This is a genomic window from Brasilonema sennae CENA114, assembly GCF_006968745.1.
GTDB lineage: Bacteria > Cyanobacteriota > Cyanobacteriia > Cyanobacteriales > Nostocaceae > Brasilonema > Brasilonema sennae.
In genome coordinates this window covers 6,215,955-6,273,625 of record NZ_CP030118.1, presented here as the reverse complement: position 1 = coordinate 6,273,625, position 57,671 = coordinate 6,215,955, and the positions used below count along the sequence as shown (strand labels likewise).

Genomic DNA, 57,671 nt, shown 5'->3' with positions numbered 1-57,671 from the left:
AGCGGGGATAATACCAATACGGTCAAAATTCCAGAAAGGGGGAATTTCGATCTGGTTCACTTCTTTACCATATGCCTGAAGAACTTTTGACCATTCCTGATCGCTGTTGAAGTCTTCACGTTTGATAATTTTGGATCTGACATCCTGTGATGATAAAATATCACCTCTGAGAAAGCGTAGGAAAATTTCGGTGGCTTCTTGAAAAAGTTTTACCCTGATTATATGCCAAGCTGCTTTTTCGACAGCAGAACGGGGAACGATGCCATAAGCAGCACTGGAAAAGGGAAAACGTCCAGTGGCAAAACCGAGGTGAATAAGACGATTTTCAGCTTCGTCTAACTCATGAAGAGTGAGAAATGTTTTCACGGCTTCAGCATGAGCTATCGGACCACCGTTGACAAGGATATTGCGAATGGCTGAACCTACGTGAATGCGTTTTGTAAGAGCAAAAATTCTATGGGCTAACTGGAGAATATCGGTATTGAGACCAATCTCGCTTTTGAAATTGGGAATAACGGGATTTGGATTATGCTTTTGAACTTCACATGAAAGATGACTCTCTGCCACCCAAGCTATTTCGTAACCAAGCTCGTCTGCATGGCTCACTTGGTCAAAGAAATTATGGAACATGGTACGTTCATTGGGAAGGTAACCGCTAATCTCTGTTTGGCAGATGGAGAAGAAGACATCAAACTTCATAGAAATTCCTTTAGTCTATTCGTCTGTGGAGTTTTAGACTAGTAGGACATAATTTCTAAAAACCGTGTTTTCATCCCTCATGGAACTTGCGTTGAATAAGCGTTTTACAGAAAACAAAAATACGGGTTTTAACGATTAAGGACTACTAGTTTTCGCTGCGAAAGACTGTAGCACACCGGAAAGCACCCTCGTCAGGATGGCGGCGGTAAGATACAGCGTATCTTCGCGTCCCAGTAATTTGTGAAGTAATACACAGACTGGAATAAACAGCAATGCCGTTAAACCAAAGACAAACCAAGTTAAAATCAGTAATTCATGATGTCGCTTTTTTGCTGGGTTTTCTGAACCAGTGCGTTCCACCGTGCCTTTAAGCGATGGACAGGAAAAACGCCACAGACATACAGATGACTTCAACAGTAACAAAATTCATTTTTTAGGAGCGATCGCATGGAATATCAATTGCAGGTGGAAAAAGATATTGAAACTCTTAAAAACGATTTACCAACACTTTTTCAAAACGATATTTCCTACGAGATCTACACGCAGGATATTTACTTTCAAGATCCTGTCAACAAATTTAAAGGAAAATTGAACTATCGCATTATCTTTTGGACTTTACGATTTCATGCTCAGCTATTTTTTACGAGAATCTACTTTGACTTACATGAAGTCTATCAGTCAGCCGAAGACATAATTTTGGCTAAGTGGACAGTCAGGGGCGTTTTGCGCGTTCCTTGGAAAGCTGGAGTGTTTTTCAACGGCTATTCAACTTACAAACTCAATCAAGAGGGTTTAATTTACGAACATATCGACACTTGGGATCGCAAACCAGGTGAGGTTTTGCAGCAATTCTTCCGCAAGGGAGCAGATATGAGCGATAAAAATTCTATGAAGTTCTCAAGTTGACACTATCCTGCTTTTTTGTGTTACTCAGTATTCTTCACGGCAATGCCGTGTCTCAAGTAGACATACAAAGCCCTTCGGAGTTTACTTTTAGTGAGCCGTAACCGTCTAAGGGCTAAATTAAGAACATCTTCATGGAGAATTGGTAGAAATTTACAGAGAATGCTATAACATGAAAAAGTTTATGAAGATCATTTCATACCAATTCCCCATAGAAAATTGGTATAAACCTCATAACATCTTCTGTAATTTCCTGGTAGCTCGGACAATTAGTTGAATAAAAATTAAGTGCTGTTACTTTAAGGAGAATCGAAATGAAACTTAGCGACGATCTGTTAAACCCTAGTAAAAAGAATATGGTTGTGGCTGACTGCACCAAGTTGATGGATCAGCAAGTTGCTTCAATGCAAGGGGTTTCTGGTCTGGCTTTTAAAGCCGGTTACACAGCCATAAAGGGGTTTGCGCCTAATTATTGTGCTGACGCCGTTGCAATGCTTCTGCCACAATCATTGACGGCAATTGATCCCATTTGGAGTGAGGGCATACAGTCAGGCAACCCAGTCCAACACCTCACCCAGAACAGTTCTCGTACAGCGGATGCAATACTCAGCATTACCGACGCAAAAATAGAAAAAAGCAACAATAAGGCTTTGCGAGGTGTATATGATAAACTCCGCAATTCAGCTAAGAAGCATGTGGAAGAGGCGGTACCTGGCTTAGCTAAGATAATTGATAACCATACTAAGAACTGAGTAGGTATTAAGTAGTTATCAATAAGATTGGGGTTTTCCCCCCAATCTCAATGATTTGCAAAGCTTGGATTCAGTTATACCAAATAGATACCAAGAGCATTCTCAAACTATACGCTTACATGCTTTACAGTTAACAAGCGAAATTAGACAAAGCACTCACAAGTAAAACTTCCATGCAACCCATAAGGAATATGGTGCTTGAGATGCAATCTAGCGATAGGCCCTTTGTGGAAATCTTTGGCATCTAAAATCACCACATCTGAGCGATGGTACTCGGAATCATAAACCAAAGCCAGCACCCAACCATCATCTTCGCTTTGAGAGTTTGGACGTGGAACAAAAATAGGTTCACTAGCAAATCCACCCGGTGCAGCACTCCAAAGTTGTTGTTTTCCTGACTCCAAATCCACTTTCAGAAATGCTTGCAATGGAGCATTACCAGTCTCTGCATGAGCTGCACCCATATATAAATAACGATATGGGCGACCAACGTTTTGTTGATGTAAGGTGGGAAATTCACAACACCGATTGATCAACAACTCTTGCTGCACTGTTTGATCCTTGGGATTAAGATGAAAACGCCATAATTGTGCTGGCTTGAGAGCATCGAAATCTACTTGTCGAAAATCACTTTGCGGTTGTACTTCTGGGAGAGATTCGTAGCAAAGTGAGTCAATAACAATTTCATCTTCCCGCTCAATTGCATTGACATGGTGGAAGACAAAGCCGGTTCGCGTTTCTATAATTTTAACTCCCTTTTGTTTCGGGTTACGCGAAATGATGATAATGCGAGTGGGTTGTTCTGGCTGAAACTTAATACATTCCCCTGCACCACGCATTCCCAATACAAAAGGTATGGGATTAAAGCTGACAGGATTTTGAAAGAATATACAGTAATTGGGGGTAATGGCAAAATCGTGGATAAAGGCGAATCCTGGAACGCTATGGGCGTGCTGTCGTACAACCTTACCCTCAGTGTTTAGCTCAAAAATTGTAATCGTGCTGGATAATCCCGGTTTGATAGAAAAGTTGACAAGGCTTGGCGCACCATTATCTTGAGCACTACTAAAGTCAACGCGGGGATGGGCAGAAAATGCTTCACCTTCTGACAACACACCGTTAAAGTATTCTTTGCCCAAAGTTTCTAAAGTGTAGGGATCAAGACGATAAGGCTCAGCGGCTTCCCACAGTGCCAGCAGTTTACCGCCCCAATAAATCACATTAGTATTGGCAATATTTTTGAGTTTGAAATCTAAAGCATTAGCCAGCCAACCACCGGGTTTTTGGGTTCCAAAAACACCTCGATACAGGATTTTGCCAGCTTTTTGTTCTTCCAAATACTCTTGAGTACGGACAAAGCGGTTGCGGAAGTGAGCACGACCATTGGAGAAGGTGATACGACTAATCATCCCATCTCCATCAAAAGGGTGATGAATCCGTTGCCCTTTGATATTTAACAAACCAGGACCATTTCTAAACAGCGTACCATGCAGTTCCTGCGGAATTTGTCCTTCTACATCATCAATCCAATAATCAAATTCTTGCTCTAGGGATTCATATCCTCTTTGCCAATCTCCACGATTGTAGGGTTTTGCTGGAACTGTAGAAGCTTGATCGTAAAGTTGAAAACTTTGCATGTCAATTCTGGACTTGAAATTTTGAATTGGAAATCTTGGATTTTTGATTAGGAACACAAGAGCGGTTAGCTGTTCTTTTTTAGTAGATTTTACCAACGACTAACCACTCTGTTGCTATTCAATTGGTTGTTCAGACTCTGGTTGTTGTACTATCAACTCAGATATGAATTCAGATAAAAACACTCTTTGTTAAAGCTGGTTGTTATGGTGGTGTCAAAGCTGGCTGTGAAGTTGGTGTTGTTGGTGTCTCAGTTTGAGAGTCAGCAGCAGGAAGCCAGTTGATGAATAGCAATGGTAGCAGTCTGGTGAGGTTAGAAATGATGACCAACACCCACAAACTATTAAAATTAGTTTCGGTAATTCCCAGCCAATACATCAACACTGCCCCGAATTGGTGTGAAATTAGTCCTCCCAAGTTGCTCACCGACATTAACAGGGCAAATAAAGTCGCTTCCACTCCAGGCGGACAAAGCCTCGCCGCTAATACCAAAAATGGCATATAAGCTATTCGCCCCATCACAGTTAAAATTATGCTATCACCAAGACTAAACCAGTGGTCATCTATACCCAAAGCACGGTTAGTATGAGTCACTAACACCAGCATGGTCATTCCTAATACTGCTGAGAGGGCAATAGTCCAAGCAAAAATGATGCGAAAGGGAACGGTTTTAAGAAAACGTTGAAAAATCCAAACACCAACAAGCAAAGCAATGCTTGTCACCAAGTGTACACGTCCCAAAAATTCTGGTTCAAAGTGCAGTTCGTTGGTTGCGAAGAAGAAAAAAGCTGATTCACTAGTTGGTGTAGCCTGCCAAAGAAAGATAAATGCTGCTGGTAACCAAATTGCTTTTTGACTAACGGCTGCGCGTAGTTCTTGCAGTTGATGCCTAACTGACACGAAATCTGAATCATCATCAATGCTTGCGTCTTTACTCACAGGGGATTCAGCAATCAACCAAGCCGCAACAGACACCAGAAGCGGGAATGAAGCAGTAATCCAAAAGATAGTCCGGGTGGTGAAATACTCTAGGAGTATACCGCTGAGGTAAGCTGTTATCAACCCTCCTAAGGCTGAAGCAACCCAACACAAGGATTGGAGAGAACCTGCTTGTGCTTGTGATTCACCTCTTACCCTTTGGACAACCAATGAGTCAACAATCACATCACTGACAGCAACAGACAGAGAACTAAGTGCGATCGCGATCGCAGCGCCTATGGCTGTGTGAACTATTGTTGCCAGACTTATCCAAGAAATCGCTCCTAATATCCCAGACAGAATTAGGTATGGACGCCGTCGGTAACCGAATATAGGCAAGCCATCGGAGAGAAAACCAAACAGTGGCTTGAGTATCCAAGGTAGACTAACTACGCCAAATAAAGCTGCAACTTGAACCGGAGTGAGCAAGAGTTCATCTTTCAAGAAAAAGCTGACAGCAAGACGCGCCAGCCCTAAAATGCCTTGAACAAAGTAAACGGTAAGAATTCCCAGTAACTCAGGAGTAGGTTCATAACCTAAAAAAACTTTTTCCCTGACTGAGTTTTTGACCTTGGACAAGGCAGAGGAGGAAACCAGCATTGATAAACAATCTTTAAGATTTATCTACTTTTACATATCATATCGATTTTTTCGTGATGGGAGCGTCGGGAGTGTATCACCCACTCATAATCGCTCTTTTAATTTGGCTGTGAGTTCATGCTGCTGTTGGATATTTCCAGCAATTAAGATAAGGATTTTTCCAACCAGAACAGTACCCCAGTTGATGATCACAACACCTGTCTTGGTTTTCTCGTTGAACTCAATATCACTCAAATCAAGCTTTTCAAGTGAGCGATATTGCGTTTTAAACATTTCGCAACTCCAACTAGGGATATTGAGCTTTTTGGCAATACCTGTGGGATATGATGCGCCATTGAAGCGTGGATTGCACTCGATTGCCAGATAACGCGTTTCGTTTGTTGCATCTTCCACGACTGCAACATCAAAAGCAAAGATTTCTTTTATACCACGTTGCGTTATCCACTCAGCTATTGGTTCAACGGTTTCCCAAGGTTGATGCTTACTAGGATAACGATTGCCGATATGGGCGTAACCATCAAGAATTTGAGAAGTGATGGCAAGACGTTGAAGTTTTGACCCTTCCACAGAGTATTGCACATTTAAAAAGGATAAAGTTGCAACTTCTTCTTGAATTTGCAAAGGTATTTCATCCGGAAACGTTTTGATAACTTCGTCAAGCTGTTGTTGATTTTCACATCGGCTAATTCCAACACCATTCACGGAAATAGCAGTTTTCAAATAACACGGGTAGGGAAATTTAGAGAAATCTTTGATAGCAGCTTTGTTTTCAAAACAAAACGTTAGAGGAACGCTGACTCCAAGTTCTTGTGCAAGTTGTATAAAGTTATTCTTGGAGTTTATAAATTTCACTGTGTTCAACCAGTCGGAATCTATCTGGCGAAACCTATCTTCATCACAACCGACTTTACTTGTAGCATTGCCGAAGAAAAAAAGGGAAACGTTATATTGAGGATAGTCTTCCAATATTTTGTATGAAACATCCCAAATGATATTTGTGCTATGGCTTAAGCCTATTCGTCTGTAATGTTCGGTAATAATATTCCATTGTGACTTTAAATCGGGACACAACTGAATAATATCCTCTGGTTCAGTCAAGCCTAGCACCCTACCAGAATAAAGATGATTACCGATCAAACGCTGATCGGTGCAGACCATAATGTCATGGTTGAAAATTTTATGGCTAGTCACTTTATTAATTTCTTTTGTTAAGTTAACTGAAAACGATGAGAAAATAAGCTGTCGTGCTTAAAGATTGCACATTATCGTTTGAGATCTGTTGACAGTTGACAGTTGACACTTAACCGTTATCAGGAGCCAGCGCCGTGGGCGGTGAGACCAGTGCTGCGGGAGGGTTTCCCTCCGGAGCCACTTCTGTGCGGGGGTTCCCCCCGTTGAAGAATGTGGCGTCAGGCATCTGGCGAACCCGAAGGGGTTTCCCGCAAAGTCGAGCCAGCGCCGTGCGGGGGTTCCCCCCGTTGAGGCGTCTGGCGTTGCCGGGCGGAAGATTCCGTCCGGCGAGCTTTGCGACTTGAGGCGACTGGCGTTCAACAACAATCAACAAGTGATTGTGCAGTTTAAATACGTTTTAGCTTAACAAATTCTAAAATTATACTCTCACTAGAGAAAATTATATAGAATCTATCTTTTGACAGATACTATATAAAATATAAGTTAACAATAAATAAACGTATAAATAAGAAAAATGTATGATAAAGAAAGTTTTTCTGTGTAACGACTAGGCGAATTTTGAGTTTTAAGGATACTTACTCAAAGCTATGACTGCATTCTGTCCTCCAAACCCAAAGCTAAAACATAATACGCGCTGAATTTTACTTTTACGCGACTCCCTCACCAAATTAAAATCAAATTCCGGGTATTTCAAACCAACACATGGTGGTAATATCTGTTGCTTCAACGCCATTAGTGAAAAAGCGATCCCCAAAGCTCCAGATGCTCCTAATGTATGACCTGTAGCTCCTTTTGTAGAACTGACTGCCACGCCTTGAGAAAATAATTTTTGTATCAACAAGCTTTCTAAAGAGTCATTTAATTGCGTAGCTGTACCATGAGCATGAATATAATCAATATCATTTGCACTCAGGTAACTGCGATTTAGACATTGTTTGACTGCAGCGATCGCACTCCTAGCTTCTGGTTCTGGTACGTTTGCATGATATGCGTCTGCTGTCAAGCCAAAACCAAGAATTTGTCCATACACTTTTGCTTGACGCTGCTGTGCTAATTCTGCTGATTCTAAAACAAAGACTGCACCTCCTTCCGCCAAAACTAAGCCTTCCCGACGAACATCGAAAGGATAAGCTCCTGTTTTCGCCAAGGCTCCCATTTGCTCAAACCCAGCTATAGTAAGGGGTGTAATCGGGGAATCAACTGCACCAGCAATCACTCGCTGACATTGCCCAGTTTGGATCAGATCAGCGGCTTGTGCGATCGCCCAAATTCCAGTAGCACAAGCCGCCATTGGTGCCAAAACAACTCCGCAAGCACCGATTTGCCGTGCTGCTGCAATAGCATTCATATGAGGCAAAGTATCCAACCAAGCCTCTAAAAAAGAGGGGGAGCAGGGAGCGGGGTGCTGGGGGGAAGAAGAACTAATCGAGATTAGCTCTTGCTCTGTTTTTCTCCCCTTCGGGGATGACCTCCGGTCACGCTGCGCTAACGCAGTCGCCTGCGGAGGAGCCAGTACTTGATGAGGGTCTCCCGACAGAGGATAAGAGCGTTGGAAACCCTCCCGCAGTGCTGTCTCACCTGCTCCCCGGCTTTTGAGCATTTGTCGCGCCATCTGCTCCCATAATCCCTGATAGCTGCGACTCGAACCAATCACAACTCCACAATCTGGCAAAGGTGAGCATAGTCCTGCATCTTTCAAAGCAGATGTTACAACCAACTGAGTCAGGACTTTTATCTGTGCTGGTTGTTCGAAAATCATTGCTAAGGGACGCGGTTCCAATTCTGGAAATGGTTGATGCGATCTTATTCCAGATTCACCTGCGATTAGCTTTTGCCAATTGTCCTCTAAATTCTTGCCTAAAGCGGAGACTAAACCAATACCAGTGACAACAACTGCGACCATTTTTGGAAGTCCCAGAGAAGGGAAAAAGGCAGAGGAGTAGGGGGTTAAGGAGAAAGGAAGAACAAGAGCTAATGTTTATTAGTTCTTATTTCTCCTAACAACAGAGTTTCTTTCCTCACTCCTTTATTCCCTCACTCCCTTATTTCTACTTTCTACTGTCCAGCGTTTTTCAGATTCTCTGCACCTTTGGTGACTTTGGCAGAGTCAATGCGATCGCCCTGCTGAATCTTGTTAACAACATCCATACCATTGGTCACATTGCCAAAAACAGCATAGTCACCATCTAGGAAACCTAAATCAGCCAAAGCGAAGTAAAACTGTGAGGAAGCAGAATCTGGCATTTGCGATCGCGCCATCGCGACTGCACCTTGCTTGTGCTGTAATACTGGCGGCTTATCTATACCAGCCGTTTTGAGTGTTTTGCTGTAAATTGGCTGATCAGAGCCTTTGGGCTTAATTTCTAGGGGTATGTAGCGAATTTTTCCAGTTTTTGGGTCAGTAAAACTTCCTGTTCCCAACCGACTTGCTGGTACTTTTGGATCTTTACTTTGAGGATCGCCTCCTTGAACCACAAAGGGTTGGGGTTGGCGTACAACTCTATGGAAAACTAAGCCATCGTACACGCCCCTCTGGACTAAATCAACAAAGTTACCTGCGGTGATTGGGGCATCAGTTCCGTCTACTTCAATGGTAATAGGTGAACCTTTGACGGTCATAACCACCGTTGCTTTTCCTTCGAGTCGTGGTAAATCTTTCATTCCAGGAATACTCTCGTTTGTATTTTCAGATACAGAAATTGCCTCTGTGGTTGCCGTATTAGTGGTTGTCTCAGCGCTTGAGTTGTTGCTTGCTGCAGTAGCTGCGGATGTTGGGGAGGAATTAGAAACACTTTGCTGTGTGGAACAGCTCCCCAATATCAACGTACCGACAATAATGAGAACCACTAAAAATTGGGGAATTTTTAACCGCATTGCCAGTTACAGACACAACCACTGTATCTTAGCCTCTAAAGTCCTTCTAAGGGCACACTCAAAAAGCGAGCCAACTGAGCACCTTGAATTTCCAACTGTTGCAAAGACAAAGGTTGACCTACCCGTGTTAAAGGAATGTCTCGCCGACCTTTAACGCGCAGGTAAAGTTCGCGACGAGGGTTAAGACCTTCTTTGACCTGAATTCGCACAGATTGCACATCTTCTGTACTGCAGTCAATTTGAATACGACGGTTTTTTCCTGGATATCCCAAGCGGAAAATTGTAATGGTGCGATTTTCTCGGTTAAACTCGTTGTATCCGCCTCCCACGTTCCATAAAACCGTCAGCCATAAGTATAAGGCTAGGAGTGAGCCAGCAGCACCATACAATCCCATAACCAACCCTTGTGGAACGAATGCCAACTGAGTCGGGTCGGAAACTATAAGTAAATTAATTTTGAGATAGCTGGAAATACCAGCGAGCAGGAAGCCCGTGGCTCCTAAGGAAACGACAGTTGCCCACCAGTAGTTACTGAACCGACGAGAACCGAGAACCTTCTGATGTAGGACATTTGAAGTAGATTTATCGCCGTTAGGCGATTCACCTCGTGTGGTGGTTGTTGATGCCGTCATTAGAACTACCTTGGTGCGTGAGATCTTCTCATTACAAAGTCTGCCATTAGAGCAGGTGTATTGCAAGTTTAGCGGATTACTCACCTTCGGGTATGTCCTATGCCTTTGACGTACTCCCGCGCACAAATGCACGGGGATTCTTAAAGGATGTTCCAATGTAGGCTTTAGCCTTACATTTCCACCCTAATTCCTGTTTATTAGACTCTTAACTAGATTGTTGCCTATCCCCCTGAGATCCTCCGGGGAAGACCTATGCTGGCAGAGCGCCATAAAGCGCTTCTAGCCGGCACGAGGGTCTGACTACTCATTGCTGAGAACTTTAAATTTGTAACTTTTCTGAGAAAAGTTGTGTCAGATTGTAAAATTTCTGATATTGATATTAATAAGTAGGTTCGTGCTTTATACCAGATTTCTTCATGCAAATCAGGCACAAAGGCGGGCTGATATGATAAATTAAGAATCATTAAGTTTGCGCAAGCTGGACAACCAACTGGTGGAAACTCTTGTGACACATATAAAAGTGAGAAATGCTGACTTAATACCACATACTCTCATAATGTCAGTAGCTCTATGGCTGCTGTCAGTGTCACAAAAAAGTTAATTGCTCAAAAAAAGTTGCAATTTTAGTAAAAAGAGGATTTTAGTCCGATGACCATCGCAGTAGGACGCGCCCCGTCAAAACGAGGGTGGTTTGACGTTCTCGACGACTGGTTAAAGCGAGACCGTTTCGTATTCGTAGGTTGGTCAGGAATACTACTGTTCCCCTGCGCTTTCCTAGCACTCGGCGGCTGGCTAACCGGTACAACTTTTGTCACCTCTTGGTACACCCACGGGATAGCATCATCTTACTTAGAAGGATGTAACTTCCTGACAGTAGCAGTATCGACCCCAGCAGACGCAATGGGACACTCGTTACTACTGCTGTGGGGACCAGAAGCACAAGGCGACCTGACCCGTTGGTTCCAACTGGGAGGGCTGTGGCCATTCGTAGCACTGCACGGAGCATTTGCGCTGATTGGTTTCATGCTGCGGCAATTTGAGATCGCTCGGTTGGTGGGAATTCGTCCTTACAATGCGATCGCATTCTCTGCTCCAATCGCAGTGTTCGTGAGTGTGTTTTTGATGTACCCCTTGGGACAATCAAGTTGGTTCTTTGCACCCAGCTTCGGTGTGGCAGCAATCTTCCGCTTCCTGCTGTTCTTGCAAGGATTCCATAACTGGACACTAAACCCCTTCCACATGATGGGAGTAGCTGGAGTACTAGGTGGAGCGCTGCTATGTGCGATCCACGGTGCAACAGTAGAAAACACCTTGTTTGAAGACGGTGAAGGATCAAACACCTTCCCCGCGTTCACTCCTACGCAATCTGAAGAAACTTACTCGATGGTGACAGCAAACAGATTCTGGTCACAGATATTTGGAATTGCTTTCTCCAACAAGCGTTGGTTGCACTTCTTCATGCTGTTTGTGCCCGTCACAGGCTTGTGGATGAGCGCAGTAGGAATTGTAGGTTTAGCACTCAACCTGCGGGCTTATGACTTCGTGTCGCAAGAATTGCGCGCGGCAGAAGACCCAGAGTTTGAAACTTTCTATACCAAGAACATTTTGCTCAACGAGGGTATCCGCGCTTGGATGGCTCCTGCTGATCAACCTCACGAAAAATTTGTATTCCCTGAAGAGGTACTACCACGTGGTAACGCTCTCTAATAATAGATCAATCGCTTTCGGTGGTGGTCGTGACCAAGATTCCACCGGGTTTGCTTGGTGGGCTGGTAATGCCCGTCTGATTAACCTATCCGGTAAACTACTGGGTGCTCACGTTGCTCATGCTGGCTTGATTGTATTTTGGGCCGGAGCGATGACTTTGTTTGAAGTCGCTCACTTCATTCCCGAAAAACCCATATATGAGCAAGGCAGCATCCTGATACCTCACCTTGCTACCTTGGGATGGGGTGTAGGTCCTGGTGGTGAAATTATTAACACCTATCCCTACTTTGTGATCGGTGTACTCCACCTTATCTCCTCAGCTGTACTCGGTTTCGGCGGTATTTATCACGCCATCCGTGGTCCAGAAACCTTAGAAGAGTATTCCTCATTCTTTGGTTACGACTGGAAAGATAAGAACAAAATGACCACCATCATCGGTTTCCACCTCATCATTTTGGGATGCGGTGCCTTACTGTTGGTGCTGAAGGCAATGTTCTTTGGTGGTGTCTACGATACTTGGGCACCTGGCGGTGGTGATGTTCGCGTCATCAGCAACCCAACACTGAACCCGGCGGTCATCTTCGGGTATTTGGTGACTTCTCCATTCGGCGGAGAAGGCTGGCTCGTCGGCGTCGATAACATGGAAGATGTTATTGGCGGTCACATTTGGGTTGCTCTGATCTGTATTTCTGGCGGTATTTTCCACATCCTTACCAAGCCTTTTGGTTGGGCACGCCGCGCTTTAATCTGGTCAGGTGAGGCTTACCTCTCCTACAGCATAGCTGCTGTATCTCTGATGGCTTTCATTGCTTCTTGCTTCGTCTGGTTCAACAACACTGTTTACCCCAGTGAATTTTACGGACCAACAAACGCTGAAGCATCTCAAGCTCAGTCTTTCATCTTCTTAGTGCGTGACCAAAAACTGGGAGCTAACGTCGCTTCTGCTCAAGGTCCAACTGGTCTAGGTAAATACCTCATGCGCTCCCCCAGTGGTGAAATCATCTTTGGTGGTGAAACCATGCGCTTCTGGGATTTCCGTGGTCCTTGGCTGGAGCCGCTGCGCGGTCCCAATGGTCTTGACTTGGATAAAGTAAAGAACGACGTTCAGCCTTGGCAAATTCGTCGTGCGTCTGAGTACATGACCCATGCTCCCAACGGTTCAATCAACTCTGTGGGTGGCGTGATCACGGAGCCTAACTCCTTCAACTACGTGAATCCCCGTGCTTGGTTGGCGACTTCTCACTTCGTGTTAGCTTTCTTCTTCCTCATCGGTCACTGGTGGCACGCTGGTCGTGCTCGTGCAGCAGCTGGTGGTTTTGAGAAGGGAATTAACCGCGAAACTGAGCCAGTATTGTTCATGAACGAACTCGACTAACAGATTTGTTTTATCACTGACAATCACTTACTTGAAAAGCTCCTGTATCAAAGCAGGAGCTTTTTCTTAATTTGGTTTTCCCTTCTGTGTTGACTATCAATTCTTCAATGAATTGGTCAGTATATTTACTAACTCTAGCTGCCAGAATCAACCAGCTTGATGATGCTTGAGCAATCCCAATCCAACTCTAGCTAAATCGTAAGCTCCCGCCCACAAGATTCGACAGAATCAGGGACGTCCACGTTACAAATCGGGGGAACCTTCTAAATCGTAAGCTCCCGCCCACAAGATTCGACAGAATCAGGGACGTCCACGTTACAAATCGGGGGAACCTTCTCTCCCAGCGCTGCTTTGTGCAGCGTCACCCGCTCTCGATATGTAAGTTTTAGCGCATCTTTTGCTCAAGAAACTCTAGAAAGACTTTGACTTTCATTGGGAGATATTTTCGACTGGGGTAAAGTCCGTTAATCGGGACCGGAGCTGATGACCACTGGGGTAAGACGTTTACTATATCCCCACCGTGTAACTGCTGCTGAAACAGAAATTCCGGTAGCAGCCCAATCCCTACTCCAGCAACGATTGCTTGATAAATGGGGGCAACGTCATTGCTGAGTAGTCGTGGATGAAAGGAGAGCGTTACTGTTTCGTGCTGTTTATTATCCAATGTCCAGCTCACTTCGTTCTGATGATGAGCCATACAAAGCAGCGTATGACTGGTCAAATCAGCAATTGCTCTTGGTTCCCCAGCGGTTTTGAGATAGGTTGCGCTGGCAAAGAGTTTCTGACGACCTGTGCTAATCCGTCGCATGATCAGGGTTGAATCGTCCAATTCCCCAATCCGAATCGCTAGATCATACCCTTCCTTCACAATATCCTTGTATTCAGTCGTGGCATTGAGAATCACTCGAATATCAGGGTAGATCAGCAGAAACTCCGGCAAATTGGGTGCGAGAACAGACTGCACAAACAACATGGTGGCTGTCACTCGCACAGTGCCTTGCGGATGCCCCTGGAGGCTCGCGATCGCATCATCACCATCATGTAACGCATCGAGAATAGGTAAACAGTTTTTGTAATACAGTCGTCCTTCTTCAGTTAAAGAAACCCGCCGCGTCGTGCGATGAAATAATCGGACTCCTAGCCGTTGCTCTAGCTTATTGACTTTCAGACTGACGGTAGATTTAGGCAAGTCTAGCGATCGCGCGGCTGCGACAAATCCTCCCAGTTCCGCGACTTTGAGAAATACTAAAACAGCATTTAAATCGTCCATAACCTGCACTAACTCCGATGAGAGTATCTGCACTCTGCCATTGTTCAATATTACAAACAATCAATTCATAAAAACTACCTTTATCTGTATAAGTTGATTAATCATACTGGGAGATGTTAAATACAGAGGAAACTTTAAATTGAAGCAATCGTACTTTGTGAAATCAAGCCTTGAACGAAAAATACTACGGTGGGTTCACATTGTTTTGAGCATCCCAGCGCACACTCAGTTGCCACCGAAATGAAAGCCCGTTTGAAAAACACCGTTCGTGTTACCCTTTTGACTTCCGATTGGATCAGAGTCTTTAAGTAAGCTAAATAGAGGTCTCATATGCAATATCTTGTGATCTTCACACCGAAACAAAAAATTGGAAGCGCTGAAATGCCCTCTGACTTCCCGCAATTGTTACGCGGGGAAGAGGCGCGAGCGAAAGATCTCTACATGGAAGGACTTCTGCGTCAATCGTGGGTGCTGGGCGAGAGAGACCACGGTGCAGCCGTTCTCTTTGAAGCGGAGTCACCAGAGCATCTGCAAGAGATCATCGCCAGCTTTCCACTGATCAAAGCTGACTACTCTAACACCCAGGTCTTCCCGCTCGCGCCAGATCCAGCATTCGCAGAGAAGTCCTGATCAAGGTCGCATTTCTCTGACCGGAAAACCCACTCAGCATTACATAGGAGCATTGAACTATGAAAGTCCTCGTCATAGGAGCCGCCGGCAAGACCGGTAGAGCTGTAGTCGAACAGGCTGTGTCCGCTGGACACCAGGTCACGGCCTTCGTTCACAAAGCTGACGAATACGAAGTCTCGGATGTTCGCGTCATCGAAGGGGATGCTACCGACAGTGCCACAATGGACGCAGCAGTTCTCGGTCAAGACGCGGTGCTTGACACGATCGGCGGCAAAACACCTTACAAGGAAACCACGCTCGAATCGAGTGCCGCCAACACAATCATCACTGCCATGCAGCGAAACGATGTACGCCGTCTGGTGGTAACTTCCATGATTGGCGAAGGGGATAGTGAGGCGAATACCACCTTTTATGAGCGCTTACTTGTTTCCACCTTTTTGCGCGGTGCGGACAAGGACAAAGCGGCAATGGAGTCTGCTGTCGAATCGAGCGGTCTGGACTGGGTGATTCTTCGCCCAGCCATCCTCACCGACGACCCCGCCAAGGGGAACGTTCGAGTCTTCGATCCCGAAACGGGCGAGAAGGCGCATAAGATTACCCGTGCCGATCTGGCTGACTTCATGCTTGCCCAGCTTTCCAGTAACGAATACCTCCATCAAGCCGTGACGATCGCAAATAGCTAAGTTAGTTAGGAGAATCATTATGTCTACAACAGAAACCAGTGCAAAGGATGAAGCGGCAATCAAAGCAGTGATGACAACGTTTGCCGAGGCGTGGAACGCTAAAGATGCGGAGCACTTGGCGACGTTGTTTGCCGAGGATATCGATTTCGTGGACGTCCTAGGTCGTTGGTATAAAGGGCGAACCGAGGCGAAACAAGGACACGCGCAGGCGCTGGCGTCGTTCTTAAGCGATAACCAGATGACTATTACTGACACCCAAATTAAATTCCTGACCCCGGATGTGGCAGTCGCACATACCACTTGGGAAACTACTGGACAGAAGAGTCCTGATGAAGTACATCGAATAGAAAATATAGGTGTCTGGACAGCCGTAACAACCCGCAAGGAGAACACCTGGCAGATTACCGCTTTCCACAACACAGGGACTGTGCCACTTTCTGACTGAAGCGTAACAAAAAGTTTGCTTTAAGCAACTGCTCTTAGGGGATGTGGTAGTAGCGGAACGAAAACTAACGCGCTGAGCCCACAAAGCATCCTAGGACTGTATTTTCGCATGAGTTGATGTCTGAAACTATCCCGCTAATAAAATTTGCGGTATGCCTCTTTTTTTGTCCGGTTTTCACAACCAACTAAGCTAAACAGAAGTGTCCTATGCAATATCTTGTTATCTTCACGCCCAAACAGAAATTCGAGACTGATGGAATGCCCTCTGACTTCCAGAAACGGGAACTCGAAGAGCAGGCGCAAGCGCAAGTCCTTTACGCGGAGGGAGGTCTCCGTCAAGTGTGGGCGCTGGACACGAAAAACCGCGGCGCAGCCGTTCTCTTTGAAGCGGAGTCACCGGAGCATCTGCAAAAGATGATCGATAGTTTTCCACTGATTAAGGTTGATTACGCTGACTACCAGATCTTACCGCTCGCGCCGTATCCAGCATTTGCGAAGAAGTCCTGATCAAGGTTACATTTATCTGACTGAAAACTCACTAAGTGTCACATAGAAGAGTTAAAACCTGATGGCTACAACACAACCTCAAACCAACCAACTAATGCGCGATCGCGTCGTTCTCGTTACAGGTGCCAGTCGTGGGATTGGTGCTGCAACCGCTAAGCTGCTCGGTCGTCACGGGGCTGCTGTTGGAGTTAACTACTACACCAACGAAGTAGCCGCTCAGGAAGTCGTGGATGAAATTACATCAAGCGGGGGCAAAGCACTGCCAGTCAAAGCGGATGTCAGAGATCACCAGCAGGTTGAAGCAATGGTGCAACAGGTTGTAGAGGCATTTGGTTCGATTGATACCCTCGTAGCTAACGCCAATGCTGCCTTTTTTGCATCCTCGTTTATCGATACTCCCTGGGAAGATTTTGAAGCCAAATTGCTCGGTGAACTCAAAGGTACTTTTTTTCCTTGCAAAGCAGTTGTTCCATCAATGATTGAACAAAAACGCGGTTGCATTGTTGTCGTTAGCAGTGGCGCATCTCGAACCCCCAGTGAAGGGCTGTCTGCCCACAGCACAGCAAAATCTGGACTCGATGCGTTTGTCAAAAGCTTGGCGTTAGAACTCGGTCCCTATGGTATTCGGGCTAATATCGTCTCTCCTGGCTTGACCCTAACGGATGCCACGCAATGGCTACCGCAGGAGCAGAAAGACGCTTCTGCCCAACAGGTTCCCCTCCGACGCAACGGACTGCCGGAAGATATTGCCAGCGCAATCCTGTTATTAGCCTCTGAGCAAGCAAACTTTATCACCGGGGCTTATTTGCCTGTCAGTGGTGGTGTGCAAATGCTTTGAACTGACAATCTGGTCGTTATGGATACTTATGAAGCAAGTTGTTGCTGAAAAGTAATGCTTTTTCCACGAAGGAATCTGCCTTTGAGATAGCTAGATCATTACCAAATCAGCAACGCCATGAAGCAATTGTTGCCAAGCAATGGAGAGAAACGATGCAGTCCGACAGTAAGAAGCTTAAACACAACAATGCTGATGCAGTCGAGATCCGCCATCCGCTCACCGAAAAGGATGGCGAGACCGTCGCTGTGATGCGGACGGAGGCTGCTTCCTCCAAAGGCAAGTTGAGCGGATCGGATGCTCGCGGTGCCTTCGACGAGATCCAGGAGAAAACCCCGGACGCGTCGGGTGTCAGCTACGAGCAGGGTACAGTCGGGGGTGTGCCAGGCGTTTGGTGCCACCCGCAGAACCCACGTCCGGGCGTCGCCATCCTCTATCTTCACGGAGGAGCCTATGTGCAAGGTTCGGCACACGCCTATCGGCATCTCGCCGGTCAGGTCGCTGTGCGCACGAGCGTATCCACGTTCGTCGCGGACTACAGACTCGCGCCAGAACACCCCTTCCCAGCCGCCTTGGACGATGCGAAGGCGGCTTATCGCGGACTCGTCGAACAGGGCACCCAGAAGATCGCGATCGTCGGTGACTCAGCGGGTGGTGGTTTGGCTCTCGTCCTGCTGGCGATCGCACAATCCGATGCTCTTGCACGCGGTAGCGTCGCTCCTTCCGCTGCCGTTGTGATGTCGCCCTGGACAGACCTGGCTTTGACAGGACTGAGTTTACAGGATCACGCAGACGACGATCCACTGTTGACGAGAGAGGTGCTGTCAATGGCTAGCGCGAGCTACCTGAACGGGCACGAGCCAAACGATCCTCTGGTCTCGCCGCTTTACGGCAGTTTCACTGACCTGCCTTCGATTCAAATTCACGTCGGAACGAGTGAGGTGCTTCTCGATGACACGCGCCGCTATGCCAAGCGTGCCCATGCCGAGGAGGTCGATGTGACGGCTCACGTGTGGGAGGGAATGACGCACGTCTTTCCGGGGAACGTCGGAACACTGAACGCAGCGGAGGCGGCTTTGGGCATGATAGCTACCTTCCTAAAGAGCAAGACTAATCCGTAATACGTTCCGTTGAGCAGAAACTTGCTAAGCAAACACTTATACAAACCAATCATGAAAAACAACGAAGCGAACAACATGCCATAAAGCTACTGCATCAATTCACAAGGAGATAAATTAACATGGCTCAAGCACCGATCAACCAATTTTTTGCAGCTATTAGACAAAATCAAGCGTTAAAGACACAGTGTCAAGCTGCAGGCGATATACAAACCTGCGTCAACCTTGCAGAAGCACAAGGCTATCTCTTCACGGCTGAAGAATTGCAGGCTGAGTTGAGCAAATTATCAAAAGAAGAGGTGGCAGAATTGGTCAATCCAGGAATAGCCCCTCGACTACATATTGAGCCGCACTGATTTGTGATTTAGGGGACTATTGATATTTCTCAACCCGAAAGTGACAACCAAAGCGATCGCTTTGCAGCTAGACCCATTAGAAGGTGTCTGAGCTATAGGGCAAGTCGTCGCTCAAACACTGCTTGTAAAATGCCGTGGTACCACTGTTCGCTTTTATGAGGCAAGACAATGAATTTTAATACAGACAAGATCGCCCTTGTGGTGGGAGCTGCAGGCCATTTTGCTGGGCTTACCGTTCCTGCACTGCATAAACGAGGTATCCGTGTTCGCGGTTTTGTCCGGACAACAGACCAAGGAGAGGTGGCACTTCGCAATGGAGCTTCCGAAATCGCATTAGGAGATCTCCAAGACAGCCAAAGCGTGCAGACCGCGTTGCGTGGAACGGAAGCGGTTTTCTACATTGCACCCCAGTTTAGTCGAAATGAAGCTGACATCGGAGTAAATTTTGTAAAATTATGCAAAGAGGCTGGCGTGCACCGCATCGTTTTTTCGTCAATTCTGCACCCAACAATTACCTCATTGCAGATACACTCCGCAAAAGGTCCTGTTGAGGCTGCAATTATTGAGTCCGGTCTAGAATTTGTAATTTTGCAACTAGCTATGTTCTATCAAGACATCAGCCTATCATGGCCTAGTATTATACAATCTGGCATTTTTGCCGAGCCGTTCTCCCCTACTGCAAAGCTCGCGCGGGTTGACTATCGAGACGTAGCGGATGTCGTCGCAATCGCCTTGACCGAGGACCGTCTTACAAACGGGACATTTGAACTTTGTGCGGAAGGATATTACAACCGACAAGATGTGGCATCGATAATGAGCGATTGTCTTGGGCGTCAGATCAAGGCTGACACTGTAACATTTGAGGAATGGGTTGAGTTGACCAAACCAAAGCCCGACGACATAGAACCTGAAAGCGAAATGTACGCGTACTACGGAAAGTATGGATCTCCGGGAAATTCATTTGTCCTGCGAAGTATATTAGGTCGGGAGCCACGCACCATAAAACAGTTTGTCTGCGACCTAATCGACGGAGTCGCCACCGTTGCTTCATGAAAATGGGTGGAGTCGAGGGGGTTATGGCACTTCCAAGGAGTGTCATCAACCCAACCATGGCCTGACCGGGCTATCGCACACGTAAGGAGGGCATATGAAGGTTGTATTCAAAGATGATTCATTCGCGTTTGAATTTGTTCAAAACCTCGGTTTCATGTACTACGAACGATTCTGATTCATGCGGCATCGGGCGGAGTGTGCATGTTCGCGGTGCAGTTTGCCAAATGGAAAGGGGCACACGTGATTGGAACGACCTCAGCTGCGAATATAGAATTTGTTAAATCTCTGGGCGTAGATCAAGCGATCGACTACAAAGCTACACCTTTTGGCGCTTAGGGGTTATTGATTCGTAAAAAATCGGTCATTTGCTTTCAATCGTGGTGCAGTCGTTCTCTTTGAAGCGAAGTCACTGCAACACAACGAACAGACCAGAGGAGAACTGTATGGCAGATCTAAAGCTTGACATTGCATTTTGGAACTATGACCGCACCCGTGCTCTGGCAGATGGCACGGTGAAAATCGAGGGTGTCGATGCCACGTATCACAGCGCCCCGATCGTGACAGAAATTTTCCAAGGCATGATTGGGGAACGGAAATTCGATGTCTCCGAATTGGGCATGACGTACTTCCTGCGCACATTTGAGGGCCCAGAGTCGCCATTCGTTGCGATTCCCGTCTTTCCCAATCGAGCGTTTCGGCATTCCGCGATTTACATCAACAAGGCGAGCGGTATCGAGAGGCCTGAAGACCTTAACGGTAAAACCATCGGCGAACTCGCTCTCTACAGCCACGATGCAGGCATCATGCCGAAGGGGATGCTGTCGGATGAGCACGGGTTCAAACCCGAGACGTGCCGCTGGGTTATCGGCGGACTCGACTGGCCGTTGAAGCCGATTGACTTCGTTCCGCATACGCATCCGGTAAATGTCGAGGTGACGGACATTCCAAAGGGCAAAGAGTTGGGTGCCATGCTTGAAACTGGCGAACTCGATGCGCTGATTTCAGCGGATGTGCCGAAGTGCATCCTTGAGAACTCACCCAAAGTGACGCGCCTCTTTCCTGACTACCCAACGGTGGAGCGCGAGTATTACAAGCGCACGGGCATTTTCCCGATCATGCACACCGTGGTCATCCGCAAGGACATTCTCGCGCAGCATCCCGGATTGGCACAGTCAGTGTATAGGGGCTTCTGGCAAGCCAAGAAGGCTGCGGAGGAAGAGTACAAGCACGGCATGATCTTCAACAACATGGGCACGATGTTCCCGTGGTTCAGCAAACTGATCACAGACGATCGTGCTGTGATCGGTGAAGACTGGTGGCCATACGGGATCGAGGCGAACCGGAAAGCTATTGATGCTGTGCTTCGCTACCACTTCGAGCAGGGCATCACCAATCGCCTCTTCAAGATCGAGGATATCTTCGTGTCGGAGCTGCTCACCGCATAGCAAGTCCGCCCCAAGCTATCATTGCCAAAAAGAAGGGATGGGGGTAAGATTTGCCTATCACTCGTCAGAAATTAATGGTCTTTCGTTGCCTGAATGATCATCTTATCCGGAATCTTTAATATCCAAAGTGATGTTTTAATCATTGCATTGCTAACTGAGCGCCCTGCATGAACGAAACAGACAGCATCGATAACCTTGAAGCTAAATCTCGCCCCTGGTGGAAACGTATTCCCCTGACTTTACAAATTGTCATCGCGCTTATTCTGGCAGTTGTGTTGGGTGTTGCATTGGGTGCAGGAAACCCCAGCCCAGCAAATAAAACCTTCATAGAAACTTTAGCAATTCCGGCTGAATTGATATTAAAGGCTCTCCGCGCCCTTGCGACGCCGTTGATTTTGATGGCAGTATTGCATACCTTCTTGACAACTAATATTCCCGGCACAGCGGGACGGCGTTTAGCGGTGCTGCTGTTTACTAACACGACAGTCGCGATTGTGATTGGGCTTTTTGTGGCAAATGTCCTGCGTCCTGGTACATGGGGAAGTTTGACTGCTTCGGGAAGTGGACAAACAGCCACGAAAAATTTTGATCCCTGGGGACTGTTGAAAGATGCTGTACCAGAAGCAGTCCTTCAGCCTTTGGTTAATAATAATGTTATCCAGCTTATTGTTATTGCTCTTTCGTTTGCGATCGTTTTGCGGGCAATAAAATCAGAACAACTTGCCCAAGGTAAGAGAGGATACCAGGCGATAGAGGATATAGTTGGCATTTTGTTTGAGTCTATCATCCGCATCCTCCACTGGGTGATTGCCTTGGTGCCATTAGCAGTTTTTGGAATTGTAGGTAAAACTGTTGCTGAAAAAGGTTTTGAACCGTTTAAATCTCTGGGCGCGTTTGTGATAGCGGTACTGGTGGGGTTGACGTTGCAAGCTTGCTACTACCTGACGAGAGTGAAATTTGGTTCTTGGGTGAACCCAATAAACTTTTTGCGTGGCGGTTCTGATGCCTTTTTAACAGCTTTCTCAACTGACTCCTCTGTGGCGACAATGCCTATTACCTTTGAGGCTTTGCAGCACAAAATTGGTTTACGAGAATCCTCTGCTTCTTTGGGGGCGTTAGTTGGCTCAAATTTCAACAATGATGGCACAGCGCTTTATGAGGCAACATCTGCGTTGTTTATCTCCCAAGTACTTGGGCTACATCTGAATATTGGGCAGCAGTTTGTTGTCATTCTGACGTCGATTTTTGCGTCAGTGGGTGCAGCGGGTATCCCAGAAGCTGGGTTAGTCACGATGACACTGGTGTTTACTTCCGTTGGCTTGCCCACACAGTATATTGCTTTGTTGATCACAGTGGATTGGTTTTTGGATCGCTGTCGTACTGTGATCAATGTTATGGGAGATATGACTGTGAGTGCCTTACTGGATGGGAAAAAGCCGCGCTCTGTTGATGAGGCGTAATTTAATAATTCATAATTCGTAATTGCATTTGAAAAGAATTACGAATTATGAATCATTAATTACAAATAATGATTTTCACCTTGCGTGATTTGGGCGTGGGTGGCGATTTGGAATCTTTACTAATGACAAGTTTGATTACACCTACCAACTTGTGCCCAAACTTGCCTGTGAGGTGAATTCGGACTAGTCTCCTCTAAAAGGTCTAGTTTGATGATCTTTAACTTTTCTCCCGGCTGAAGCTCATATAGCAGTGATGATGACGAGGATTTTTTTTCTCTTAAATCCACCTTGCGTTTAATAGTAACTACTCCTCCTGGTGCTGGAACCAAAAGGTTATCAATTATCTGATTATCTGCAGTTTGAAGCAGGTCATCTCCAAAAATTAAACCCTTTGAGGTATTATTAACTAGACCAATCTCTGTCCAGCCAATTGGAGTAACTTGTTGTGTTGAGTTTAGAGTTGAATTAGATTCTAATGAAAAAATTCCTAATAAATTAGGTAGTTGAGGAAGAAAAACGCTTGCAATTGCTATAAAGATAATAGGCTTAGCAATCAGTATCAGTTTTGCCCTATTCCGCCTACGATACTTGGCTTTCCTAGGGAAGGAAGAAAAAGTTGCAGTTGCCAGATTTACAGTCGCACTTGTCAAGTTTAAAAAAATCCTTGCAATAGGTATTACACCTGCTCCAATTTCCTGAAGAGAGTTTTGAATAGGAAACCGAGAACCAGTTCGTTGCTCAACTACCTTCCGAATATCTTCTGCAATACTCTTAAAAGCTCTATCATAAGGCTTCCAATCAGTAACAGATCTGTCATCGTTAGGTAAGGCTTTGACGTTAGGGAATGCAACCTTCCAATAATTATCAACTGGACGGAGTCGAATAGGGATAACACAGGCTTGTCGAGCTTTATGCCTTTCCATAGCCAGCTTTGCCAAAATGTTCCAGTTATCATGCGAAGCTATAAAGTCCGAACTAATCAGCGGCAGAATTATATCGGCTGTCATTAACTGTGTGTATATTTCATTCTCCCATTCTTCTCCTGCACGAATCATGCGCTTGTCCCATGTCGTGATTATGCCCTGCCACTCCAAAATCATCAGGTGCTTTTCTAGTTCATTCCGTAGTTTTTCGTCTTTGTCAGAATCAGAGCAACAATAAAAGACTTTAATAGCTTTGGTAGACGACATTGACTTCAGTACTTAATTATTTCAAACATAGTCTTTTAATACTTCACAGAATAAGGTTTAGCTTTCGCACAGATTGCTCTTAAAATTTTCAGCACTTTTACGTAAGTAAAAAAATACATAAATATAACTTACGCATTTCAACGTAATTCTGTCATTGGGAGCGACATCGTATGCGCAAGCGCACGCTACGGAAATTCTTTGCGTTGCGTAAGTCCTGTTAATAATTATAGCGGTTCTCACTTCAGTGTAATACAGTCGTCACCTCACCCCGCATTTGCTGGCGCAAACGCTCCCCTCTCCTTACTAAGGAGAGGGGTTGGGGAGCCAGTGCCGTGGGGAGCCAGTACTGCAGGAGGGTCTCCCTCCGTAGGTATCTGGCGTCCGGGTCCCCCGACTTGAGGCACCTGGCGTGGTGAGGTTAAAAAATGTACTTCATACAAATGAGAACCGCTATAGTTAACACTCCACCACCACCATCTTCTCCACCTCATCCACCATCACCCGCGCCAATCCAAATTTCTCAATCACCCAAGCATTCGTCGTCAAATGCTGACTCACCTCAGCCACTCGGTACTCACTCCCAGTTGACGCCAAAGCTGCTGGCAATAATAATTGATCTGCCAAATGTTCATCCACAGGTGCGCCTGTTTGATGAAACTTCAGCAGTTCCTCGCAAGCCATATTTGCGACTTTTTCTGCAGGCAAACCGAGACGCCCTAACGCACCAAATCCAGCTAAACTATTTTCGTACTCAGCGGTGAGAAACAAACCCGCCCCTGGTGCGACACCTTTTGCTCGCAAAGCTTGTACACCGGGTTTCAATTGGGCTTCACGCAATACATTTTCAGCACGACTCGCGATTCTTTGGGGAATGTGGGAAGGTAGTTCCGTGACAACTGCTAACCCCCGCACCTGTTGCAAGTCGCCGCGTTCCACCAAGTTGATCCCGCCAAGTTTGCTACCACCACTCACAAGTAGTTCCACTTCTCCCCCGCCTTGGGGATACCACCCCCAAGCGTTCAGTTTCACTTCAACTTGCACACCCATGCGTTGCAATGTTGGCAGGTAAACTTGTTGAATGTAATTTACGGAAGGACTATAACTGACATGAGTTCCCCCCTTGAGTGTCACCTGAGAATCACCAGTTGCTAACACCAAAGGTAAAAGAATAGTTTGTAACACCAGAGTGACTGCACCAGCAGAACCACCTTGGCGCGCTTCACTCACATCAAAGGTATAACTTCCCGCTTGTACGGAACTACCAGGAACAAACTCCAGCGTCATCGAACCCAAAGCATCACCTTGCACTCTAGCGTTACAAATTGCTGCAGCCGCACGAACTGATGTCAGATGTTGTGCTGCGAGTCCGGGTTTTGAACGTCCAGCTCGGATGTTCTCTATCCCTATTGAGTTGCCAGTAATAGCAGCTAGACTCAGTGAGGTTCGGAGAATTTGTCCGCCGCCTTCACCGTAAGAACCGTCAATGTGAATCATTAGCGATTTTAAATTTCAGCACCTTACTTTTACCAGGATTCATCAACTTATAGGGGTCAACCATTTCCTTAAACTTCAACTGCTCAGGATCAATCACCTTTCTACCGCTATCTTCAATAATATACGTGTGGAGATTGCCAATAAACACACCTCATTCTTCGTGGTAATGAATAATCTCGTTGAGACGTTCCTCACTCGTATAGCGGACGAGTTGCAAACCCACAGGAAATACAAAAACGCTGTTTCCCCAGTCTTAATCGGGAAATTCTGCCACAAAAATCCTGCACAACCACAAGCACCATCATAAATGCGATCGCCAATCTTCGGCTTCACCACCTGAATCACCGCCCTAATCAACGGACGCGGCGTGTAACACTCACCCCCATTGCGCCCCACGTTACCCATATTCTTGATTTTGGCTTCATAGAGATGGGATAGTTCATGTTTGTGCTTTTCTGCTCTCTAATCGCCTCTTCCAAAGCTACAGTTTGCGTCACTTCTGGACGCACACAGGCAATGTCATTCGTTCGGGATGATTCCAACGAGCATACACTTGAAATAGTGATCATCTCAGTATTGAAAATCATGCTCCATACAAAGAAGTCGGCGACATTAATTTGTTAAGACGACACTTAATTGGTTAATCAACAAAACAAATCGGGATGACTGGATTCGAACCAGCGGCCCCTTCGTCCCGAACGAAGTGCGCTACCAAGCTGCGCTACATCCCGACACAAGAAGAAATTCAAAATTCAAAATTCAAAGTTCAAAAAATGAATAAGACCAGTTATAGCTAGTCTTTTAGCCTTTAGCTGTGTGCAAATTTAATGAACACAAAAGTATATATATAATATCACAAATATTGATAAATGAGAAAGTGGTATGCAAATTCATCCACCAGTCGATGAAGCTTGCTAGGATTTACAATGTACAATTTGGGAAACGGATTGTGACTGTTAAACCAGACTGGTTGCGGGTAAAAGCGCCTCAATGGGAGCGTGTTGGTAACGTTAAAGAAATTTTGCGGGATTTAACCCTCAATACGGTTTGTGAGGAAGCGTCCTGTCCAAATATTGGTGAGTGCTTCAAAGCTGGAACCGCCACATTCCTAATTATGGGACCAGCTTGCACGCGTGCCTGTCCCTACTGCGATATTGACTTTGAAAAAAAACCCAAAGCCCTAGACCCCACGGAACCAGCACGACTGGCAGAAGCAGTACGCCGCCTGAAACTCAATCATGTGGTCATCACCTCTGTGAACCGAGATGACTTGCCAGATGGTGGGGCTTCGCAGTTTATCAGATGTGTTGAAGCTGTTCGTACTATCTCTCCCCAGACAACAATTGAGGTACTGATTCCCGATTTGTGTGGTCATTGGGAAGCGCTGGAGTTGATTGTCCAAGGACAACCAGAGGTTCTCAACCACAACACAGAAACGGTTCCTCGTTTGTATCGGCGAGTACGTCCGCAAGGAAACTATGAGCGGACAATGGAATTATTGCAACGTTCCCGTCAAATTGCTCCTTGGATTTACACCAAATCCGGTATTATGGTGGGACTTGGTGAAACGAATGAGGAAGTTCGCCAAGTCATGCGGGATTTACGAGCTGTAGATTGCGACATTTTAACTATTGGGCAATACCTCCAACCCAGCCAAAAGCATTTGAAAGTTGATGATTTTATCACCCCAGAGCAATTTGCTGCTTGGAAAGCTTTCGGTGAAGAACTCGGATTTTTACAAGTTGTTTCCTCACCCTTGACAAGAAGTTCATATCATGCTGAGGAAGTGAGGGGATTGATGGAACGTTACCCCCGGCAAAAAGTGATAAATTAGGAGTCTTTGTCCTTTGTCATTCGTAGTTATTTAATGACTAATGACCAATGACTAATGACTAATGACCAATGACCAATGACTAATGACTAATGACTAATGCCAAAATCAGTAGCAATTCTGGGTGCAGGTGCTTGGGGGACGGCTCTTGCAACTCTTGCAAAGACGAATTCACATAAAGTGAGCATGTGGTCGCGTCAGGGTTCTCAAACGCTGGCGGAGGTTGTACAGGGTGCTGATATTGTCCTTTCTGCTGTTTCTATGAAGGGTGTGAGATCTGTAACTTCTCAATTACAGTCTTTACCTGTTTCCCCAGAGACAATTTTTGTCACAGCGACAAAGGGCTTAGACCCCCAAACGACTTGTACACCATCACAAATTTGGCAAGAAACTTTCCCCAACCACGCAGTAGTTGTTCTCTCAGGTCCCAATTTATCTAAAGAAATACAACAGGAATTACCAGCTGCAACAGTTGTTGCAAGCAGTGTTATGGCTGCAGCAGAATTCGTGCAAGTAGTGTTTTCTTCAGATCGTTTTCGCGTTTACACCAATTATGATATCTTGGGAGTAGAGCTAGGTGGCACACTAAAAAATGTGATGGCGATCGCCGCTGGTGTCTGTGATGGCTTGCACTTGGGAACCAACGCCAAAGCAGCTTTACTCACCCGTGGATTAACAGAAATGGTTCGTATTGGTGTCCATTGGGGTGCAAAATTAGAAACATTTTACGGTTTGTCTGGCTTGGGTGATCTGTTAGCAACCTGTAACAGTCCCTTGAGTCGTAACTATCAAGTTGGCTACCAGTTGGCTGTTGGTCAAACACTAGCCGAAATTCTCGCTCATATAGAAGGAACTGCTGAGGGAGTCAACACCACTCAGGTTTTGGTGCAGCTATCCAAGCAGCAAAATATTCCCATGCCAATTACCGAGCAAGTTCATCGTTTACTCCAAGGTGAAGTCACACCCCGACAAGCACTTTTAGAACTGATGCTGCGAGATATAAAGCCAGAGTAGGAATGCAGGGGAAACACACGAGGGGAAACACACGAGCACAGGGAAAAATAACTCCCTGACTGTTCACATAATATAACTAATCATTTTTGAAGGAAAATTCGTAAATTATCAGGAAAGCACCTAGGGACTCATGTAGATAGGACTATGCATATAAAGAAGAGAATTTTTCACGAGTATGTATTTATACTTTACAGCATAAACTACAGTTAAAATTATGTGAAGGTTCAAATTTTCATCAGGTCATTTGCAATTTAACGCCCCGTAGGAAATTTAAATAGCTATTGGTTCATGGGAAAGCTACTGCAACCGAGCCTTCGGGGGCATTGTGTCAAAAAAACCAGTAAAGGGTTTTTGAAAAAAAACCCTAAATGGAACCCGAAACCGTGTTAGTTCTTCAAGAATCACGGGAACAATAGCAACAGTTAATTAGCTGACCGTAATCTATTGTTACCTGGAGCCATTGAGACAAATCTTTATGCCAGCAACATCTTTTTACGCAGATGCCGCTTTCAATAACAAACAATCTGATCCAGTCTTTGACCCAGATATCACGGTTGACGAAACTGAGTTACCGATTGATGAACTTGAAGATTTGGAGATAACTTCTGTTGACTCTGCGAGCCTAGGTGCAAATCTTAACCGCCGCAGCACAGATCTAGTACGTCTATATCTTCAAGAAATTGGTCGAGTTCGATTACTAGGACGGGATGAAGAAGTTTCAGAAGCGCAAAAAGTCCAGCGCTATTTGCGGATGCGAATACTTCTGTCTAAAGCTGCGGAACAAGGAGATGAGGTGATTGCACCATATCTTCGACTGATTGAAGCTCAAGAGCGTTTGGCATCTGCATTAGGACATCGTCCTTCTCTTGAACGTTGGGCGGGTGCTGCTGGTGTAAGTCTGTTGGAGCTTAAGCAGATTATAGGACTAGGAAAACGGCGTTGGGCTGAAATAGCCAAAATGACTGTGGAAGAACTGGAGAAAATTCAAAGCAGTGGACTCCAGGCAAAAGAACACATGATTAAGGCAAATCTTCGCCTTGTTGTCTCCGTTGCTAAGAAATATCAAAATCGCGGTTTGGAATTGTTGGATTTAGTCCAAGAAGGGACTCTTGGTTTAGAACGAGCAGTTGAGAAATTTGATCCAACCAAGGGTTATCGTTTTAGCACCTATGCTTATTGGTGGATTCGTCAAGGAATCACAAGGGCGATCGCAACTTCTAGCCGCACTATCCGCCTACCTGTCCACATTACAGAAAAGCTGAACAAAATTAAAAAAGCTCAGCGTAAAATCGCACAAGAAAAAGGTCGCACTCCAACTTTGGAAGATCTTGCTCAAGAGCTAGACATGACTCCTACACAAGTGCGGGAAGTTCTTTTGCGAGTTCCTCGTTCTGTTTCTCTAGAGACAAAAGTTGGTAAGGACAAAGACACAGAGTTAGGAGAACTACTCGAAACTGATAATATCACTCCAGAAGAGACATTAATGCGAGAGTCTTTACAAAAAGACTTGCAAAATCTTCTGTCAGATTTAACAAGCCGGGAGCGTGATGTAATTTTAATGCGGTTTGGTTTGGCAGATGGTCATCCTTACTCCTTAGCAGAAATTGGACGTGCTCTAGATTTATCACGGGAACGTGTACGACAAATCGAGTCCAAAGCGTTGCAAAAGCTGCGCCAACCAAAGCGGCGCAATCTTATCCGCGACTACTTGGAGTCTTTGAGCTAGTTAGTCGATAGTCAATAGTCAATGATTACTACTCAAAAAGAAGAATTCGGAATTCCGAATTCCGAATTCTCAATCCAATTAGTAAGAACTTGAACTGATCACTGTCTTAGTGAGCACTAAATCTTTGATGAGAGTAAGTTCCTGATTCCGTTTTCATCCGCCGTATTCTTACGGCACCGCTGTGCCGTCTCCGTAAAGTCACGAACAGGCGCGTTCAAAGTAGCGTGTTATCTGGACATAGGACTTATTGGTATCTTCTTTATAACGAGCCTGTTTTAAACAGCAGATACCTTTGTCCGGAGACATTGGTGCAGGACTTGCTCACCACTTATACATAAATATACGCCCTAACTTATCACTTCTAAATAGTTTTTCGGTAAAAAAACTTATACATTCTACACACAAGGCAAGATGCCTGTTCTAAAAGACTTTTGAGTTTAGGCTATTGACCCATTTTATCCTCGTTCCCAAAACTTTTCACTAACTTATGGGAAGTTATTTTCATCTAATAGCATAACAATCTTTCGATTCGCCTTTGAAAACATTTATACAGGCTAGGATGGGCGAGCGCTTATTTTTTTACTTACTGGTTAAAGTTTCAAAATTTACCTTTAATATTTAATAACTCTTCTCAAGAATCTTTGATTATTGCAAATTAGTCCAAATTTTTGCTATATTCGCAACTAATGGACTTTGTTGAGAAAAATTAGATGACAGCTTATACAGCAGCCTCGCTAAAGGCAGAACTAAATGAACGTGGTTGGCGTTTAACACCCCAGCGCGAAGTCATTCTACACATTTTTCAAGAACTGCCGCAAGGAGAACACCTCAGTGCTGAAGATCTTTACGAAAGGCTATCAGCCGAACACGAGGGAATTAGCCTATCGACGATTTATCGCACTCTCAAGTTGATGGCGCGAATGGGAATCTTACGAGAGTTAGAACTAGGAGAAGGGCATAAACACTACGAACTTAATCAGCCCTATCCCCATCACCACCATCACTTGATTTGTGTCAGATGCAACACGACAATTGAGTTCAAGAACGACTCGATTTTAAAAATTGGATCGAAAACTGCACAAAAAGAAGGTTTTCACCTCTTGGATTGCCAATTAACAATTCATGCTGTTTGTCCCAAGTGCCAAAGAGCACTCATGCCACTGTAGCACCTGGGTTTTACGATTCAAGAAAGCGCTGGCTGCGATGAAATATTTTGGTAAATTTCATTAGCAGCTTTGAACTTGTTGTTATAGGAGGTTGGCAAACTGTTAGGTATCAACACCACCAACACCTAAGCGGATGCTAAAAGCGTCCGCTTCTGACGTTACTCAAACTCATTCCGTAGAATTGTTGTGCTTGTCTAATAGCTTTTTTTGTCTCATCTCCCATCACACCATTAAGAGCACCTTTGTAAAAACCCTGCTCCCGTAGTCGTCTTTGAATCTCCAAAACACTAAAATCACCACTTGTAGGAGCATCATTCGCCATGCTATACAATTTAGCGCGGGTAGTTGGACCAGCAATACCGCTTGCGGCTAGGTAATTATCTTCCTGGAACCGGCGTACAGCATCTGCTGTATTAGGACCAAAGTAACCGTTTGGCTCTCCTTGTAAGTATCCTGCGTTGATTAATTGTTCTTGAAGAATTCTTACAGCCTCACCACGATCGCCCAACCGAAGTTTATCTCCAGTGGTAGGTTGGTTAGTGGGTGAATCATCTCCATAACCAATAGAAAGTGTTGGGAGTTTTGCTTGCGTTTCTGATCCGACAACTCCATCAGGGGCTAAGTTATAAGCTTGTTGGAATCGCTTGACAGCTTCTTCAGTAATTGGACCAAATACTTTTGTGGCGTTACCTGTATAAAAGCCTGCAATTCGCAATCGTTCTTGTAGAACTCTGACATCTTCACCTTCATCTCCTTTTTGGAGAATGTTAGAACTGCGACGCTTGTTAGTGACTGATTGATTCTCAGAACTGGTTGTTCTGATTTGCTCATTTCTAGTGCTGATCTTTGTCGCCTGGGAACTTTGATTAGAGGTACGCCAATTCTCTAATTTTTCTAAAGTCACAGATCCAGCAACACCGTTAACGTCTAAACCAGCCGCTCTTTGGAAGCGGCGCACAGCAGCTTCTGTCTCAGTGTCGTATACTTGAGTGACGGAAGCTTGATAGAAGCCTGCTGCTTTCAACTGTTGTTGTAGAGTTTTCACAGAAGGACCGCGATCGTTTTTCTCAAGTGCTAGGGCGCTGCTCACACCACTGAGAACAGATAAACCCAGGGCTAAAGGTAGCATATATTTCCAAGCCCTACCAGACAGACGTTTCCAATCCGGCGCTACTGTTTGCTTAAACAAACGGCTGAGCGATATTAATTCACTGGAGGGTAAGTCCTCATAAACGGATGATACGTGTAAATACGCAAGATTTTCCATAATTTATTACACCATTTGTTTTCCTTCAATAGCTGCTTCAGCTTGATGTACTATGTTTCGTAAATGTTCCAGTGTTTGTGTATTTACATCGTCCCATAAACCGCGCTGATGTGCTTCCAACAATCTTTCAGCCATATCACGCAAAGCGTATGGGTTCTTTTGATAGACAAATTCCGAAACAACTGGATCGAACAAATACGCCTCAGTTATCCCCTGATACATATAGTCTTCCACACATTTTGCCGTGGCATCGTAGGCAAATAAATAATCAACAGTTGCCGCCATTTCAAAAGCACCTTTGTAACCGTGGCGCATCATTCCTGCTATCCATTTAGGATTCACAACCCGAGAACGATACACCCGTGCGATTTCTTCTTTAAGTTGACGGACTTGCGGCTTGGCTGGAATGGAATGATCACCAAAATAAGTTTGGGGATTCTTTCCCTGTACAGCACGTATTGCAGCTGTTAAACCACCCTGGAATTGATAGTAATCGTCAGAATCGAGCAAATCGTGTTCGCGATTGTCTTGGTTGTGTAACACTATCTGCATTTCTCGCAACCGCATTTCAAATGCTTCTGGCGCGGAACGTCCTTGTTGAAGCGATGACGGGGATGAGGGAGAGACTTCTAATTTGGAATTGTCTTGTACTCCTGCATCGGTTGCTTCCTGCGCTTCTCTTGCTGACGAAGAGTAGGCATAGCAACTCCAGTTGATGTAGGCACGAGCTAGATCTTGATCATCTGTCCAGTTTTGTCCTTCAATTAAACCTTGAAGTCCTGCACCATAAGCTCCTGGCTTAGAACCAAAGATGCGGTAGCGCGATCGCACTCTTGCCTCTGGTAAACTTAAACCAAGTTGTGTCCAATACTCAGTTTCTTGACGCACTTGCGCGGCTAGAGGATTTTCCTCTAACGGTTCGTTTAAAGCCGCCACTGCTTGCACAGCCGAGTCGAACAAATCAATCAAGTTAGGAAAAGCATCCCTAAAAAAACCAGAGATTCGCAACGTCACATCCACACGCGGACGTCCCAAAACAGAAAGCGGTAAAATTTCAAAATCTACCACCCGTCGTGCCGCACCATCCCATACAGGCTGCACCCCAAGTAAAGCTAACGCCTGTGCAATATCATCACCTCCAGTCCGCATCGTGGCAGTTCCCCAGACAGATAATCCCAGTGTTTTCGGATACTCCCCTTCCTCTTGTACATAACGCTCAACAACTGTCTCAGCAGCTTTTCTACCTACATCCCAAGCAGTTTCCGTTGGTATTGCGCGGATGTCAACAGAATAAAAATTTTTACCAGTTGGCAGAACTTCTGGACGCCCTCGCGTTGGTGCGCCAGCCGGGGCACTGGGGACATATCCACCATCAAGTCCGTGTAACAAATTGGTAATTTCTTGATCGGTTTGTAGTAAAGAAGGCAGAAGGGTAGCACGTATCCAGTCAAGAACAGTTGGGAGTTTTGAGTTCTGAATTCTGAGTTCTGTTAGCGTAGCGGGGCGAAGCCCGTTCTGAGTTCTGAGTTCTTCTACTAATTCGGCGGCTTGTTCTTCTAAAAATTCGACAGCATCGCCGACACTGCGACAGGAGTGTTGAGTTTTGTTAGCTAAACTCTGAATATCTTGGACTGATAGCTGAGTACTAAAATCAGTCGTGAGCGGATCAAAATCTAAACCTAAATCTTGAGCCAAAGCACGAGTCAGCCCGACATGATGACGATTGGGATGACGTGCGATCGCAACAATTAAATCTCGCAACTGTCGTCCTTGAGGACATTGCCCAAAAATATGTAATCCATCACGGATTTGAGCTTCCTTCAATTCACAAAGGTAACCATCAAGTGAAGGTAAAACTGAAAAATCAAAACTTGAAACAGAAGATTCTTCTTTTCCCTTAATCCCTTTTCCCTTTTCCTTCAATTCCAGATCCAAGAAAAGATTTTCTTGAACAACCAGTTCGCGTATGCGATCGCAAATCATTGGTAAACGAGAAGGATCCAAACTCTGAGCCTCATAATACTCATCAATCAAATTTTCCAACTCATGTAAACAACCATAAAGTTCTGCACGAGTTAGAGGCGGCGTCAGATGATCCACAATCACAGCTTGAGCACGACGTTTCGCCTGGGAACCCTCACCAGGATCATTCACAATAAACGGATACAAATGTGGAAGCGCCCCCAAAGCCACTTCTGGATAACAGCAACTCGACAAAGCCACACTTTTACCTGGTAACCATTCTAAATTTCCATGTTTCCCAACATGAACAACAGCATCTGCCCCAAAACATGTTCTCACCCAATAATAAAAAGCCAAATAATCGTGAGTTGGCTCCAAATCAGGCGCATGATAACTCAAACTTGGATCAACATCATAACCCCGCGCTGGTTGAACTCCTACAAAGATGTTACCCAACTGAATTCCTGGAACCGCAAAACTCTCCTCTCTCTCTTTCTCTGCGCCCTCTGCGCCTCTGCGGTTCGTTTCAAAAACACTTCCCCACCTTTCGCCAACTCCCTTCTGCACAACCTCCGGTAACGAACCAAAAAACTCCTCATACTCAGCCAAAGAAACACATTGTAAAACTGGACGCAACTCCCTACCTTCCGAGTCATTCGTCACCCCAGCAGTGAGACATGAAATCAACTCATCTCCAGTGTCAGGCAAATTTTCCACCTGATACCCAGCCAACTGCAAAGCCTTAAGAATTTCTACACAACTGGCGGGCGTATCCAACCCGACACCATTTGCAAGGCGTCCATCACGGTTCGGGTAATTTGCCAAAATCAACGCCACACGACGTTCTTGAGGAGGTTTTGAGCGCAAACGTACCCAATTTGCGGCTAGAGAGGTGACAAACTCAATGCGATCGCCCACCGGTTCATAAACCACGACATCAGTTTCCAAAGAAGAATTGCTACTTTGTATCGTCTTAAAAGACACAGCACGAGTAATAATTCGCCCATCTACCTCTGGAAGCGCCACATTCATCGCCATATCACGGGGTGAAAGTCCTTGAAATTGTATCCCCCATTGCTCAATTGAACCACCACTGAGGATAACTTGCAACACTGGGACATCTAATTTTTGCCACAAATCAATCTGCGGTGTTTCTGTTTCCAACCGGGCTAAAGAAAAACTCGTCGTATTCAGCAGCAAGGCAATTTGCTGAGTGTCTTTAGGTTGAAAAAACTCACACAATTCTTCTTGAACATCAACATCACGCAAAGAAGAAACAAAAATTGGAACTGGCTGTAGATTTCGCTTTGCCAAACTGTTGCATAAAGCATCAATTACCTTAGTATTTCCTGCCAGATAATGAGCACGGTAGAAAAGAATTCCTACTATATAAGTGAGGGAGTTATTTTTCTCCTTGCTCCCTGCTCGCTGCTCGCTGCTCGCTGCTCGCTGCTCCCTGCTTTCTGCTCCCTGTTCCCTGTTCCCTATTCCCTGTTCCCTCCTCCACTCATACAACCCTACGCGGGGAACAACTTGCGGTGATGGAGGATTAAAAAAAGTTGAAAAGCAAGTATCACAGATAAACTCCAGAGCGTGGAGAAAATTTTCGACCCCACCTTCGTTAAAGTATTGCCATACCTGATTCACAGTACTCAAAGGTAGGGTAGACCCACAGATGAAATCGGGGTCTATGGCGTCATCTCCTGGCATTACAATGAGAGTTGTACCATTACGTTGGACAATTTCTTGCACAACTTCTAAGCCATAAGCCCAGTAAGAGCGTCCTCCTAATAAACGGAGAACAATCACGCTTGCGAACTCTAAAACTTTTTCGGCATAGTTATCAATACTGACTTGATGCTGCAATTGCAGCAAGTTGGCAACTCTTAAAGCAGGAAATGTCGTGGGTAATTTGGGTACAGCAGCCGCCAAAGTTTGAATATCCGTATCAGCAGACGTCAGAAATACTATGGGAGCAGGGGTTTGTTCCAGAAAAATGATACTTTCCGACTGAGGATTCCATCCTCCCGATGTGGCATTGATACGATGCATAATTTTGTCTTAACGTCTTAAACTGTTGGTTAGGACACAATACAAAATTTTTTGAGCAATAGCAAAAAGCCCCTTTTACTCCTGTTTGTAACAATGTCTAGTTCTGCCGATTTGAGTTTCTCTCGAACCTTGCCTAGTAATGTGTTTCATCAGCTTGGAGCAATTTTGCAACAGATGGCTCAAGCAGTAGGAAAGGGGGCTTTAGTACTCACAGAAGCTGTGTTGATTCCAATTGACATACCTCAAGAATGGCAGACACAACGCTTTATCGTAGTCGTTTCTGAACAGTTTAGTGCTCTGCTTATTGGTTTACCACAACAGATGGGTGAGCAAGGGGGGCACAGTTGTTACTCCGCACTGAATCTCAGGTTGACTTTGGACTCAGAAGCGATCGCCTCCTTTATTTTGAACTTAAGAGATTTGTTTGAACAAGATTCCCATATCTATCAAAAGCTTGAACAATATCGTCAAATTCCTACTGCTAATGATGCCCAGCTTCAAAGTCAATTTTCACTTTTGTTATTAAAGTATTTTTTCCCACAAGATAATTCCAAGGTAACAGAATTATCACCTCAAATTTATCCTCATGTTTCTGTTTGTCAACCAATGGAACAAGCCCTGAAAAAACAGGTTGCTCAGGAGCGAGTGTTGAATCAAGTGACAACGAAAATCCGTAAAACTTTGGATTTGCATGTCATTATAGCAACGGCAGTTGCACAAGTTCGAGAGTTTTTACAATTAGATAGGCTTGTAGTTTACAAATTTGAGGCATCAAGAGTCAATAGTAAAGAGATAACAAATCTTTCATCTATTTCATCTGCCCACTTCCCTATTCCTCCTCAGCCTGACTATGTTCATTGGACAGGCTTTGCGCCAAACACGCCACAGGTATACCCAAATAAGGGAACTCAAGGCTTTTCATCTTCCATTGCCTCGCAGCAAGACTTACTTAATCAGGCAGGTAGTATTATATATGAAGTCTGTGCTAATGATGAAATTCCGTCAGTTCTCAATAATAAAGAAGCGCGAACAACCCTATATTGGGAAAAGTTCAGCAAAGGCTTAACCTTAGCAGTGGATGATGTTGAGAAAACTTATGTTCTGCAAGAGTATTTGTTGAATTTTTTTAGAGAAGCTAAAGTTCGCGCAAAGTTGGCTTCTCCAATTATGTATGAGGAAAAACTTTGGGGACTGTTGATTGCTCATCAGTGTAACGCGCCACGCCAGTGGACGGAAAGTGAGAAAAATTTGCTCAGTTCTGTAGCCGAACAACTTGCGATCGCCATTCACCAAACAGAGTTAATGCGATCGCTCACTCAAGAAAAACAAACCCTAGAACAACGCGTTGTTGAGCGTACAATGGCATTACACGACGCGCTTGTTGCTGCTGAAGCCGCCAACCGCCTCAAAACTGAATTTCTTGCTACAGTTAGCCATGAACTGCTTACACCTTTAACTTATGTTATCGGCATGTCTTCCACTTTATTACGTTGGTCTTTTGGCGAGTTGACTCAACGCCAAAGAGATTACCTGCAAACTATCCACGATAGTGGAGAACATTTATTAGAAATGATTAATGATATTCTTGATCTGTCTCAAATTGAGGCAGGTAAGGCAGTTTTAGATATCACAGAATTTTCATTAATAACCATAGCAGAATCTGCACTTAACGCGCTCCAAGAAAAAGCAAATACTCAGCGAGTCAATCTCAAACTTGATGTGCAACTCAACGCGTCGCGCGACATGTTCAGTGCTGACATCAGGAGAGTGCAACAAATTTTGTGGAATCTGTTAACTAATGGGATAAAATTCACACCAGAGGATGGCGAAGTCATTTTACGTCTTTGGGTAGAAGACAACACTGCTGTATTTCAGGTAGAAGATACCGGAATAGGAATTCCAGAAGAACAGGTATCACAGCTGTTTGAAAAATTTCATCAACTTGATACACCTTACCATCGTCGTTATGGAGGAACTGGATTAGGTTTGGCTTTAACTAAACAACTTATAGAACTTCATCGCGGGCGAATTGAAGTGGAATCTAGCGTTGGTGTTGGCTCAATTTTTACCGTCTGGATACCAGGACAAGCTTGCAGTAATGAGTGAGTGCAGGGGGAAGGGGGAAGGGGGAAGGGAGAAGGGAGAAGGGAGAAGGGGGAAGGGAGCAGGGAGCAAGGAGTAGGGGGAAGGGAGTAAGGGGAAGTGAGCACCTGATATCCCAAGCTGAATCAGGAATTGATAACTTTTGTTTTCTTTGTGGAGTTGGCATTTTGGCAACTTTGCCGATTTTGTCAGGAGTATCGTAGGTGTTAATACGTTCTTGCACAAAATATAACACAGTACGAGGCTCAACCCCTCCTCTTACCGATTAGCTACTGGGTCTTGTACTCCACGACACAATATGATGAATAGTCATATTGTGTCGTGGTTTTCGTATCCTCTAGGTGATAGACTAGGGGATTTTTTTTTGGAACAGTCTATACAATAAAACATTCATGAAGCAAAAACTATTATTTCATATCAGTTGACATAATGCCAAAAAAAATCTCTCTTGGGTTGTTGCTGCTATTCTTGGGAACCCAAGTAGGTATCACCACTAAACCTCTGTCAGCACAAACACAAGTTGTACCAACAGTTGTACCAACACAAACTACCACAAAATCAATTTGTCCTGCTCAACTGGGAACGTCTATAGATGCTGTGATTAATCGTCCTCTATTCAATCGGGCGCGTTGGGGCATATTAGTACAACCTCTGTCTTCTACCCAAACTCTTTACAGTCGAGATGCCCAAAAATACTTTACCCCGGCTTCCACAACGAAACTCCTGACAACAGCTGCTGCACTACAGCAACTCGGGACAAATTTTCGCATTCGTACCTCTGTGTATGGCGGTGGTAACGGGGTTTTATATGTTGTGGGTAGAGGAGATCCTAGTTTCACTGATGCACAATTAACAGTTTTGGCAAAGCAGTTGAAACAAAGGGGTATTACGACAGTCAATCAGTTGATTGCTGATGATACTTATATTCGAGGAGATATTGTTCACCCCTCTTGGCAATGGGAAGATATACAGTCAGATTACGGCGCACCTATTAACAGCTTAATTTTAAATCAGAATGTTTTTAATATTAGACTTCTGCCGCAAACTGTCGGACAACCTCTCAAAGTTATCTGGAATGATATTAGTGAGGCTGCACAATGGCAAGTTATTAATCAGTCGGTAACAACAGCAGAAAACCAACCAAGTTTTATCAATGTGACTCGCGACTTGAAAGGAAAAATTTTGCGAATTAAAGGACAGTTAGCGCTTAATTCTCAACCTCAGTTAGTCAGTTTACCTGTTGTTTCTCCAGCGGAATATTTCTCACGTCGTTTTCGTAGTACTTTGATAGCAGAGAAAATTCCTGTTGTGCAGACGTTTGTATCATCAAGTAATGGCAAGAATCAAGAGGAATTAGCAAATGTAGAATCTCCTCCACTTTCTGAACTTGTCGCCCAAACAAATATTAATAGTAATAATCTTTTTGCTGAGTCGTTATTGAGGGCATTAAGTTTTAAAAAACCACCTGCAGAAAATCAAACTTCTGCTGATGCTGGTTTGGAAGTCATGAAAGCAACGCTTACCCAAATGGGAGTCGATTCAACAGGTTACTCTTTGGTAGATGGTTCGGGGTTATCTCGTAAAGACTTAGTGAGTCCAGAAGCTTTGGTACAAACTTTGCAGGCGATGGCAAAATCACCAGCAGCTTTGGTATATCGAGCATCTTTACCTGTCGCAGCAAGAAGCGGAACTCTAAAAAGTCGTTTTCAAAACACACCTGCTGAAGGTATTGTTCAAGCGAAAACTGGCACGATGGGCGGTGTTGTTTCTTTGGCAGGATATATCAATACGCCCAAATACAGTCCAATGGTTTTCAGTATTATGGTAAATCAAAGCGAACAGCCTGCAAGAGTTGTGCGGCAGGCTATTGATGAAATTGTGGTATTGTTAGCTCAACTGCAAAATTGTTAAGAAAGAAGTCAGGAGTCAGAATTCAGGAGTCAGAATCATATCATATCCGGATCAATACTTATAAAAAACGAGGAACCTCACCCCCTGCCCCTCTCCTTACTAAGGAGAGGGGTGCCCGGAGGGCGGGGTGAGGTTTTTAAATCACTCGATGACATCACCAAAGCGATCGCGATACTTTTTCAACACATCCTCTAGATCTTGCGATCGCTGACGTTCCTTTTCCAATTCCTGTTGTGCTTGTTCAGCGCGTTGCTTTTCTTGTTCAGCGCGTTGCTTTTCTTGTTCAGCGCGTTGCTTTTCTTGTTCTAGCTGCTCGTTAACTTCAGCATAAGAGAAAAACTTGCTACCATCGGGACGATAGATTTGCAACTCTTCGCCGGATGAGTCAAACCGGATACCCAAGCGGGGACTAACCCAGTTTCCTATTTCTCCAATCACATCTAGTCCATCCTCTGTTCTCAACCAACCTCTCAAAGTATTCTTGTCTGGATTGTAGATGTAATATTCTTGAACTCCGTAGCGATCGTAAAATAAAAGCTTTTTGTCCATCTCAGTTGAACTGTTACTGGGAGAGAGGATTTCAAAGAGGACTTGGGGCGGGATGTTGTCTTCTTCCCATTGTTTATACGAAGTGCGATCGCCCTTTGTTCTCCCAAGCACTACCATCACGTCTGGCGCTGTGACAATCGTATTTCGACCTTTTACTGGATACCATAACAAGTCCCCAGCCACAAAAACATTTGGATCATCAGCGTACAGCCAATCAAGATTTTGCTGAATCTGCACAATCCAGCGAAATTGCTTGGTATTATCTGCCATTGGCTTGCCGTCGCTTTCTGGGTAAATAATTTCTGATGGAGTTGTTGCCAGGGGTTGAGAAACCATAACCAAGCTTGTGACTCTGGATGCTTCAAAGTTAGCACAATATGGGGCTTTTCAATTGAGTGGAAGATATTAAAGAGTTAAAGAACCGCAGATAAACGCACTCTCGACGCAGATGAAAATCTACTTCATCTGGATGAAAAGCGCTATATTTCAACACAGCGTAGCCGGGAGGTAAACAAAGTGCAATTTCATAAAGAGTTAGTATGAGTGATAAATACAGTGTGGATTCGGTTATGGGAATTGATGAATTATTATTGCCTTATCGTGAACAAATCTTGCAAATTGCTGCTCAACATGGAGCTTACAATATCAGAGTTTTTGGTTCCGTAGCTAGGGGAGAAGCAAGACGAGATAGTGATGTGGATTTTCTGGTAGAAATTGAGCCAAAACGAACTCTGTTAGATCAGATTGCTTTGATACAGTCACTGGAAAAATTGCTAAAACGCAAAGTAGATGTGGCTGAATCTGAAACTCTGCATGAGTGCATTCGAGAACGAGTGTTAAATGAGGCTGTTATGTTATGAGGGATAACCGCCTGTATTTAAGTAATATTAAAGACTGTATTGAACTGTTTTATCAATAAGTTTCCATCCCCTTTAGGGGTAGAGGCAATGGAAAGTAGGTGAACAAAGCATAGTCAAGTGTCAAGAACTCACGTTTCCATCCCTTTGCAGGGAAAGGGTTTTGTAAAGCCTTTGATGCAAAAAGGACAAGAAGGACACATTATGGTTTCCATCCCTTTGCAGGGAAAGGGTTCTGTAAAGGTGGCGCGGTTGTTTGATGAGCGGAATGATGCTGTTTCCATCCCTTTGCAGGGAAAGGGTTCTGTAAAGCTAATCTAGATTACCAGAAAATTGTACTACAGTTGAAGTTTCCATCCCTTTGCAGGGAAAGGGTTCTGTAAAGGATAGACTAGAATTGAGTAGATTAGTAGTAGCAAAGATTGTTTCCATCCCTTTGCAGGGAAAGGGTTCTGTAAAGTGGATCCAATATGCCATTCCCGCTGCGGGATTAACGTTTCCATCCCTTTGCAGGGAAAGGGTTCTGTAAAGAGTTCACTTCTGAAACCCTTACTGGAAACGGCTTCCAGACCCCCAAATCGACACACTCCGAAAAAGTGATTAAACTCTCACAAGAAGAAATCAATTTTGGCGTCTGAAAAGCTTACTGGGCAAGCCATCGACACACTCCAACGAGATTATGCGGTTTTCAAGGATCGGGCTTAGTGTGTAGATGAACTCAACACGCTGTCTTAAAAATAGAGTATGTCACTTATGATTGTCAAGTTTTTTACAAAGTACGTGGTTTTCTTTCAACATTTTTCAATCAACTCCACAAAGCCAGACAAGTCGCCTACTGGCACAGAAACATCAGCTGTTGAATCGGATCACGTTGACGAGGATTGTCTTGGCGATGCTCCAGCAGGGAGCCGAGCCCTTGCGGGCGATCGCCATAATAACTATCTCTTAAATAATCCCTTAAAAGATCGCAAACTATAATTCAAGACTTTACCCGTATTAAACAATTGATATCCAGCGAATAATAAAGCAGAGGATGCCAAGACAGCGAAAAGATTCACTGATGCAAAAAGATTGCCTGTGAACAGCATGATTGCAATTCCCAATCCGAGCAAAATCCATCCTATTTTACGATTTAGATGGCGTCGGCTTAAAACGATAACTCCTGCAATACATAACAGAACACTAGGGATACCTATAAATAAACCAATTCGAGTGTTTGTAGATATGATCAAAATTCCTAAAACCATCAGCACTAAGCCGACAAGTTTACTCGGACGATCCACTTGATGTTGTTTGTTGTTTCCAGTCATTTCAGGCTGTACAATCTGAGCCTGAAGAACTGTGGGTTGATGAGTCAGTCTGGAATAAGAAGTCGAAGAAAAATTTTGTTTCTGTTGAAAAATGAAAGTTATATTTCCTTGTTGACCTAGGTCTATCTTGTCTCCTAAATTAAGGGGATAGCGCTTTTTTGGCTCTAGTTTGACACTATTAAGATATGTGCCGTTGGAGCTTCCCGTATCAATAATATAATAAGTATTTTCTTCTACCTGAATTTCTGCATGAAGCCGAGAAACAATATCGGCATTTGGCAAAGCTAAAACATTGATGTCCGGTGCAATTTGCTCGTTTGGCTTACCAATCCTAAAAATCGGAAGATTTGGTGGCAATTCAAAGGAGGTGTTACTTTGGAGATGAAAAAGCTCTAAATTTTGTCCTGTTGTGTGTGATGTGCTGAGGTTTGGCATAACTTGCTTTTAAGGAGCAATGTTTGAATTTATCTAAAATATCTTTCTTGTCTGACAACAAAGATGCTTCGGTGATCATCTTAAACTTGATTGTCTTAATTTTAATACTTACAGATTCAAAAAATGTTTGCCACAGATAACCCCTCCCCTTCCTAAGGCTACGGTGTACACACATCTCACTTCAAACCTCACCCGAGCTTTTAACTTCGCCAAAATCTTTCCCTCTCCTTCATAAGGAGAGGGATGCCCGATAGGGCAGGGTGAGGTTTTGAGCGCGGGTGCGTCTGGTACACTGGCTTTTCACCTCACCCTCGCTTGAATCGGCGCTAAAATCTTTCCCTCTCCTTTGAGGTTTTGAGCGCGAGTGCGTCTGGTACACTGGCTTTTCACCTCACCCTCGCTTGAATCGGCGCCAAAATCTTTCCCTCTCCTTGATAAGGAGAGGGATGCCCGATAGGGCAGGGTGAGGTTTTGAGCGCGGGTGCGTCTGGTATTCAAAACCAACCATCAAGCAGGCACTTGAATACTCTGACTACCCGCAAGTCCAAACGCTGTATGAATGACTTGCAACGCTTTCACGCCTTCTTCTTGCGCGACAACACAGCTAATCTTAATTTCCGAAGTCGCAATCATTTGGATATTAATTTGGTGCTGGGATAGTGCTTCAAACATTGTAGCCGCGATGCCTGGTTGTCCGACCATGCCTGCTCCCACAATACTGACTTTGGCAATATCATTATCCAGCACGACTTCACCCCATCCATATTCTGCTGCTGATTGTTGGAGCATTTTTTGTGCTGCTTGTGCATCTATTCTGGCAACTGTGAAGGCAATATCCCGCGTAGGAATGCCATTCATCATACGACATCGCTGGGACTGAATAATCATGTCTACGCTGATGTTGTGTTCTGCCAACAATCCAAATATCTTCGCGGCTGTTCCTGGACGATCCTGTACTTGACGAATAGCTAGACGCGCTTGCTTCATATCCAGGGCGACACCTCTGACGGGAGGATGATCAGATGAGGCAGATGAGAATTTTGAATTGATTTGTTGGGTTGTCTGTTTGTCTTCTTCAATTTCAAAGGCGGCGCGAAGAAAAGCAACAGCGCGATCGCAATCTCCACTATCAATTACGCAACTCACTTTCACTTCACTGGTAGAAATCATCTGGATATTAACACCAGCTTCTGCAAGAGTCGCGAACATCTTCGCTGCCACACCAGGACGCCCAATCATCCCCGCACCTGCAATACTGACTTTAGCAATATTGGGCAGTACCATCACTTCCGCTTCTTCATTTTCTGTTGCCTTTTGAGAACGCAGAACAGGGGCGATCGCTTGTGCTACGGCTTCCGCCTTTTTTAATATTGGTGCCATCACGGTAAAGGCAATGTCATTCGTATTACCTTCGTGAATTGATTGAATTATCAAATCGACATCCACATTTTGACGTGCTATCTCCCCAAATAACCGCGCTGCTACACCTGGTTTATCTGGAACACGCAACATCGACACTTTCGCTTGATTGGTATCAAATTCAATATCATCAACGGAACGAGCAATTTCCAAATTCACAAGTGCTCGCGGACGTGGCGCTGGTGAAATCACCCAAGTTCCAGGTTCATCTGTCCAACTAGAGCGTACCACTAAAGGAACGCCATAGTTCCGCGCAATTTCCACTGCACGAGGATGCAAGACTTTTGCCCCCAAGCTTGCGAGTTCCAGCATTTCATTGCAGGTGATTTTATCTATCAGTTGTGCTTCTGGAACCAAACGGGGATCTGTTGTTAAAATCCCTGGTACATCAGTATAAATTTCACAATAATCTGCGTGCAATGCAGCTGCCAAAGCCACGGCTGAGGTATCTGAACCGCCACGTCCCAATGTGGTAATTTCCAATTCCTCTGTTCTGGTAATTCCCTGAAACCCTGCTACAACAACAACTTTATTTTGATTAAGATGTCGCTTGACGCGTTCTGTTTCAATATGTAAAATCCGCGCTCGCGTATGGTCTGCTTCAGTAACAATTCCTACTTGCGCTCCTGTCAAAGAAATAGCTGGATGTCCCAGTTCTTGCAAAGCCATACTGACTAAAGCAATGGATATCTGCTCACCTGTGGACAGCAACATATCCATTTCCCGGCTGTTGGGATTTTGTGAGATTTCGTATGCTAGCTTAACGAGTCCATCTGTGGTTTTCCCCATCGCGGAAAGCACGACAACAAGAGAGTTTCCTGCTTTCACAGTTTTGCACACGCGCTGTGCAACAGCTTGAATACGCTCTACTGAACCGACAGATGTACCACCATATTTCTGAACTATGAGCGCCATAAGTTTTATGTAGTCAATTGTCCCTAGGAATTCTATTTGTTCATTATATTTCTTGTACCGTGTTTAATTTCATAGAGTCCCAGTAAACTTGTTGCTATTAGCAAAGCCAATAAGTCGTAAATTGCTCTGTAAGCTAGTGTTGCACCCAAAACAACGACAGGAGAAAGTTTCGCAGACAGAAAATGCAAGATGACAATCTCAAACACTCCTAACCCAGCAGGGACGTTACTCACCACACCTGCAAACATAGCTAGTGAGTAGGTTCTCAACACGTCTAGAAAAGATACACTATTGGTAGGAAGCAGCAAAAAAAGAACTGCTGCGGCTATTATCCAGTCAATGCTAGAAATGACGACTTGAGCAAAAGCTATCTTGAAAGAAGGAAAACGAAACTCTTTGCGACGAATGACTAACGGTGTTTTAATAAAAATACTTCCTAATAAATAACAAATAACTATTACTAGGAAAATAACACCCAGAGGACGTGTGTTTGTAAAAGGTAAATGTATTTGGGTGGGGATTTCCAAGGGGTTAAAGAGAAATATTACCCCTGACGCGGCAAACACTCCTAACCAAAAAGTGAAATTGGCAAAAGCAATAACTTGGGCGATCGCCAGTGGTGATACTCCCCAACCAGAATAATAACGATAACGAATAGCACTACCAGTTACCAAAGCAAAACCGATGGTATTACCGAGTACAGAGCTAATAAACCCAGTGAAAGCAATTTTTCGCAGAGCCAGAGAACGACCAATATAGCTAAAGCCTAGCATATCATACGACGCCATCACTAGATAGCCTATATTTGACAATATAATTGACAAACTTAAGTGCCTTTTAGGAATTGTTCCTAAAGAGTTCAAAATATCTTGGTAACGATACTCACGTAGTTCGTGGCTAATTGCCCAAAAAGAAAGTACCAGAAGTAGCAAGCCAAACAACGAACTGAAGTTGAGTCGGAGTTTTTGAAGCATAGTACAACTAGGCAAGGGGGAGATTAGAGACGTGGAGAGAGTAGAAGCAGAAAACGACTAATAACTCGACATTCACAAAAGTTTCATTATGTTGACATAAAATTGACACATCACTAGCGTAAGCTTTTGACTATAGGATTCAGACAACAAAGCAAGTTAATTTATTAGACTTCGTGGCAGTTGTAGGGAACGCTTAACAGTGAACAGTTATCAGTTACCAGTGAACAATAGATAACTGATAACTGATAAAGGTGTACTAGTTTCACAAAAATCTGCACAGGAGTCCTATAGTTGACCATTAACTAATGACTAATGACCATTAACTAATGACTAATGACTAATGACTCTTTTCAAGATGCCTTAGCTGGTTCAACAATTCATCTGCGACGAGGGGTCAATTTACAAGTTTGCCACAATTCGGGGAGAACTCCAGCTATAGTTTTTCTGCATGGAGGAACGGGAAACCGCTTTAACTTTCGTTCTCAGTATGAGTTTGCTCAAAGTCAAGGTTGGGAAGTTCTGGTGTATGATTTGGCAGGACACGGACAGTCGAGTCCCTACCCTCGCTACTCCATCGGGCGACATTGTCGGGATTTACGGCGACTGTTGTACAAATTGGGCATTTCCTCACCAGTGCTGTGTTGTCATAGCTACGGAGTTCCTATTGGTTTAGAGTTTGCCCAGCACAATTGTGTGAGTGGTTTTATTGCGATCGCCGGCGGAACTCATAACTTAGCACCTTGGTGGGAAATTCCGCTGATGAAGTTTATGGCTTGGGGCGGCAGATATTTATACTCTTTACCTGGTGTACAAGCAATCTCAAACTTTTTCTCGACTTCTTACCGCCACAGCGTTATAGAACGGTTTTTTGCCGAATGTCCAACACCAACGGATTTCCAATCCTACAAAGCTTTAGAAATCTTTTGGGGTTATAACTTTTTTACGCGTCACCTTTTGCCGCAGAATTTGCATATTCCTGCTTTGATTATAACTGCGGGTCTTGACCCCATGTTTACACACCAGATGGGGAACGATTTAGCAAGACATTTCGTCAATGGTACTCATTTACATGTTACCAATGCCGGACATTTAGTTATGGCAGAGTGTCCAGAGTTAATCAACAGTGCTATATTGAAATATCTTATTGGGATTAATACACAAACACCTTTGTCTTCACAAATTTCATCTCTATAAATTTTATGATTTTTTATAGTTTTGATTCAATTGCTATCAATCAATATTTTTGATGAACTGCTTCAAATCTAAAATTGTGCTGCTACTTTCGGTGTTAGCCTTCTGTAACTGTAGTGATATAAAATCTGCACAAGCACAGATGCGTCCGCCAACTCTAACTTCTGTGTTACCACCACAACCGACTGCTAGGGATTTAACTACCCAATTAAGATATAAAACCGAAACTTACAATAGCAAAGTTATGGGAGGAAATCGCATTTACTGCGTTGCTTTACCTCCGGGCTATGATCAAAACCAAAATCAACGCTATCCAGTTATCTTTCTCCTTCACGGTGGACATGGAAATGCTGACCATTGGTTTACAAAAGGAGATGCCTTAACAGTTGTGCAACAGCTTTATGCAACAGGCAAGTTGCCGCCCAGTATTATTATCACACCAGATGGAAATGACAAACGTGGTTCTAGCCGCTACTGGGATCCCGATTATATTGATGGCCCTAATGGTAAAGTTTCCACAGCCATTGGGGATGAACTGGTGAAAGTTGTGCAAAACCGCTACCGTACACTCGCCAGTCCTGATTTTTGGGCAATGGGGGGATTATCTTCAGGAGGTTGGGGTGCAATGAATGTGGGATTGCATAATTTAAATAACTTTTCAATATTATTTAGTCATAGCGGTTACTTTCAAGACAAGAGTGGATCGCAAAATAGCCCAATCACCTATATCAAGACCATTTCACCTCAAACTAAAAAACGCTTACGGATATACCTTGATGCAGGTATAGCAGATACTGAAGTCGGAGTTGACGAATCCAAAAAGTTTAATCAAGTACTCAGTAGTGAGAAAATTTATAATATATTTAATGCTTTTCCCGGAGGTCACACTTGGGACTACTGGCATGAACATCTGGCAGATTCGCTAACATTTGTCGGAAGACAATTTAAAATCTCGGCTATTCTACACGCTAGTGATAATTTGGGTTTCAACAAGCCATGAAATTATCTAAAGTTTTAATGGGCGTTGCAGGTGCAATTACAATCCTGACTGCTGCTGGTTACTGGTATGTCTTTATCTTAGGTGCGCCGCAGCTAGATCCGCCTCAAGAGGTGACGAATAGTGGGTTGAAGTTTCAGCTAGAAACTTTTAACAGTCAAGCAATGGGGACACAACGACAATATGGTGTTATTTTGCCCCCATACTACAATAAAAATTTTCTCAAACGCTATCCTGTCATATTTTTACTACATGGCGGTCATGATGATGCCCGTGCTTATGTTGATAAATATGCAATCTTAAAAGTTCTACATGAACTTTATAAAAATAACAAACTACCGCCTTCGATTGTGATTACACCAGATGGAAATGATAACCGGGGTTCAAGTCCCTTATTCGACCCTGATTATTATGATGGGCCTAATGGTAAAGTAGGAACGTTGATCGGTTCGGAGTTAGTACAAGTTGTCAAGTCACGCTATCGTACATTAGAAAATCCAAAGTTTTGGGCGTTGGGAGGTTTATCTTCTGGAGGATGGGGTGCATTTAATATTGGCTTACGCCATTTGAAAAACTTTAATATTCTGTTCAGCCATAGCGGCTATTTTACCGATAACAGTGGCCCACAAAATAGCCCCCAACAAATTGTCCAACAATTGTCACCTCAGGAAAGACAGGAACTACGGGTATATCTTGATGCTGGAGAACATGACTCTAATTTACTTGCCTCTACCCAAAAATTCCATGAAACCTTAGACAAATTAGGTATAGAAAACGTGTTTTATGCCTTTCCTGGAGGACATGGTTTGTCAGGTCCAGATGTTGGGTGGAATTACTTTCACAAACATCTCAAAGATTCGCTATCTTATGTAGGAAAACAGTTTGAAAATTCGCAAAAGAACAAAGTGACTAATGACTCTTGATTTCAGAACTCGGATTGGGCTTTGGAGTGCAGCTTTCCTCACTGGTTTAGTCGGAGTGGTAAACTTGGTGTCAGCAGTGACGCCTAACGTGCATGAGCGAAATCACTGGTTGAAGCACTTTTTACCTTTTGATATTCGCGTTAGCGGTCATTTATTTGCAGCACTGACTGGGTTTGTGTTACTGACGCTTGCAACCAACTTGTTGCGTCGAAAACGAATTGCTTGGTTACTCACTATTGGATTCTTGATTCTTTCTGTTGTCAGCCACTTGATTAAGGGACTGGACTATGAAGAAAGTCTGTTGTCTGGTGTTTTGCTGATGCAATTACTCTTGATGCGCCATGTTTTTACAGCAAAGTCAGATCGTCCTTCGGTTGCGCAGGGAGTGCGGGTGTTAATTGCAGCTTTGCTGTTTACTTTGGCATATGGAACAATTGGGTTTTACTTGTTAGATGGCAAATTTACGGAAAATTTCAGTTGGAGTGATGCCATAGCCCAAACTTTTGCTATGTTCTTCACAGATAATAATGACGGACTGAAACCAAAAACCCGATTTGGGGACTTTTTTGCTAATTCTATTTATATTATTGCAGCAAGTACGATCGCTTATGCATTGTTCATGCTACTAAGACCAGTTTTTCTACGTGATACCGCCACTGTTAAAGAACGGCAGCAGGCAAAAGATATCGTAGAAAAGTATGGATGCTCTTCGTTAGCAGCATTTACATTGTTAAGTGATAAAAGTTACTTTTTTAGTCCTTCTGGTCGCAGTGTGATTGGTTATGTCCCTAAAGGACGGGGTGCGATCGCCTTAGGTGATCCCATTGGACCAGATGAAGACCGTAAAGAAGTGATTGTGAGTTTTCAGCTATTTTGCCAACGTAACGACTGGTATCCAGCATTTTACCAAACTTTACCTAATGATATTGATCTCTACAAGTCGCTGGGATTTCAGGTAGTCAAAATTGGTGAAGAAGCAATAGTCGATCTCGAAAGCTTCACCTTACAAGGAAAAGCAGGTAAAAACCTCAGAACAGCAATCAATCGCATGACTAAGCTGGGGTATGAAGTCAAATTTTACCAACCACCAATTGCTGATACATTGTTGCATCAAATCAAACCTGTTAGTGACGAATGGCTGCAATTGGTGCAAGGTTCCGAAAAAAAGTTTTCTCTAGGTTGGTTTGATGAAGCTTATTTGCGAGAGTCTGAGATCGTAACGGTGCAGTCCTCCCAGGGTGAAATTATTGCCTTCACCAATATTGTATTAGAGTACCAGCTCAACGAAGTGACTAACGACATGATGCGACACCGAAAGTCGATTGAGAATGGAACAATGGACTTTTTGTTTCTATCTATGTTCCAGCACTACAAGGAGCGAAATTACGATAGTTTTAATATTGGTCTTTCTGCCCTTGCTGGAGTAGGTAAAACTCAAGAGTCGGCTCGTTTAGAGAAAGTTTTGTACTATCTTTATAAGCATTTGGAGCGATTTTACAATTTCCAAGGCTTGCACGCATACAAAGACAAATTTCACCCTCGTTGGGAATCACGTTATCTGGTTTTCCCCAGTTTAACCGCTTTACCCGACGTCGTTGTCGCATTAATTCGTGCTGATTCAGGCGATCGCCTTTTAGATTATTTCAAAGGATAAAATTTGACTGACCTTTCGTGCCCTACTACTTACAAATTGTTTCTTTGAAAGAAAAATTGGTGATATCCTCGGTGTTTTTCAGGAAAGGGTGCTACTGTAGCGCAAAAAAATTATCTGTTTATTCTAGATTTACTCTGGTTGAATCGGTTGGGGATCTGAGGTTTAAAAAATTGATCTGATTGAACGTACGACGACGGATTTTCCAATGCCCACTCACTTTGACGACTTCATCTTCATAAGTGCCATTAGCGACATCAATGCTAGTTTCCGAACGTTTGTGTGTTCCGTGGACGTATGAGGACATTGTTGCCTCATTAGTATTACGAACTGAGACGTTTATCGAACCGATTAAATGTTGGGTAGCTTGATATCCGTTTGCTTGGTATACCGAATATATGTAATCCGCCAAAGCATCTGTCCCAGTTTGTTTTTTAGTTACTCCTCCAGCTAAATTATTAGTGAATTCTGCGTCTTGAGTAGAACAATCCCGTAAAATATTCTTTCCCTCTTGCAGGTTTCCTCCACCAATGGCGTCAATTCCCAGCGCATGACAGACTGTTAATTTTTGAATTTCTAATTCAGCATTAGGTTGCGCTGCGCTAGTTACCTCAAACGTACCCCCAAGCACTACAACCAACGTGACTGCCAGCGCAATTACAATTAAAGTTGTACTATTTAACAGAAAATGGATAGATTTCAAAACTATTTCCCTTCTTTTTTCTATAAAATTAATCTTTTATTTGTGCCACTCAATCATTGATGCCAACGATTGTTGCTAGGCCTTGAAAGTGTCCTCCCCGACAACGGCGGATTCTCGGACTATTTCTACTATAACTTTACACGGGAACTGCCCATTCGGAACAAGTTAAAAGTAAGTGAATTTTGTCATATACTACCAGAACAAACTTTTAAACGCTCATTTACTCCCCTGACCAGCAAGAAAGACGGGACTGCCAGACTAACCTTTGCAGGTTGTTATAAGCACTCAGTTACTAAAGATGGAGGACGGGCATCATTACTCAGAAGGTGGAGAATTTCGGAATTGCTCAATTCTTGTTAAATAAGAACGTAAAACCTTTCTTATATACTCAAACTCTTCTTGTGTTGATAACTCCCCTTGTAAAAAGTAACCTAGTGCTAGCAGTTCCTTTTTTCGGTTCAAGTTAAGAGAATTTATCTTTGTATGAATGTCAAATCGGCGTTGCAACCACTTATAGGATTTTTGCAACCATTCGACAGGTTCTTCTTCTAAATATTCTGAATCATCCGTGTTTAAATCTGTCAAGCATCGGTTAAGATATTTCTCGACCTCGTTGAGTATTTTAGTCGTAATACGTGAGCTATGATTTTTGCTAATTCGTTCCAAAGCCTCAATTAAAAGAGAAAATTTATAAACATCTTTCTCAGACAAAAAGCTGATTGCATTATGCACATCAGTCAGATCATTTCCAATTAAGCGTCTGGCGATCGACTTTGGGAAGACTGGGGCTGATTGTCGTCGGGTAACACCGGACTGTTGGCTGGCTGAAGAAAACTTTGAGGGTTGGTTGTCTTGCTGGATGGCTTGTGTTTGGGTATTGGGGTTGGAGTTAGCGTTGGGGTTGGTGGTAATATTTTGGGTTGAGCTATTACCCAGGTTGTGAGCAGAATTAGAATCAGCAGGATCATCCCAACGATTACTATGCGAGTTGTTCGACGTGGTACTGCTTTTTGAGGTAGTATTGGTTGTGCTGACGGTACTGCTTCTGGTGACGGTACTGGTGTTTTTTTTTCAGTTTTAGTTTCAGGTGCTTTCCAAACATTGCCCTTGTAAACAATCTGTTGGGGATAAGCCGGAGGCTTGACGCTGAGTCCTTCTCCTATCCCAGAGGCTGCGCCAACGGACACGCGCAAGGGAGGCGTATCGTCCTCTTTTTTTAACTCAGCAACAACCACTACAGGTTGCTCAGTTTCCCCAAAGGAAGTTTGACTGATTTGCTTTACTAAAGTATATAACTGGCTCTCAATATCAATTGTTTTCGGGGTTAACCAAACTGACTCACCAAGTTCAACGACGCTGGGAGATATTTTTGACAGGAAGTCATCTAAATGTGTGCCAGCATCAGTGTATAACTGCTGAATTTGTTGGGCATTAACTTTAAAGTCATTCAGTCCATCAAAGTCAATAGCACTGCGAATCTTGCTTAGAAAAGTTGACTCTTTTTCCCAAAAACTTAGCAAAATACAAGCAGCGAGTTTTCTTAGTTGAGATTCTACTTCGGGCGTTGCATCTCCAACCCACAAAACAACTTCAGAGATTCTCCGCCCCATTCTTTTTGATCGATCTTCTGCTGCATCTAGCCCTGTGACTTCTACAAGCACCTTATTTTCATATCGAGCTAAAATGAGGGACGGTTTAGTATCGTTAATTAAGGAATTAATTGTTACCTGTTTACCATCATCTCTAGCAATAACTCGTTGCTTAAGCACAACTGGCTCTTCCTTAGGCTGTTCGGGTTTGCTGATATTGCGCCAATGAATACCAACTTCGCCTAATGGAGAACTTCTAACGTAAATTTCTACTTGATTGTAACTCATAGAAGCCTCATCTTAATTATTTAGGAACTGGTAACCATTTGGCTCTACCTTGCAAAATGGCAAAGCCACGCTCTTGCTTACAATCAATTGCAAATTTGGAAATAGCTGTGTTAAAAGCTTGGAGTTGAGCTTGTGTGGCGTCTGCTTTGTCTTGAACCGCAAATTTTTGAGCTTCTGTCTCCTTGAGATCAAACGCTTTTTCCGTATAACTGTTATTAGCTTCATCGTAGGATGTATTAACGTCATCGAAAAGGTTAGCAATTAGTCTGAAGGGTAGCCAAAGTTGATTACGCTGATTCACACGCTGTTCTGCTAGATTTAACTTGCGTTGGGCGCTATTCAATTGATCGTCTTTGACACCAACTTCTTTTTCAAGTTTATAAAAGTCTTCTTTAGCTCGTTCCAATTCTAACTGGCTGCTTTCATTGTATACATTCAACAAAAATCGCAATACATAGCGGAGTGGTTGATCTCCATCTTTAGGATCATAAGGCGCATCTAGCGGTGCTTTGTTGTAAAAGAACCGCGTATAACCATCAGTAGTTTCAGCATGAGAAAAAGCAATGTGTCCAATGGTTTGTACAGGTGTTACGACTACTGCCAATTTGTGATAAATCTCGTCTTCTTTGAAGAAATCCAGTAATTGTCGATAGCCAATTTTGATGTGATCCAGCAAGTCATTAGCATCTTTATTTGTTTTCATGTAACTTTCACACTTTAATGGTGCTAGAACAACCAGTCGAGGTTTTGTTATACTTGCGTAGGCATCTTTTAAAAGCTTGGTAATACGATCAGGGTCATTTTTGGATTCATGCCAAAGTCCAATTTCTGTAGTTTTCGTTCTGCCTGTTTTCTTTTCCATTAAAGCAGTTGAATCAATGGGAATAATCACTGCATCACATTGATTTAACTGTTGTTTGACATACTCCTTTTGATCAGGAGTCGCAGTAGGTTTGAAATATTCTCCAGAAGGATCGGTAAAGCGAATTTTTATGAACTTTTTGCCGCCACTTCCCACTTCAAACATAAATCCTTGATCTTCCCAAGGATCAAGTTGGGGTGGAGTTGGTTCAACTAGCTTTTGCAAACGGTAGTCCATATTTCGTAGGAGGCGTTTACAATCTTCGATCGCATCCAATGTTTTAGTGTCACTTGCCCATGTTGTTAGCCCTGCATTCTCAAATGTTTTGTGAAATTCTTCGTGCATGGCGGCTAACAAACTGGTTTTGCCAACTCCTCTAGGCGCAAGCATGATAATATTTAGTTCTTGCAGGTTATTCATCAAAACAAATCCTGGTTAAAAAACAAGTTTAGTCTGTGCTGATATTTTTTTAAGTCAATCAGTCGATCAAAAATTCAAGTCAAAAATTGAATTGTTTCTACACGATTAACCTCTTTTAATCGCTTAACACTATTTAACCAGTCCTGTTGCCGTTGTTGTTCTTGTTCAAGCTTACCAATTTCCTCAGCCCAGACTTTAGCCCTGACTCGCCTGAGAAATTTTTTCCAGTCTTTTTGAGCCTCTTTGTGGTAGATGATGTTGTCAATAAACTTCTCAATCAGCGCGTAAGCAGCAATGCTGGGCTGATAAAGTAGCTCTTCTAAAGCCGCCTTAATTCTAGCAACTGTGCGATCATAGTCAATCTGTAGTGCGTTAAGAATTAACTCAGCCGTTGTACTTTGTCCAACCTTTAAGGTAACATCTTTAGACTCTTCATCAGTAAGTTGAATATTGCTAAGTTCAACCAAATTTTGATAGATCTGTGGTTCAATTAAGCCACTGTATGAAAGTTCAAAATTAGAAATAATTCGGAAGCCTTGCTGAAGTCTTTTAAGATCTGAATGTTCTCGCTCTAGCAATTCTCTAAAAGCTTGAATAAATTCCCAGTCTTCAAGGGAATTACCCAAGACACCTAATTGTCCAACTGTGATTAAAATCTCTGCTACTCGCGCTTTCACTTCTTGAGTTGATTCTTTTAGTCCTTCATCTAAATGACTAAAGTGATCGGACAATAAAGTTCGCAACAAATCACGGTAGTCAGCATAGGCTTTCATTGGATTGCTGGCTTTAATCTGCTTCTCAATTTCGGCTTCTGGATTGTTAGCAGTTAAAATTCCAGCATTTGCCTTACAAGTTTTGTAGACTTTCTCAACACTCGATTCCAGACTCTTAGACGGTAATTGACAGCCTTTGGCAAATTCAAATCTCAATTCTTGGAAGGCGATGGTAATCTCTCGCCACCATCCATCCTGATCGGTACCAAACAAATCGTCATACTGATCGTCAATAAGTGTGGACAAGTCACTATCAGTTGCGCTAAAAACTTTCTGGGCAGCCTGTATAATCAGATCGATATCTTGCTGAATTTTCATTAGCCGCTCTTGACTTTGCCGAGCATATTCTTGATCAATTTCCAGAATATGCTCTGCCAGGTAGTTGAGAATGCGATCAAAAACTTGGTTAGCATCCTCTGGGTTTGAGCAGTCAGCAATTTCGCAACTAACAACTTGCATCTGCAAAGTATCTTTGAGAGCAATACATGCATTTAGATTTTGTGTTCTTTGGCTGTGATTGACAACCATAAACGCTCTGCCTGCAAGGTTATTCAATTCTTGAGCCGCAATATCGTAAAGATCGGTGTCAACCTTGCGCCATTGGTAACGTTGCGGGTCTGGACGTGTTATAAAAAGCACTATATCCACTGCTCTACCGAGAGTATCCAGCATGACTTTTTCATCGCCCAGCTTAGAGTCTCCCAAACCAGGAATATCAACTAGAGCAATCCTACCAACATCAGGATTCTCAAAGGGACAGAATATATTAACTTCGCGTACAGCTAAGTGTTTGTACGAAATTAATTCTCCTTGAGGGTTTCGCTTTTGTCTGACATATTCAGCCACCTCCTCTGGGGCGATCGCCACCTCTGCTGGTTCTGCTCCAGTAACAATCAAATGCCGATAGTATTCTAAGTTCTGAAAATAGTCATACCGCAGGTGTTTATAAACT

General features: G+C 43.9%; 49 protein-coding genes, 1 tRNA gene, 2 pseudogenes and 1 CRISPR repeat array (2 of these 53 cut by a window edge). Of the genes and pseudogenes, 27 read left to right on the top strand and 25 right to left on the bottom strand.

Annotation, left to right across the window (positions count from 1 at the left end):
• Both DP114_RS26145 and DP114_RS26140 read right to left on the bottom strand, forming a co-directional pair.
• Positions 1–699 carry the 5' portion of an LLM class flavin-dependent oxidoreductase gene (locus tag DP114_RS26145; protein ID WP_171977500.1) on the bottom strand. 513 nt of this gene lie to the left of the window's left edge, so the window shows 699 of its 1,212 coding nt (coding positions 1–699); it begins with the start codon at positions 697–699; its stop codon lies beyond the left edge, outside the window.
• Positions 700–834: 135 nt separating this feature from the next.
• Positions 835–1,122 carry a DUF4386 family protein gene (locus tag DP114_RS26140; RefSeq protein WP_211178692.1) on the bottom strand — a complete coding sequence of 96 codons (288 nt, stop codon included), beginning with the start codon at positions 1,120–1,122 and terminating at the stop codon, positions 835–837.
• A gap of 24 nt (positions 1,123–1,146) precedes the next feature.
• On the opposite strand from DP114_RS26140, the gene DP114_RS26135 reads away from it, so the two are divergent.
• Together DP114_RS26135 and DP114_RS26130 are read left to right on the top strand one after the other, a co-directional pair.
• Positions 1,147–1,605: a DUF2358 domain-containing protein gene (locus tag DP114_RS26135; RefSeq protein WP_171977499.1), complete on the top strand. Its 459-nt coding sequence runs from the start codon at positions 1,147–1,149 to the stop codon at positions 1,603–1,605.
• A 311-nt stretch (positions 1,606–1,916) separates the two neighbouring features.
• Positions 1,917–2,354 carry a DUF6918 family protein gene (locus DP114_RS26130; RefSeq protein WP_169267933.1) on the top strand — a complete coding sequence of 146 codons (438 nt, stop codon included), beginning with the start codon at positions 1,917–1,919 and terminating at the stop codon, positions 2,352–2,354.
• Between the two features lie 143 nt (positions 2,355–2,497).
• On the opposite strand, the gene DP114_RS26125 is transcribed toward DP114_RS26130, so the two are convergent.
• From DP114_RS26125 to DP114_RS26100, 6 genes are all read right to left on the bottom strand, one after another.
• The gene (locus DP114_RS26125; RefSeq protein ID WP_169267934.1) at positions 2,498–3,991 is read right to left on the bottom strand and encodes a carotenoid oxygenase family protein; all 1,494 of its coding nucleotides are present in this window, start codon (positions 3,989–3,991) and stop codon (positions 2,498–2,500) included.
• 202 nt (positions 3,992–4,193) lie between these two features.
• Positions 4,194–5,567, bottom strand: coding sequence for a folate/biopterin family MFS transporter (locus DP114_RS26120; RefSeq protein WP_171977498.1), 1,374 nt, complete (start codon positions 5,565–5,567; stop codon positions 4,194–4,196).
• Positions 5,568–5,651: 84 nt separating this feature from the next.
• Entirely contained in the window at positions 5,652–6,725 is a 1,074-nt protein-coding gene (locus DP114_RS26115) for an ATP-grasp domain-containing protein (protein WP_169267936.1), read from the bottom strand.
• A 598-nt stretch (positions 6,726–7,323) separates the two neighbouring features.
• On the bottom strand, positions 7,324–8,661 hold the full coding sequence (locus DP114_RS26110) for a beta-ketoacyl-ACP synthase (protein WP_169264505.1): 1,338 nt from the start codon (positions 8,659–8,661) through the stop codon (positions 7,324–7,326).
• Positions 8,662–8,813: 152 nt separating this feature from the next.
• Positions 8,814–9,632, bottom strand: a complete 819-nt coding sequence (locus DP114_RS26105) for a peptidylprolyl isomerase (protein ID WP_171977497.1) — start codon at positions 9,630–9,632, stop codon at positions 8,814–8,816.
• A 35-nt stretch (positions 9,633–9,667) separates the two neighbouring features.
• Positions 9,668–10,264, bottom strand: a complete 597-nt coding sequence (locus DP114_RS26100; RefSeq protein WP_171977496.1) for a photosystem I assembly protein Ycf4 — start codon at positions 10,262–10,264, stop codon at positions 9,668–9,670.
• 648 nt (positions 10,265–10,912) lie between these two features.
• Between DP114_RS26100 and psbD the strand changes: the two genes are divergently transcribed.
• On the top strand, positions 10,913–11,971 hold the full coding sequence (gene psbD, locus DP114_RS26095; protein ID WP_169264508.1) for a photosystem II D2 protein (photosystem q(a) protein): 1,059 nt from the start codon (positions 10,913–10,915) through the stop codon (positions 11,969–11,971).
• A complete protein-coding gene (gene psbC, locus DP114_RS26090) occupies positions 11,955–13,346 on the top strand; it encodes a photosystem II reaction center protein CP43 (RefSeq protein ID WP_169264509.1) in 1,392 nt (463 codons plus the stop codon). The genes psbD and psbC overlap by 17 nt, the downstream gene beginning before the upstream one ends.
• 385 nt (positions 13,347–13,731) lie before the next feature.
• Here psbC and DP114_RS26085 read toward each other — a convergent pair whose 3' ends face one another.
• A complete protein-coding gene (locus tag DP114_RS26085; protein WP_172195304.1) occupies positions 13,732–14,664 on the bottom strand; it encodes a LysR family transcriptional regulator in 933 nt (310 codons plus the stop codon).
• Positions 14,665–14,946: 282 nt separating this feature from the next.
• On the opposite strand from DP114_RS26085, the gene DP114_RS26080 reads away from it, so the two are divergent.
• The 11 genes from DP114_RS26080 to DP114_RS26030 all read left to right on the top strand — a co-directional run bounded on the left by DP114_RS26080 (position 14,947) and on the right by DP114_RS26030 (position 23,147).
• The gene (locus DP114_RS26080) at positions 14,947–15,246 is read left to right on the top strand and encodes a muconolactone Delta-isomerase family protein (RefSeq protein ID WP_169264511.1); all 300 of its coding nucleotides are present in this window, start codon (positions 14,947–14,949) and stop codon (positions 15,244–15,246) included.
• A gap of 59 nt (positions 15,247–15,305) precedes the next feature.
• The gene (locus tag DP114_RS26075) at positions 15,306–15,929 is read left to right on the top strand and encodes an NAD(P)-dependent oxidoreductase (protein WP_171977494.1); all 624 of its coding nucleotides are present in this window, start codon (positions 15,306–15,308) and stop codon (positions 15,927–15,929) included.
• Positions 15,930–15,948: 19 nt separating this feature from the next.
• A complete protein-coding gene (locus DP114_RS26070; protein ID WP_169264513.1) occupies positions 15,949–16,374 on the top strand; it encodes an SgcJ/EcaC family oxidoreductase in 426 nt (141 codons plus the stop codon).
• Between the two features lie 206 nt (positions 16,375–16,580).
• Complete coding sequence (locus DP114_RS26065) at positions 16,581–16,880, top strand: muconolactone Delta-isomerase family protein (RefSeq protein ID WP_169264514.1); 300 nt, start codon at positions 16,581–16,583, stop codon at positions 16,878–16,880.
• Between the two features lie 61 nt (positions 16,881–16,941).
• The gene (locus DP114_RS26060) at positions 16,942–17,718 is read left to right on the top strand and encodes an SDR family NAD(P)-dependent oxidoreductase (RefSeq protein ID WP_169264515.1); all 777 of its coding nucleotides are present in this window, start codon (positions 16,942–16,944) and stop codon (positions 17,716–17,718) included.
• A 41-nt stretch (positions 17,719–17,759) separates the two neighbouring features.
• On the top strand, positions 17,760–18,836 hold the full coding sequence (locus DP114_RS26055; RefSeq protein ID WP_216669940.1) for an alpha/beta hydrolase: 1,077 nt from the start codon (positions 17,760–17,762) through the stop codon (positions 18,834–18,836).
• Positions 18,837–18,955: 119 nt separating this feature from the next.
• Positions 18,956–19,189: a Nif11-like leader peptide family natural product precursor gene (locus tag DP114_RS26050; RefSeq protein WP_169264516.1), complete on the top strand. Its 234-nt coding sequence runs from the start codon at positions 18,956–18,958 to the stop codon at positions 19,187–19,189.
• Positions 19,190–19,357: 168 nt separating this feature from the next.
• Positions 19,358–20,242 carry an NmrA family NAD(P)-binding protein gene (locus DP114_RS26045; RefSeq protein ID WP_169264517.1) on the top strand — a complete coding sequence of 295 codons (885 nt, stop codon included), beginning with the start codon at positions 19,358–19,360 and terminating at the stop codon, positions 20,240–20,242.
• A gap of 201 nt (positions 20,243–20,443) precedes the next feature.
• Positions 20,444–20,578: a zinc-binding dehydrogenase gene (locus tag DP114_RS26040; protein WP_169264518.1), complete on the top strand. Its 135-nt coding sequence runs from the start codon at positions 20,444–20,446 to the stop codon at positions 20,576–20,578.
• A gap of 107 nt (positions 20,579–20,685) precedes the next feature.
• Positions 20,686–21,687 carry a substrate-binding domain-containing protein gene (locus tag DP114_RS26035; RefSeq protein ID WP_171977493.1) on the top strand — a complete coding sequence of 334 codons (1,002 nt, stop codon included), beginning with the start codon at positions 20,686–20,688 and terminating at the stop codon, positions 21,685–21,687.
• Between the two features lie 167 nt (positions 21,688–21,854).
• Positions 21,855–23,147, top strand: coding sequence for a dicarboxylate/amino acid:cation symporter (locus tag DP114_RS26030; RefSeq protein ID WP_171977492.1), 1,293 nt, complete (start codon positions 21,855–21,857; stop codon positions 23,145–23,147).
• A 119-nt stretch (positions 23,148–23,266) separates the two neighbouring features.
• On the opposite strand, the gene DP114_RS26025 is transcribed toward DP114_RS26030, so the two are convergent.
• The 5 genes and pseudogenes from DP114_RS26025 to DP114_RS26010 form a co-directional block, all read right to left on the bottom strand.
• The gene (locus DP114_RS26025) at positions 23,267–24,337 is read right to left on the bottom strand and encodes a toll/interleukin-1 receptor domain-containing protein (RefSeq protein ID WP_169264521.1); all 1,071 of its coding nucleotides are present in this window, start codon (positions 24,335–24,337) and stop codon (positions 23,267–23,269) included.
• A 456-nt stretch (positions 24,338–24,793) separates the two neighbouring features.
• A complete protein-coding gene (rtcA, locus tag DP114_RS26020; protein WP_171977491.1) occupies positions 24,794–25,831 on the bottom strand; it encodes an RNA 3'-terminal phosphate cyclase in 1,038 nt (345 codons plus the stop codon).
• Positions 25,818–26,057, bottom strand: a pseudogene (locus DP114_RS35365) (FAD-binding protein); the annotation flags it as partial. The gene rtcA and the pseudogene DP114_RS35365, both read right to left, overlap by 14 nt.
• Positions 26,058–26,104: 47 nt before the next feature.
• Positions 26,105–26,269, bottom strand: a pseudogene (locus tag DP114_RS36420) (N-6 DNA methylase); the annotation flags it as partial.
• 219 nt (positions 26,270–26,488) lie between these two features.
• Positions 26,489–26,562 (bottom strand) — tRNA-Pro (locus tag DP114_RS26010).
• 173 nt (positions 26,563–26,735) lie between these two features.
• On the opposite strand from DP114_RS26010, the gene lipA reads away from it, so the two are divergent.
• The 4 genes from lipA to DP114_RS25990 all read left to right on the top strand — a co-directional run bounded on the left by lipA (position 26,736) and on the right by DP114_RS25990 (position 31,568).
• A complete protein-coding gene (gene lipA, locus DP114_RS26005; protein WP_171977490.1) occupies positions 26,736–27,665 on the top strand; it encodes a lipoyl synthase in 930 nt (309 codons plus the stop codon).
• 96 nt (positions 27,666–27,761) lie between these two features.
• Entirely contained in the window at positions 27,762–28,676 is a 915-nt protein-coding gene (locus tag DP114_RS26000) for an NAD(P)H-dependent glycerol-3-phosphate dehydrogenase (protein WP_169264524.1), read from the top strand.
• 475 nt (positions 28,677–29,151) lie between these two features.
• A complete protein-coding gene (gene sigC, locus DP114_RS25995) occupies positions 29,152–30,402 on the top strand; it encodes an RNA polymerase sigma factor SigC (RefSeq protein WP_169264525.1) in 1,251 nt (416 codons plus the stop codon).
• A 710-nt stretch (positions 30,403–31,112) separates the two neighbouring features.
• Complete coding sequence (locus DP114_RS25990; protein ID WP_169264526.1) at positions 31,113–31,568, top strand: Fur family transcriptional regulator; 456 nt, start codon at positions 31,113–31,115, stop codon at positions 31,566–31,568.
• 136 nt (positions 31,569–31,704) lie between these two features.
• Here the strand turns inward: DP114_RS25990 and DP114_RS25985 are convergent, their stop codons facing one another.
• Both DP114_RS25985 and cobN read right to left on the bottom strand, forming a co-directional pair.
• Positions 31,705–32,835, bottom strand: a complete 1,131-nt coding sequence (locus DP114_RS25985; protein ID WP_169264527.1) for a peptidoglycan-binding domain-containing protein — start codon at positions 32,833–32,835, stop codon at positions 31,705–31,707.
• A gap of 6 nt (positions 32,836–32,841) precedes the next feature.
• Positions 32,842–36,849: a cobaltochelatase subunit CobN gene (gene cobN, locus DP114_RS25980; RefSeq protein ID WP_171977489.1), complete on the bottom strand. Its 4,008-nt coding sequence runs from the start codon at positions 36,847–36,849 to the stop codon at positions 32,842–32,844.
• A gap of 93 nt (positions 36,850–36,942) precedes the next feature.
• On the opposite strand from cobN, the gene DP114_RS25975 reads away from it, so the two are divergent.
• Together DP114_RS25975 and dacB are read left to right on the top strand one after the other, a co-directional pair.
• The gene (locus DP114_RS25975) at positions 36,943–38,955 is read left to right on the top strand and encodes a GAF domain-containing sensor histidine kinase (protein WP_171977488.1); all 2,013 of its coding nucleotides are present in this window, start codon (positions 36,943–36,945) and stop codon (positions 38,953–38,955) included.
• 426 nt (positions 38,956–39,381) lie between these two features.
• On the top strand, positions 39,382–40,863 hold the full coding sequence (dacB, locus tag DP114_RS25970) for a D-alanyl-D-alanine carboxypeptidase/D-alanyl-D-alanine endopeptidase (RefSeq protein WP_171977487.1): 1,482 nt from the start codon (positions 39,382–39,384) through the stop codon (positions 40,861–40,863).
• A 141-nt stretch (positions 40,864–41,004) separates the two neighbouring features.
• On the opposite strand, the gene DP114_RS25965 is transcribed toward dacB, so the two are convergent.
• On the bottom strand, positions 41,005–41,748 hold the full coding sequence (locus tag DP114_RS25965; RefSeq protein WP_171977486.1) for a Uma2 family endonuclease: 744 nt from the start codon (positions 41,746–41,748) through the stop codon (positions 41,005–41,007).
• A 233-nt stretch (positions 41,749–41,981) separates the two neighbouring features.
• Here DP114_RS25965 and DP114_RS25960 point away from each other — a divergent pair, with 233 nt between their 5' ends.
• Both DP114_RS25960 and DP114_RS34525 read left to right on the top strand, forming a co-directional pair.
• Positions 41,982–42,272, top strand: a complete 291-nt coding sequence (locus DP114_RS25960) for a nucleotidyltransferase family protein (RefSeq protein WP_171978301.1) — start codon at positions 41,982–41,984, stop codon at positions 42,270–42,272.
• 132 nt (positions 42,273–42,404) lie between these two features.
• Positions 42,405–42,800: direct repeats of the CRISPR family, unit length 36 nt; unit sequence GTTTCCATCCCTTTGCAGGGAAAGGGTTCTGTAAAG.
• A 213-nt stretch (positions 42,801–43,013) separates the two neighbouring features.
• Positions 43,014–43,247: a hypothetical protein gene (locus DP114_RS34525; RefSeq protein ID WP_216669939.1), complete on the top strand. Its 234-nt coding sequence runs from the start codon at positions 43,014–43,016 to the stop codon at positions 43,245–43,247.
• Here the strand turns inward: DP114_RS34525 and DP114_RS25955 are convergent.
• The 3 genes from DP114_RS25955 to DP114_RS25945 all read right to left on the bottom strand — a co-directional run bounded on the left by DP114_RS25955 (position 43,208) and on the right by DP114_RS25945 (position 47,322).
• Entirely contained in the window at positions 43,208–44,014 is an 807-nt protein-coding gene (locus DP114_RS25955; RefSeq protein WP_171977485.1) for an FHA domain-containing protein, read from the bottom strand. The genes DP114_RS34525 and DP114_RS25955 overlap by 40 nt on opposite strands.
• 507 nt (positions 44,015–44,521) lie before the next feature.
• Positions 44,522–46,348 (bottom strand): aspartate kinase, encoded by a 1,827-nt coding sequence (locus DP114_RS25950; RefSeq protein WP_171977484.1) that lies wholly within the window; start codon positions 46,346–46,348, stop codon positions 44,522–44,524.
• 32 nt (positions 46,349–46,380) lie between these two features.
• On the bottom strand, positions 46,381–47,322 hold the full coding sequence (locus DP114_RS25945) for a putative bifunctional lysylphosphatidylglycerol flippase/synthetase (RefSeq protein WP_169264533.1): 942 nt from the start codon (positions 47,320–47,322) through the stop codon (positions 46,381–46,383).
• A gap of 333 nt (positions 47,323–47,655) precedes the next feature.
• Between DP114_RS25945 and DP114_RS25940 the strand changes: the two genes are divergently transcribed.
• From DP114_RS25940 to DP114_RS25925, 4 genes are read left to right on the top strand one after another with little or no spacing between them, the layout of a single operon-like run.
• Positions 47,656–48,516 carry an alpha/beta fold hydrolase gene (locus tag DP114_RS25940; protein WP_171977483.1) on the top strand — a complete coding sequence of 287 codons (861 nt, stop codon included), beginning with the start codon at positions 47,656–47,658 and terminating at the stop codon, positions 48,514–48,516.
• Between the two features lie 52 nt (positions 48,517–48,568).
• Positions 48,569–49,513: an alpha/beta hydrolase gene (locus DP114_RS25935; protein ID WP_169264535.1), complete on the top strand. Its 945-nt coding sequence runs from the start codon at positions 48,569–48,571 to the stop codon at positions 49,511–49,513.
• Positions 49,510–50,433 carry an alpha/beta hydrolase gene (locus DP114_RS25930; RefSeq protein WP_171977482.1) on the top strand — a complete coding sequence of 308 codons (924 nt, stop codon included), beginning with the start codon at positions 49,510–49,512 and terminating at the stop codon, positions 50,431–50,433. Before DP114_RS25935 ends, DP114_RS25930 begins: the two co-directional genes overlap by 4 nt.
• A complete protein-coding gene (locus DP114_RS25925; protein WP_171977481.1) occupies positions 50,423–52,087 on the top strand; it encodes a phosphatidylglycerol lysyltransferase domain-containing protein in 1,665 nt (554 codons plus the stop codon). Before DP114_RS25930 ends, DP114_RS25925 begins: the two co-directional genes overlap by 11 nt.
• A gap of 118 nt (positions 52,088–52,205) precedes the next feature.
• On the opposite strand, the gene DP114_RS25920 is transcribed toward DP114_RS25925, so the two are convergent.
• The 5 genes from DP114_RS25920 to DP114_RS25900 all read right to left on the bottom strand — a co-directional run.
• The gene (locus DP114_RS25920) at positions 52,206–52,787 is read right to left on the bottom strand and encodes a nuclear transport factor 2 family protein (RefSeq protein ID WP_246162778.1); all 582 of its coding nucleotides are present in this window, start codon (positions 52,785–52,787) and stop codon (positions 52,206–52,208) included.
• Positions 52,788–53,102: 315 nt separating this feature from the next.
• Entirely contained in the window at positions 53,103–53,519 is a 417-nt protein-coding gene (locus tag DP114_RS25915; RefSeq protein WP_169264537.1) for a hypothetical protein, read from the bottom strand.
• Positions 53,520–53,539: 20 nt separating this feature from the next.
• The gene (locus DP114_RS25910) at positions 53,540–54,664 is read right to left on the bottom strand and encodes a hypothetical protein (RefSeq protein WP_171977480.1); all 1,125 of its coding nucleotides are present in this window, start codon (positions 54,662–54,664) and stop codon (positions 53,540–53,542) included.
• A gap of 16 nt (positions 54,665–54,680) precedes the next feature.
• Complete coding sequence (locus DP114_RS25905; protein WP_171977479.1) at positions 54,681–55,946, bottom strand: TRAFAC clade GTPase domain-containing protein; 1,266 nt, start codon at positions 55,944–55,946, stop codon at positions 54,681–54,683.
• Between the two features lie 74 nt (positions 55,947–56,020).
• Positions 56,021–57,671: the 3' portion of a hypothetical protein gene (locus DP114_RS25900; RefSeq protein ID WP_171977478.1), read on the bottom strand. Its footprint extends 578 nt past the window's final position; 1,651 of the gene's 2,229 nt are visible here — the last part of the coding sequence; the start codon falls outside the window, past its right edge; its stop codon occupies positions 56,021–56,023.

What these genes read in the sequence shown, in the direction of transcription:
- DP114_RS25925 (WP_171977481.1), top strand. Translation starts at nt 50,423, where the DNA reads ATGACTCTTGATTTCAGAACTCGGATTGGGCTTTGGAGTGCAGCTTTC.
- DP114_RS25965 (WP_171977486.1), bottom strand. Translation starts at nt 41,748, where the DNA reads ATGGTTTCTCAACCCCTGGCAACAACTCCATCAGAAATTATTTACCCA.
- DP114_RS25910 (WP_171977480.1), bottom strand. Translation starts at nt 54,664, where the DNA reads ATGAGTTACAATCAAGTAGAAATTTACGTTAGAAGTTCTCCATTAGGC.
- DP114_RS26040 (WP_169264518.1), top strand. Translation starts at nt 20,444, where the DNA reads ATGTTCGCGGTGCAGTTTGCCAAATGGAAAGGGGCACACGTGATTGGA.
- sigC (WP_169264525.1), top strand. Translation starts at nt 29,152, where the DNA reads ATGCCAGCAACATCTTTTTACGCAGATGCCGCTTTCAATAACAAACAA.
- cobN (WP_171977489.1), bottom strand. Translation starts at nt 36,849, where the DNA reads ATGCATCGTATCAATGCCACATCGGGAGGATGGAATCCTCAGTCGGAA.
- rtcA (WP_171977491.1), bottom strand. Translation starts at nt 25,831, where the DNA reads ATGATTCACATTGACGGTTCTTACGGTGAAGGCGGCGGACAAATTCTC.
- DP114_RS25940 (WP_171977483.1), top strand. Translation starts at nt 47,656, where the DNA reads ATGACTAATGACTCTTTTCAAGATGCCTTAGCTGGTTCAACAATTCAT.
- DP114_RS26115 (WP_169267936.1), bottom strand. Translation starts at nt 6,725, where the DNA reads ATGGTCTGCACCGATCAGCGTTTGATCGGTAATCATCTTTATTCTGGT.
- DP114_RS26070 (WP_169264513.1), top strand. Translation starts at nt 15,949, where the DNA reads ATGTCTACAACAGAAACCAGTGCAAAGGATGAAGCGGCAATCAAAGCA.
- DP114_RS26110 (WP_169264505.1), bottom strand. Translation starts at nt 8,661, where the DNA reads ATGGTCGCAGTTGTTGTCACTGGTATTGGTTTAGTCTCCGCTTTAGGC.
- lipA (WP_171977490.1), top strand. Translation starts at nt 26,736, where the DNA reads ATGAAGCTTGCTAGGATTTACAATGTACAATTTGGGAAACGGATTGTG.
- psbD (WP_169264508.1), top strand. Translation starts at nt 10,913, where the DNA reads ATGACCATCGCAGTAGGACGCGCCCCGTCAAAACGAGGGTGGTTTGAC.
- DP114_RS26025 (WP_169264521.1), bottom strand. Translation starts at nt 24,337, where the DNA reads ATGTCGTCTACCAAAGCTATTAAAGTCTTTTATTGTTGCTCTGATTCT.
- DP114_RS26130 (WP_169267933.1), top strand. Translation starts at nt 1,917, where the DNA reads ATGAAACTTAGCGACGATCTGTTAAACCCTAGTAAAAAGAATATGGTT.
- DP114_RS25985 (WP_169264527.1), bottom strand. Translation starts at nt 32,835, where the DNA reads ATGGAAAATCTTGCGTATTTACACGTATCATCCGTTTATGAGGACTTA.
- DP114_RS26045 (WP_169264517.1), top strand. Translation starts at nt 19,358, where the DNA reads ATGAATTTTAATACAGACAAGATCGCCCTTGTGGTGGGAGCTGCAGGC.
- DP114_RS25945 (WP_169264533.1), bottom strand. Translation starts at nt 47,322, where the DNA reads ATGCTTCAAAAACTCCGACTCAACTTCAGTTCGTTGTTTGGCTTGCTA.
- DP114_RS25930 (WP_171977482.1), top strand. Translation starts at nt 49,510, where the DNA reads ATGAAATTATCTAAAGTTTTAATGGGCGTTGCAGGTGCAATTACAATC.
- DP114_RS26105 (WP_171977497.1), bottom strand. Translation starts at nt 9,632, where the DNA reads ATGCGGTTAAAAATTCCCCAATTTTTAGTGGTTCTCATTATTGTCGGT.
- DP114_RS26000 (WP_169264524.1), top strand. Translation starts at nt 27,762, where the DNA reads ATGCCAAAATCAGTAGCAATTCTGGGTGCAGGTGCTTGGGGGACGGCT.
- DP114_RS26100 (WP_171977496.1), bottom strand. Translation starts at nt 10,264, where the DNA reads ATGACGGCATCAACAACCACCACACGAGGTGAATCGCCTAACGGCGAT.
- DP114_RS26075 (WP_171977494.1), top strand. Translation starts at nt 15,306, where the DNA reads ATGAAAGTCCTCGTCATAGGAGCCGCCGGCAAGACCGGTAGAGCTGTA.
- DP114_RS26125 (WP_169267934.1), bottom strand. Translation starts at nt 3,991, where the DNA reads ATGCAAAGTTTTCAACTTTACGATCAAGCTTCTACAGTTCCAGCAAAA.
- dacB (WP_171977487.1), top strand. Translation starts at nt 39,382, where the DNA reads ATGCCAAAAAAAATCTCTCTTGGGTTGTTGCTGCTATTCTTGGGAACC.
- DP114_RS25955 (WP_171977485.1), bottom strand. Translation starts at nt 44,014, where the DNA reads ATGCCAAACCTCAGCACATCACACACAACAGGACAAAATTTAGAGCTT.
- DP114_RS34525 (WP_216669939.1), top strand. Translation starts at nt 43,014, where the DNA reads ATGTCACTTATGATTGTCAAGTTTTTTACAAAGTACGTGGTTTTCTTT.
- DP114_RS25905 (WP_171977479.1), bottom strand. Translation starts at nt 55,946, where the DNA reads ATGAATAACCTGCAAGAACTAAATATTATCATGCTTGCGCCTAGAGGA.
- DP114_RS25990 (WP_169264526.1), top strand. Translation starts at nt 31,113, where the DNA reads ATGACAGCTTATACAGCAGCCTCGCTAAAGGCAGAACTAAATGAACGT.
- DP114_RS26060 (WP_169264515.1), top strand. Translation starts at nt 16,942, where the DNA reads ATGGCTACAACACAACCTCAAACCAACCAACTAATGCGCGATCGCGTC.
- DP114_RS26035 (WP_171977493.1), top strand. Translation starts at nt 20,686, where the DNA reads ATGGCAGATCTAAAGCTTGACATTGCATTTTGGAACTATGACCGCACC.
- DP114_RS25975 (WP_171977488.1), top strand. Translation starts at nt 36,943, where the DNA reads ATGTCTAGTTCTGCCGATTTGAGTTTCTCTCGAACCTTGCCTAGTAAT.
- DP114_RS26080 (WP_169264511.1), top strand. Translation starts at nt 14,947, where the DNA reads ATGCAATATCTTGTGATCTTCACACCGAAACAAAAAATTGGAAGCGCT.
- DP114_RS26050 (WP_169264516.1), top strand. Translation starts at nt 18,956, where the DNA reads ATGGCTCAAGCACCGATCAACCAATTTTTTGCAGCTATTAGACAAAAT.
- DP114_RS26030 (WP_171977492.1), top strand. Translation starts at nt 21,855, where the DNA reads ATGAACGAAACAGACAGCATCGATAACCTTGAAGCTAAATCTCGCCCC.
- DP114_RS25950 (WP_171977484.1), bottom strand. Translation starts at nt 46,348, where the DNA reads ATGGCGCTCATAGTTCAGAAATATGGTGGTACATCTGTCGGTTCAGTA.
- DP114_RS25960 (WP_171978301.1), top strand. Translation starts at nt 41,982, where the DNA reads ATGGGAATTGATGAATTATTATTGCCTTATCGTGAACAAATCTTGCAA.
- DP114_RS26120 (WP_171977498.1), bottom strand. Translation starts at nt 5,567, where the DNA reads ATGCTGGTTTCCTCCTCTGCCTTGTCCAAGGTCAAAAACTCAGTCAGG.
- DP114_RS25935 (WP_169264535.1), top strand. Translation starts at nt 48,569, where the DNA reads ATGAACTGCTTCAAATCTAAAATTGTGCTGCTACTTTCGGTGTTAGCC.
- DP114_RS26135 (WP_171977499.1), top strand. Translation starts at nt 1,147, where the DNA reads ATGGAATATCAATTGCAGGTGGAAAAAGATATTGAAACTCTTAAAAAC.
- DP114_RS26065 (WP_169264514.1), top strand. Translation starts at nt 16,581, where the DNA reads ATGCAATATCTTGTTATCTTCACGCCCAAACAGAAATTCGAGACTGAT.